At 73.9% G+C, this 55,553-nt stretch carries 49 protein-coding genes and 2 pseudogenes (2 of these 51 only partly in view); 24 read left to right on the top strand and 27 right to left on the bottom strand.

Annotated elements, in window-relative coordinates; all coding sequences use genetic code 11:
- Together ACFYNX_RS15545 and ACFYNX_RS15540 are read right to left on the bottom strand one after the other, a co-directional pair.
- Nucleotides 1–127, bottom strand: the 5' end (the start) of a protein-coding gene (locus ACFYNX_RS15545) for a radical SAM protein (RefSeq protein WP_388661840.1). Its footprint begins 998 nt before the window's first position; 127 of the gene's 1,125 nt are visible here — the first part of the coding sequence; the start codon lies at nucleotides 125–127; the stop codon falls past the left edge of the window.
- A gap of 193 nt (nucleotides 128–320) precedes the next feature.
- Nucleotides 321–650, bottom strand: a complete 330-nt coding sequence (locus tag ACFYNX_RS15540) for a hypothetical protein (RefSeq protein ID WP_388661838.1) — start codon at nucleotides 648–650, stop codon at nucleotides 321–323.
- A 315-nt stretch (nucleotides 651–965) separates the two neighbouring features.
- On the opposite strand from ACFYNX_RS15540, the gene ACFYNX_RS15535 reads away from it, so the two are divergent.
- A complete protein-coding gene (locus ACFYNX_RS15535; RefSeq protein WP_388661836.1) occupies nucleotides 966–2,312 on the top strand; it encodes a hypothetical protein in 1,347 nt (448 codons plus the stop codon).
- Here ACFYNX_RS15535 and ACFYNX_RS15530 read toward each other — a convergent pair.
- The 3 genes from ACFYNX_RS15530 to ACFYNX_RS15520 all read right to left on the bottom strand — a co-directional run bounded on the left by ACFYNX_RS15530 (nucleotide 2,290) and on the right by ACFYNX_RS15520 (nucleotide 6,490).
- Nucleotides 2,290–2,823: an NUDIX hydrolase gene (locus ACFYNX_RS15530; protein ID WP_388661834.1), complete on the bottom strand. Its 534-nt coding sequence runs from the start codon at nucleotides 2,821–2,823 to the stop codon at nucleotides 2,290–2,292. The two genes, ACFYNX_RS15535 and ACFYNX_RS15530, sit on opposite strands and share 23 nt — an antisense overlap.
- Before the next feature lie 820 nt (nucleotides 2,824–3,643).
- Entirely contained in the window at nucleotides 3,644–5,950 is a 2,307-nt protein-coding gene (locus ACFYNX_RS15525; RefSeq protein ID WP_388661832.1) for an excinuclease ABC subunit UvrA, read from the bottom strand.
- A 354-nt stretch (nucleotides 5,951–6,304) separates the two neighbouring features.
- The gene (locus tag ACFYNX_RS15520; RefSeq protein WP_365542940.1) at nucleotides 6,305–6,490 is read right to left on the bottom strand and encodes a DUF1272 domain-containing protein; all 186 of its coding nucleotides are present in this window, start codon (nucleotides 6,488–6,490) and stop codon (nucleotides 6,305–6,307) included.
- Between the two features lie 171 nt (nucleotides 6,491–6,661).
- Between ACFYNX_RS15520 and ACFYNX_RS15515 the strand changes: the two are divergent.
- The 3 genes and pseudogenes from ACFYNX_RS15515 to ACFYNX_RS15505 all read left to right on the top strand — a co-directional run.
- Nucleotides 6,662–6,979 (top strand): annotated as a pseudogene (locus ACFYNX_RS15515) (MerR family transcriptional regulator); the annotation flags it as partial.
- A gap of 500 nt (nucleotides 6,980–7,479) precedes the next feature.
- Nucleotides 7,480–7,815 carry a YnfA family protein gene (locus ACFYNX_RS15510; protein WP_125668259.1) on the top strand — a complete coding sequence of 112 codons (336 nt, stop codon included), beginning with the start codon at nucleotides 7,480–7,482 and terminating at the stop codon, nucleotides 7,813–7,815.
- A gap of 58 nt (nucleotides 7,816–7,873) precedes the next feature.
- Nucleotides 7,874–8,452: a hypothetical protein gene (locus tag ACFYNX_RS15505; RefSeq protein WP_388661829.1), complete on the top strand. Its 579-nt coding sequence runs from the start codon at nucleotides 7,874–7,876 to the stop codon at nucleotides 8,450–8,452.
- Between the two features lie 46 nt (nucleotides 8,453–8,498).
- Here ACFYNX_RS15505 and ACFYNX_RS15500 read toward each other — a convergent pair.
- From ACFYNX_RS15500 to ACFYNX_RS15485, 4 genes and pseudogenes are all read right to left on the bottom strand, one after another.
- Nucleotides 8,499–8,651: pseudogene (locus tag ACFYNX_RS15500) on the bottom strand (VOC family protein); the annotation flags it as partial.
- 116 nt (nucleotides 8,652–8,767) lie between these two features.
- Entirely contained in the window at nucleotides 8,768–9,109 is a 342-nt protein-coding gene (locus tag ACFYNX_RS15495) for an SCO0607 family lipoprotein (RefSeq protein WP_388661827.1), read from the bottom strand.
- A gap of 118 nt (nucleotides 9,110–9,227) precedes the next feature.
- Entirely contained in the window at nucleotides 9,228–9,428 is a 201-nt protein-coding gene (locus ACFYNX_RS15490; RefSeq protein WP_356543245.1) for a hypothetical protein, read from the bottom strand.
- A 24-nt stretch (nucleotides 9,429–9,452) separates the two neighbouring features.
- Complete coding sequence (locus ACFYNX_RS15485; protein WP_388661825.1) at nucleotides 9,453–10,376, bottom strand: DMT family transporter; 924 nt, start codon at nucleotides 10,374–10,376, stop codon at nucleotides 9,453–9,455.
- Between the two features lie 135 nt (nucleotides 10,377–10,511).
- On the opposite strand from ACFYNX_RS15485, the gene ACFYNX_RS15480 reads away from it, so the two are divergent.
- Nucleotides 10,512–11,381, top strand: a complete 870-nt coding sequence (locus ACFYNX_RS15480; protein ID WP_365542928.1) for a LysR family transcriptional regulator — start codon at nucleotides 10,512–10,514, stop codon at nucleotides 11,379–11,381.
- A 31-nt stretch (nucleotides 11,382–11,412) separates the two neighbouring features.
- On the opposite strand, the gene ACFYNX_RS15475 is transcribed toward ACFYNX_RS15480, so the two are convergent.
- Nucleotides 11,413–14,307 carry an FAD-binding and (Fe-S)-binding domain-containing protein gene (locus ACFYNX_RS15475; protein ID WP_388661823.1) on the bottom strand — a complete coding sequence of 965 codons (2,895 nt, stop codon included), beginning with the start codon at nucleotides 14,305–14,307 and terminating at the stop codon, nucleotides 11,413–11,415.
- Nucleotides 14,308–14,358: 51 nt separating this feature from the next.
- Here ACFYNX_RS15475 and serC point away from each other — a divergent pair, with 51 nt between their 5' ends.
- Entirely contained in the window at nucleotides 14,359–15,477 is a 1,119-nt protein-coding gene (gene serC, locus ACFYNX_RS15470) for a phosphoserine transaminase (protein WP_125668231.1), read from the top strand.
- 79 nt (nucleotides 15,478–15,556) lie between these two features.
- Here serC and ACFYNX_RS15465 read toward each other — a convergent pair whose 3' ends face one another.
- Nucleotides 15,557–16,561: a WD40 repeat domain-containing protein gene (locus tag ACFYNX_RS15465; protein WP_388661821.1), complete on the bottom strand. Its 1,005-nt coding sequence runs from the start codon at nucleotides 16,559–16,561 to the stop codon at nucleotides 15,557–15,559.
- 70 nt (nucleotides 16,562–16,631) lie between these two features.
- Here ACFYNX_RS15465 and ACFYNX_RS15460 point away from each other — a divergent pair, with 70 nt between their 5' ends.
- From ACFYNX_RS15460 to ACFYNX_RS15450, 3 genes are all read left to right on the top strand, one after another.
- Entirely contained in the window at nucleotides 16,632–17,474 is an 843-nt protein-coding gene (locus ACFYNX_RS15460) for an alpha/beta fold hydrolase (RefSeq protein ID WP_388661819.1), read from the top strand.
- 246 nt (nucleotides 17,475–17,720) lie between these two features.
- Nucleotides 17,721–18,416 carry a class I SAM-dependent methyltransferase gene (locus tag ACFYNX_RS15455; protein ID WP_388661817.1) on the top strand — a complete coding sequence of 232 codons (696 nt, stop codon included), beginning with the start codon at nucleotides 17,721–17,723 and terminating at the stop codon, nucleotides 18,414–18,416.
- Between the two features lie 111 nt (nucleotides 18,417–18,527).
- Nucleotides 18,528–19,220: a GDSL-type esterase/lipase family protein gene (locus tag ACFYNX_RS15450; protein ID WP_388661815.1), complete on the top strand. Its 693-nt coding sequence runs from the start codon at nucleotides 18,528–18,530 to the stop codon at nucleotides 19,218–19,220.
- 81 nt (nucleotides 19,221–19,301) lie between these two features.
- On the opposite strand, the gene ACFYNX_RS15445 is transcribed toward ACFYNX_RS15450, so the two are convergent.
- Together ACFYNX_RS15445 and thpR are read right to left on the bottom strand one after the other, a co-directional pair.
- Complete coding sequence (locus ACFYNX_RS15445; protein WP_365542907.1) at nucleotides 19,302–20,291, bottom strand: aldo/keto reductase; 990 nt, start codon at nucleotides 20,289–20,291, stop codon at nucleotides 19,302–19,304.
- Nucleotides 20,292–20,544: 253 nt separating this feature from the next.
- A complete protein-coding gene (gene thpR / locus ACFYNX_RS15440; protein WP_388661813.1) occupies nucleotides 20,545–21,117 on the bottom strand; it encodes an RNA 2',3'-cyclic phosphodiesterase in 573 nt (190 codons plus the stop codon).
- A gap of 49 nt (nucleotides 21,118–21,166) precedes the next feature.
- Between thpR and ACFYNX_RS15435 the strand changes: the two genes are divergently transcribed.
- Nucleotides 21,167–21,667, top strand: a complete 501-nt coding sequence (locus ACFYNX_RS15435; RefSeq protein WP_388661811.1) for a GNAT family N-acetyltransferase — start codon at nucleotides 21,167–21,169, stop codon at nucleotides 21,665–21,667.
- Between the two features lie 149 nt (nucleotides 21,668–21,816).
- On the opposite strand, the gene ACFYNX_RS15430 is transcribed toward ACFYNX_RS15435, so the two are convergent.
- Complete coding sequence (locus ACFYNX_RS15430) at nucleotides 21,817–23,154, bottom strand: MFS transporter (protein ID WP_388662553.1); 1,338 nt, start codon at nucleotides 23,152–23,154, stop codon at nucleotides 21,817–21,819.
- A 26-nt stretch (nucleotides 23,155–23,180) separates the two neighbouring features.
- Nucleotides 23,181–23,624 (bottom strand): MarR family winged helix-turn-helix transcriptional regulator, encoded by a 444-nt coding sequence (locus ACFYNX_RS15425; RefSeq protein ID WP_125668603.1) that lies wholly within the window; start codon nucleotides 23,622–23,624, stop codon nucleotides 23,181–23,183.
- Nucleotides 23,625–23,860: 236 nt separating this feature from the next.
- Between ACFYNX_RS15425 and ACFYNX_RS15420 the strand changes: the two genes are divergently transcribed.
- On the top strand, nucleotides 23,861–24,118 hold the full coding sequence (locus ACFYNX_RS15420; protein ID WP_365542895.1) for a hypothetical protein: 258 nt from the start codon (nucleotides 23,861–23,863) through the stop codon (nucleotides 24,116–24,118).
- Here ACFYNX_RS15420 and ACFYNX_RS15415 read toward each other — a convergent pair.
- Nucleotides 24,088–25,539, bottom strand: coding sequence for an NCS2 family permease (locus ACFYNX_RS15415; protein WP_388661808.1), 1,452 nt, complete (start codon nucleotides 25,537–25,539; stop codon nucleotides 24,088–24,090). The two genes, ACFYNX_RS15420 and ACFYNX_RS15415, sit on opposite strands and share 31 nt — an antisense overlap.
- Before the next feature lie 156 nt (nucleotides 25,540–25,695).
- Between ACFYNX_RS15415 and ACFYNX_RS15410 the strand changes: the two genes are divergently transcribed.
- A complete protein-coding gene (locus ACFYNX_RS15410; RefSeq protein WP_365542890.1) occupies nucleotides 25,696–25,983 on the top strand; it encodes a DUF2530 domain-containing protein in 288 nt (95 codons plus the stop codon).
- A gap of 106 nt (nucleotides 25,984–26,089) precedes the next feature.
- Nucleotides 26,090–28,504 carry an HAD-IC family P-type ATPase gene (locus ACFYNX_RS15405; protein ID WP_388661806.1) on the top strand — a complete coding sequence of 805 codons (2,415 nt, stop codon included), beginning with the start codon at nucleotides 26,090–26,092 and terminating at the stop codon, nucleotides 28,502–28,504.
- A 22-nt stretch (nucleotides 28,505–28,526) separates the two neighbouring features.
- Here ACFYNX_RS15405 and ACFYNX_RS15400 read toward each other — a convergent pair whose 3' ends face one another.
- The gene (locus ACFYNX_RS15400) at nucleotides 28,527–31,718 is read right to left on the bottom strand and encodes a sacsin N-terminal ATP-binding-like domain-containing protein (protein ID WP_388661804.1); all 3,192 of its coding nucleotides are present in this window, start codon (nucleotides 31,716–31,718) and stop codon (nucleotides 28,527–28,529) included.
- A gap of 127 nt (nucleotides 31,719–31,845) precedes the next feature.
- Nucleotides 31,846–32,775, bottom strand: coding sequence for a DUF3027 domain-containing protein (locus ACFYNX_RS15395; RefSeq protein WP_365542883.1), 930 nt, complete (start codon nucleotides 32,773–32,775; stop codon nucleotides 31,846–31,848).
- A gap of 448 nt (nucleotides 32,776–33,223) precedes the next feature.
- Here ACFYNX_RS15395 and ACFYNX_RS15390 point away from each other — a divergent pair, with 448 nt between their 5' ends.
- The 4 genes from ACFYNX_RS15390 to ACFYNX_RS15375 all read left to right on the top strand — a co-directional run bounded on the left by ACFYNX_RS15390 (nucleotide 33,224) and on the right by ACFYNX_RS15375 (nucleotide 36,860).
- A complete protein-coding gene (locus ACFYNX_RS15390) occupies nucleotides 33,224–34,603 on the top strand; it encodes an MFS transporter (protein WP_388661802.1) in 1,380 nt (459 codons plus the stop codon).
- A gap of 97 nt (nucleotides 34,604–34,700) precedes the next feature.
- Nucleotides 34,701–35,183, top strand: a complete 483-nt coding sequence (locus tag ACFYNX_RS15385; RefSeq protein WP_388661800.1) for a DUF2771 domain-containing protein — start codon at nucleotides 34,701–34,703, stop codon at nucleotides 35,181–35,183.
- Nucleotides 35,184–35,190: 7 nt separating this feature from the next.
- Nucleotides 35,191–36,018, top strand: coding sequence for a futalosine hydrolase (locus ACFYNX_RS15380; RefSeq protein ID WP_388661798.1), 828 nt, complete (start codon nucleotides 35,191–35,193; stop codon nucleotides 36,016–36,018).
- Nucleotides 36,009–36,860 (top strand): 1,4-dihydroxy-6-naphthoate synthase, encoded by an 852-nt coding sequence (locus ACFYNX_RS15375; protein ID WP_388661796.1) that lies wholly within the window; start codon nucleotides 36,009–36,011, stop codon nucleotides 36,858–36,860. The genes ACFYNX_RS15380 and ACFYNX_RS15375 overlap by 10 nt, the downstream gene beginning before the upstream one ends.
- Nucleotides 36,861–36,866: 6 nt before the next feature.
- On the opposite strand, the gene ACFYNX_RS15370 is transcribed toward ACFYNX_RS15375, so the two are convergent.
- Nucleotides 36,867–37,250, bottom strand: coding sequence for a cold-shock protein (locus ACFYNX_RS15370; RefSeq protein WP_365542871.1), 384 nt, complete (start codon nucleotides 37,248–37,250; stop codon nucleotides 36,867–36,869).
- A 135-nt stretch (nucleotides 37,251–37,385) separates the two neighbouring features.
- Between ACFYNX_RS15370 and ACFYNX_RS15365 the strand changes: the two genes are divergently transcribed.
- Nucleotides 37,386–37,664: a hypothetical protein gene (locus tag ACFYNX_RS15365; protein ID WP_388661794.1), complete on the top strand. Its 279-nt coding sequence runs from the start codon at nucleotides 37,386–37,388 to the stop codon at nucleotides 37,662–37,664.
- Here the strand turns inward: ACFYNX_RS15365 and ACFYNX_RS15360 are convergent.
- A complete protein-coding gene (locus tag ACFYNX_RS15360) occupies nucleotides 37,652–38,272 on the bottom strand; it encodes an HAD hydrolase-like protein (protein ID WP_365542865.1) in 621 nt (206 codons plus the stop codon). The genes ACFYNX_RS15365 and ACFYNX_RS15360 overlap by 13 nt on opposite strands.
- Nucleotides 38,273–38,419: 147 nt before the next feature.
- Nucleotides 38,420–39,604, bottom strand: a complete 1,185-nt coding sequence (locus tag ACFYNX_RS15355; protein ID WP_388661792.1) for a hypothetical protein — start codon at nucleotides 39,602–39,604, stop codon at nucleotides 38,420–38,422.
- A 72-nt stretch (nucleotides 39,605–39,676) separates the two neighbouring features.
- On the opposite strand from ACFYNX_RS15355, the gene ACFYNX_RS15350 reads away from it, so the two are divergent.
- Together ACFYNX_RS15350 and ACFYNX_RS15345 are read left to right on the top strand one after the other, a co-directional pair.
- Nucleotides 39,677–42,268 carry a helicase-associated domain-containing protein gene (locus ACFYNX_RS15350; protein ID WP_388661790.1) on the top strand — a complete coding sequence of 864 codons (2,592 nt, stop codon included), beginning with the start codon at nucleotides 39,677–39,679 and terminating at the stop codon, nucleotides 42,266–42,268.
- Nucleotides 42,269–42,530: 262 nt separating this feature from the next.
- Complete coding sequence (locus tag ACFYNX_RS15345) at nucleotides 42,531–44,171, top strand: DNA repair helicase XPB (RefSeq protein ID WP_388661788.1); 1,641 nt, start codon at nucleotides 42,531–42,533, stop codon at nucleotides 44,169–44,171.
- Between the two features lie 26 nt (nucleotides 44,172–44,197).
- Here the strand turns inward: ACFYNX_RS15345 and ACFYNX_RS15340 are convergent, their stop codons facing one another.
- Nucleotides 44,198–44,857: a TetR/AcrR family transcriptional regulator gene (locus ACFYNX_RS15340; RefSeq protein ID WP_388661786.1), complete on the bottom strand. Its 660-nt coding sequence runs from the start codon at nucleotides 44,855–44,857 to the stop codon at nucleotides 44,198–44,200.
- A 192-nt stretch (nucleotides 44,858–45,049) separates the two neighbouring features.
- Here ACFYNX_RS15340 and ACFYNX_RS15335 point away from each other — a divergent pair, with 192 nt between their 5' ends.
- Complete coding sequence (locus tag ACFYNX_RS15335; RefSeq protein WP_388661784.1) at nucleotides 45,050–46,192, top strand: FAD-dependent oxidoreductase; 1,143 nt, start codon at nucleotides 45,050–45,052, stop codon at nucleotides 46,190–46,192.
- Nucleotides 46,193–46,322: 130 nt separating this feature from the next.
- Here the strand turns inward: ACFYNX_RS15335 and ACFYNX_RS15330 are convergent, their stop codons facing one another.
- Nucleotides 46,323–46,511 carry a hypothetical protein gene (locus ACFYNX_RS15330; RefSeq protein ID WP_388661782.1) on the bottom strand — a complete coding sequence of 63 codons (189 nt, stop codon included), beginning with the start codon at nucleotides 46,509–46,511 and terminating at the stop codon, nucleotides 46,323–46,325.
- A gap of 254 nt (nucleotides 46,512–46,765) precedes the next feature.
- Between ACFYNX_RS15330 and ACFYNX_RS15325 the strand changes: the two genes are divergently transcribed.
- On the top strand, nucleotides 46,766–48,826 hold the full coding sequence (locus ACFYNX_RS15325; RefSeq protein WP_388661781.1) for a HelD family protein: 2,061 nt from the start codon (nucleotides 46,766–46,768) through the stop codon (nucleotides 48,824–48,826).
- A 7-nt stretch (nucleotides 48,827–48,833) separates the two neighbouring features.
- On the opposite strand, the gene ACFYNX_RS15320 is transcribed toward ACFYNX_RS15325, so the two are convergent.
- The 3 genes from ACFYNX_RS15320 to ACFYNX_RS15310 form a co-directional block, all read right to left on the bottom strand.
- Nucleotides 48,834–49,727 (bottom strand): aminoglycoside phosphotransferase family protein, encoded by an 894-nt coding sequence (locus ACFYNX_RS15320; RefSeq protein WP_388661779.1) that lies wholly within the window; start codon nucleotides 49,725–49,727, stop codon nucleotides 48,834–48,836.
- Nucleotides 49,728–49,798: 71 nt separating this feature from the next.
- The gene (locus ACFYNX_RS15315) at nucleotides 49,799–50,506 is read right to left on the bottom strand and encodes a copper homeostasis protein CutC (protein ID WP_365542842.1); all 708 of its coding nucleotides are present in this window, start codon (nucleotides 50,504–50,506) and stop codon (nucleotides 49,799–49,801) included.
- A gap of 211 nt (nucleotides 50,507–50,717) precedes the next feature.
- Nucleotides 50,718–50,993 carry a hypothetical protein gene (locus tag ACFYNX_RS15310; RefSeq protein WP_388661777.1) on the bottom strand — a complete coding sequence of 92 codons (276 nt, stop codon included), beginning with the start codon at nucleotides 50,991–50,993 and terminating at the stop codon, nucleotides 50,718–50,720.
- 203 nt (nucleotides 50,994–51,196) lie between these two features.
- Between ACFYNX_RS15310 and ACFYNX_RS15305 the strand changes: the two genes are divergently transcribed.
- Complete coding sequence (locus tag ACFYNX_RS15305) at nucleotides 51,197–53,464, top strand: heavy metal translocating P-type ATPase (protein WP_388661775.1); 2,268 nt, start codon at nucleotides 51,197–51,199, stop codon at nucleotides 53,462–53,464.
- Between the two features lie 90 nt (nucleotides 53,465–53,554).
- Here the strand turns inward: ACFYNX_RS15305 and ACFYNX_RS15300 are convergent, their stop codons facing one another.
- Complete coding sequence (locus ACFYNX_RS15300; RefSeq protein WP_388661773.1) at nucleotides 53,555–55,075, bottom strand: chitinase; 1,521 nt, start codon at nucleotides 55,073–55,075, stop codon at nucleotides 53,555–53,557.
- 261 nt (nucleotides 55,076–55,336) lie between these two features.
- On the opposite strand from ACFYNX_RS15300, the gene ACFYNX_RS15295 reads away from it, so the two are divergent.
- A protein-coding gene (locus tag ACFYNX_RS15295; RefSeq protein WP_388661771.1) for a helix-turn-helix domain-containing protein crosses the window boundary here: on the top strand, nucleotides 55,337–55,553 show its 5' portion. 734 nt of this gene lie beyond the right edge of the window; 217 of the gene's 951 nt are visible here — the first part of the coding sequence; its start codon is at nucleotides 55,337–55,339; its stop codon lies off the right edge, out of view.

Here is a 55,553-nt window from a genome sequence, read left to right as displayed (position 1 = left end):
CACCGTCGGTGGCGGCCCGGCGCAGACCCTCGAAGTGGTCGACGGAGATCCGGGCACCGGCCCGTGCTCCCGGCTTGAGGAGAAGGTGCCCGTCGAGGAACGGGGAGGCGATCAGAGTGTGGGCCATCGATGGCCCTCCTTTCGGATCACGAAGCGGAACGGCACACGGGACTCCTGACGGCCGGCGCGGCAGTGGAGCTCGCCCAGGCCATTGCAGGTGCCGCAGGTCCTGCCGGACGAGTTGGCGCCGCTGCCACCGCAATCCCCGCACTGTTCGTTGCGAGGCGAGCGAGGGCGCCGGGCCTTGCGCGGACTCGCGATCAACTGGTCCACGAGACCTCCGACAGGGCGTCTTCCCAGGTGTGCTGCGTGGCGTGGTCGGCGAACAGACAGCAGCCCTCACCGTCAGGCCCCGGGGCGGCCACCGGGCAGTCCGGCAGAACGACGGGCTCTGCTTCGCCCGTCCCGCACCAGCGGAGCCACAGGGCGGTCCCGCACGGGCCGGTGTCGCTCAGGAGACCGAAGTGGTCACCGTCCTCGTGCGTGGACAGTTGGCACTGCACCGCCCGGTCGACGTGATCGACAGTCGGCTTCTCCCGGGTTTCCAGCAGCAGGTCCAGGGGCACCCGGCGCCAGTGCGCACACCGCATCACGACACCACCCAGAGGGATTCGGCCGAATTCCGCTCCGCACATCGGCGACAGGCGCACGGCGGGAAGCGGCCGGGGTTGTCCGGAAGCTCCGGATCGTTGCTCACCCGTACCTCTGTGAGAGGCCCCCACGTCCGGCCGGAGTCGCGCGAGACCCGCAGCGTCATCCGTACGTCGTCCTGTCCGTTCGCCATGACCAGGAGCATCGCGATCCGGCAGTGGCCCAGAAAGGCCAAGCGGGTTACCCAACTTGGGTAATATCACCGACGGTTGACAAAGAGTGGCGATCCGTAGTCCTCATGCCGGAGCGTGCCGATGCCCGAGCCATCTCGCTCGAAGGAACTCCCCGTCGGCCTGCTGACGGATCCAGTGATGATCGAGGCATGCCAGGCCAGAGACTTCGGCCGCATCTTTCAGATGGTCAAGACGCGAGCGGGCATCTACCCGTCGATGATCGCTCGACGCTGTGACCTGACACCCAGCCGTGTCGGCGAGGTGATCGACGGGCGGCGGCAACTGCTGCACATGGACGTGATCGAGCGCATCTCGGACGGCCTGCGCATCCCTGGACACATGCTCGGTCTGGCCCGGCGCGCGTGGGAGACACCGCAGAACCTGACCGTCACGCCATGCGAACCCACCGAAGCGGCATCATCCGCTGACGCGCAGTTGGCCGCGGGGCTACCCGGGACGGACGTGGACAGCATCCTCGCCCTGGCAGCCGAACGGGACCTCAGCCCGTCGACACTGAACGCGCTGCACTCGTCGATCACGGACTATTGGCGCCGGGATGACGAACACGGTGGCGAGGCCTTACGGCCGGCGGTCGTCGGACAGCTCCGCTATGTCGTCGGACTTCTCAAGGAGGAGCGCTCCTCGCCCATGCGGGACGGCCTGCACGGCATCGCCGCCGAGCTGGCCCGGCTCACCGGATGGACGTACTTCGACGCCCGCCAGTACCACCAGGCGCGGGCCTACTTCACCGAGGCCCTCGGCCTGGCCAAGGCGGTCGACGACCACCAGTTCATGGCCAACGTGCTCGCCTGCATGAGCCTCCAGGCCACCTACCAGGACAAACCTGGGGACGCACTTGCTCTCGTCACGGCGGCTCAGGACCAGGCCCGGGCCGCCGTGGGGGCGACACCGCGCGTCCTGGCCATGCTCGCGATGCGCGAAGCCTTCGCCCACGCCACCCTCGGGAACCGCAGCGCCACCCACACCGCGATCTCGGAAGCCCATACCCACTTCGGACGGATCGGCCCCGGCGACCCGGACCCGGCATGGGTGGCGTACTTCGACGAGACGAAGCTGGTCGTGGACACCGGCATCGCACACGGCCGTCTCGGCGAGGCCGTCCTCGCCGAACCCCTGATCGCGGACGCCCTGCGCCGGGAACACACGACGAACCACCGGGGCCGTGCCTTCCACGCCTTCTGGCTCGCCCGCACCCAGCTCCAGCGCGGCAAGCTCGACGAGGCGTGCCACACGGCGATGGACGCCCTGGTCCCGGCGGCGGCCGTCAGCTCGCAACGCGTCGCCGGCCACCTCCGCGAGTTCTACGAGCAGTTGGAACCCTTCCGCCGGGAACCGGCCGCGGTGGCGTTCGAGTCCCGGCTCCGAGAAGTACTGCCCCGCCAGGTCAGCGGATCGCCTCGTCCATGAGCACGTAGAGGAGCCCGACGAGGGAGCCGCTGCTGACGATCTCGCGACGGTCGATCATGCCCCGCACGTCGGCCAGCGGAATCCACTCGACCCGGTCCGACTCGTTCTTCTCGGTCGGCGGCCCTTCGTACGTCGCCCCGTCGGCCCGGAAGACGTGGTGCTGGGAGTCGGTGATGCCGTTCGCCGGCTCGGCGTAGATCAGCGGCTTGACCGGACCGGGCCGCCACCCGGTCTCCTCCAGCACCTCACGCGCGGCCGCTTCGGCGGGGGACTCGCCCACCTCGACCAGGCCCATCGGCAGCTCCCACGCCCAGGCGTCCGTGATGAAGCGGTGCCGCCACATCATCAGCACCTCACGCCGCCCGTTGACCACGGCGGCCACGGCCAGGTGCCGGAGCTTGACGACGTGGTGCTCCCAGCGGTTCCCGTCCGGGGTCTCGATGTCGGTGAGCCATACGTTCACCCAGGCGTTCTCGTAGATCGGACGTTCCCCGTGGATCTTCCACTGCATCGCTGCGGCCCCTCTCGATCGGCCTCCAGGATCGCAGAACCACCTCTGGATTCCGCTAGGTTCAGCTAGATTTTGCGTCAGGGTGACGAATACTGACGCCTCCGCCTCCTCGGCACTCCTGCCCCTCGGCCTGGTTCTGTCAGTGGCCGCTGTCACCGTCCAGCCGTTCTGGAAGAGCTGCGTGAGGGGCGCCGCCCTATGGGCGCGTCGGGATGGGACTACACGGTGCCGTATCAGGAGGATCTCGTCGGGGCGTGATGCGCTGCGGCGGAAGGTCTTCGAGGCGCGGGAGTACTACTGGGGCCCGGCGGTGACCGGTGTCCGGAGGAAGAGCGGCTGCCGTGGCCCGAGACCGAAGAGGAGCTGTGGGAGCACGAGCTCGTGCAGCACGACGGGACTCACTCGATTCTCGACATCTTCCGGATCATCGGACCGGACGAGAAGCCGGATTGCTCCACGATGAAACAGGTGACCGAAGAGGAGGCGCTGCACGTCCTGGGGACGCGGAAGCTCACCCGGGCACACGTGCCGAGGTTCGGGGAGTTCGACCACTGGCGTTGGTACGCGCGGTGTGCCGTGCTCCACGACGACCGGGGGAAGCCGCAGGAGATCTGCTCCTGGGGTTTCTCCGGAGACCGAGTCGGCCCAGTGGATCAGGTGTGGACCGGCCGGGGCGGCGATGGGTGGGGAGCTAGCGGGGCGGACGCGTGCGGCAGGCTTCCCGCAGCGCCCTCTGGAAACCGTCGTGGACGCGGTGTCCGGAGCGTGCGCCACCCGCCACCGCGCCGACTCCTTCCGGCGGTCACCGCGTCGTACATCCTCACCCCTTCGCGGCCGCCGCCGCCAACGCCCGCCCCGTCAACGAGTCCTCCCGTCCCGCCAGTTCGTCCGGCGGGCCGGCGAAGAGCAGGCGGCCGCCGTCCGCGCCGGCACCCGGGCCGATGTCGATCACGTGGTCGGCCTGGGCGACGACGCGGAGGTTGTGCTCGACCACGACGAGGGTCGCGCCCGCGTCCACGAGGTCGGCGAAGAGCACGTCGAGGCGTTCCACGTCGCTGGGGTGGAGGCCGGTCGTCGGCTCGTCGAGGACGATCCGCTCCTCCGCGAAGCCGGCGGAGGCGGAGGCGGCGCTGAGGTGCCGGGCGAGCAGCAGGCGCTGCTTCTCGCCGCCGGAGAGGGTGTCGAGCGACTGCCCGACGGCGGTGTAGCCGAGCCCGACGCGCTCCAGCCACCGCAGCGGTTCCGCGATGCCGGGGCGGTCGGCGAAGAGTTCGGCCACGGGCCCCGCCGCCATCCGCAGGACGTCGGCGATCGTGTGGCCGTCCAGCTCCGCCTTCAGGGCCGTGGGGTTGAAGCGTTCGCCCCCGCAGGCGTCGCAGGGGGTGGCGACGTCGTCGAGGAAGGCGAGTTCGGTGGTGATGTGGCCCTTGCCCCGGCAGGCGGGGCAGGCACCCTTGGAGTTGAAGCTGAACCAGGCCGGTTCGAGCCCGGACGCGGCGGCGAACGCCCCGCGGACGCCGTCGGCGACGCCGAGGACGCTCAGCGACATCGACCGCACGCCGCCCCGCAGGGGATCCTGCCCCACTACCGTGAACTCGCGGTGCTGACGCGGGAGTTCGTCGACGGCGAAGGAGCTCTTGCCGGAGCCGGCGACGCCCGTGACGGCGGTGAGGACGCCGATCGGGACGTCGACGTCGAAGCCGGTGAGGTTGTGCGCCGAGGCGCCCGCGACCCGGACGTGACCGCGCGGCGCACGGACCTCGCGCCGCAGCTCCAGGGGCGTCGAGAGCAGCCGCCCCGTGAGCGTGTCGCTCCCCCGCAGCTCCTCCGGCGTCCCCTCGAACCGTACGAGCCCGCCGTCCGCGCCCGCGCCCGGCCCCATGTCGACGACGTGGTCGGCGACGCGGATCACCTGGGGGTGGTGCTCCACGACGAGGACGGTGTTGCCCGCGTCGCGCAGCTTCAGCAGGAGCTGGTTGAGGCGCTGCACGTCGGCGGGGTGGAGGCCGGAGGAGGGCTCGTCGAAGACGTACGTGATGTCGGTGAGGGCGCTCCCGAGGTGCCGGACGATCTTCACGCGCTGCGCCTCGCCGCCCGAGAGCGTCGACGACTCGCGGTCGAGCGAGAGGTAGCCGAGCCCGACCGAGAGCAGCGCGTCGAGGGTGCGGCGGATCCCGGCGAGCGCGGGCGCCACGCGCGGATCGTCGAAGTCCTCCAGTACGCGGCGGAGTTCGGCCACCGACATCGCCGACCAGTCCACGATCGACCGCCCGTCGACGAGACTGGCGCGGGCGGCCTCGTTGAGGCGGGCGCCGCCGCAGGCGGGACAGACGCGGTGCGTGGTGAGGCGCTCCAGCTCCTCGTGGACCTGCGGGGAGATCTTGGCCGGGCGGTTCTTCACGTACACGTCGCGCATCCGCGTGACGACGCCGTCGAAGCGGGCGGTCTTGGGGAAGCGCGGGTCCGGATCGGGCAGCTTCATCCGGTCGGCGTACAGGAAGAGGTCCCTCTCCTCCTCCGTGTAGTCCTTCAGCGGCTTCTTCCGGTCGAAGAGGCCGCAGTAGGCGAAGCGCTTCCAGCGGTAGACGCCGGGCCGGAACTGGCTGAACCGCACGGGCCCTTCGTCGATGTTCTTCTCCGGGTCGATCAGCTCGTCGACGTCGATGTCGACGACGGTGCCGAGCCCCTCGCAGGCGGGGCACATGCCCGTCGGATCGTTGAAGGAGTACGCGGGCGAGTACCCGGCGGAGGGCTCGCCGATCCGGGAGAACACGAGCCGGAGCAGCGGGGCGATGTCGGAGGCCGTGGCGACGGTGGACCGGGCGTTCCCCGTGAAGCGGCGCTGGTCGATGATGGCGGTGAAGGTGAGCCCGCTCATCGACTGCACCTCGGGCGCCGGCATGTGCGGGAGCCGGTTGCGTACGAAGGAGGGGTACGAGTCGTTCACGAGGCGCTGCGCCTCGGCGGCGACGGTGTCGAGCACGAGCGACGACTTGCCGGACCCGGAGACGCCGGTGACGACCGTCAGGGCCTTCTTCGGCAGGTCGACGGTGACGTTCCTGAGGTTGTTGGCGGCCGCTCCCACGACACGGATGACGGATGCGTCGGGTTCGTTACGGGCGTTCATGGGCGCCATCATGAGGGGGCGGGCCCCGGGGGAAGGGCGCCGCGCGCACCGCGCTGTGGGGGCCGCAAGAAAATCACCTCTCACGGAGTCCGTACGACGAGCCGCGAGCGGCCCGCACCTCCGCCAGGTGTGCGAGCCGCTCGCCCTTGCTTCACCGGGCCCGTGGTACGGGGGGGAAACCACAGGCCCGGCGTTCTGGAGCGGTCCCACGCGCTCCCCCTCCGTGTGCCCGGGAAGACGGACGGCATGCGCGCCGCACCAGGAACTTTTCCCACCGGCCCGCACCCCCCTCCCCGGTCATCCCCCCTCCCCGGTCATCTCCCTCCCCCGTCACCCCTCTCCCCCCGGCCGCCCCTACCCCGCGGCGAAGCGGCGCGGTCGCGGGACGAGCTCGCCCCCGCAGTTGGGGCAGATGCTCCCCATGGCGTCGGCGCACGGCACGCAGAAGCTGCACTCGTACGAACAGATCCGCGCGAGCCCGTCCAGGGGCAGGACCGCCACCCGACACCGCTCGCACCGGTCACGCATCTCCAGGGCCACGGTGGCCTCCCTCTCTCGTACAGCCGGACACGTCACCATCCTCGAAGCCGCGCCCGGCTTCCGGAAACAGTCCGGCGGCCGAAGAGCGACGAAATCGGGCCACCGCCCGCCTCCACGCCGTCCCCGTCCCCCTTGACCTTCGAGCCGGGTGGAAGGTTTACGGTCGACGGCATGACCCCCATGCGGATCTCCCGACTGGCCGAGCGGAGCGGGGTGCCGGCCACGACCCTGCGCTTCTACGAGGACAAGGGGCTGCTGCCGGCCGACCGGACGCCCGCCGGGTACCGGGTGTACGGCGAGGACGCCCTGGCCCGTCTGTCCTTCATCGACGCGGCCAAACACCTGGGGCTGCCGCTGGAGGAGATCGGCGAGCTGCTGCGGGTGTGGGAGGCCGGCGCCTGCCGGGACGTGAAGGCGGACCTGCGGCCGCGGATCGCCGCCCGGCTGGCCGAGGCCGAGGCGCGTACCGCCGAACTGGCCGCGTTCAGCGCCTCGCTCCACGGAGCGCTCGTGCACCTGGACGTGCTGCCCGACCGGGCGGGCCGGTGCGACCCGGAATGCGGCTTCCTCTCCCCGGACCCGGCCCCCGCCCTCCCCTCGTCCCCGGCCCCGGCCCCGGTCCCGGGAAACGAGTCCCCCGGCCGCCAAGAGGCCGAGCGGTGGCGTACGGCACCGGTGGCCTGCTCGCTCACCGGCGCGGACGTGCACGAGCGCGCCGCCCGGTGGCGCGAGGCGGTCGACGGCGCCGCCCGGGCCGAAGTACCCGAGGGCCTGCGGCTGACCCTGCCCGCCGACCGGGCCGTACGCGTCGCCGAGCTGGCCACCGCGGAACAGCGCTGCTGCCCGTTCTTCGACTTCCGCCTCCACCTCGACGGCCCGGTCCTCCACCTGGAGGTCCGGGCCCCCGCCGAGGGCCGGGCGCTGCTGACCGACCTCTTCGCCCCCGCCCCCCTGACCACCGCGCTCGCCCCCGTCAGAAAGTCCTCACCGTGCTCGTCGCCCGCTCCCTCGCCCTGTTCGCCGTCGCCGCCCTGTTCGAGATCGGAGGCGCCTGGCTGGTCTGGCAGGGCATCCGCGAGCACAAGGGCTGGATCTGGATCGGCGCCGGCGTCGTCGCGCTCGGTGTGTACGGCGTGGTGGCCACCCTCCAGAACGACGAGAACTTCGGCCGCGTCCTGGCCGCGTACGGCGGGATCTTCGTCGCCGGGTCGATCGCCTGGGGCATGGCCGCCGACGGCTACCGCCCCGACCGCTTCGACGTCATCGGCGCGCTGGTCTGCCTGGCGGGGATGGCCGTGATCATGTACGCCCCGCGCGGCCACTGAACCCCGCGTTCCCTCGTACCCGCGTTCCCGCGTACCCGCCGATGGATAGCGTGCGGGCATGACGACGACGGGGAAGGAACGGGTCCTGTACCGGCAGGGCACCGGGTTCTGGCGGATGACGGCGAAGTGGGCCCTGGTCTTCGGGGCCCTGTACCTCCTGGACGGCGGGTTGCTCCGCTCGTGGGGCGACGCCCTGGTCTGGCCGGTGATCGGGATCCTGCTGTGGGTGCCGTTCGGGATCGGCGTGGCCTGGTACCCGCGGAAGGACCGCCTGGTCACCCTGACCACGCACGAGCTGCGCGTACGACGCGGACGACTGCCGATGGACCGGATCAACCTGCTGCACGTGGCACGGCTGTGGCTGGAGGACCGGTCGACCGCGGACGACCGCCCCGTACGGGAATGGCCCCGGTCCGACCGGGTGGTCCGGGTGCCGCTGCACGACGGCCGCGCGTACGGCGTGGAGTTCCGCGACCCGGCCGCGTTCGCCAGGGCCTTCGGTGACTTCGCGGTCACGGCGTGCGGCGGCCCGGAGGCCGTCCGGACCGCGCTCACCGCTTACCCGGACCCGCGCCCGATGCGGTCCCGCTCGACCGACGGCGGCTCCTGGACGGACCTCTTGGACCTGTTCGGCTGAGCGCCGCGCTCAGTGCCGGACCAGGCAGAACGGACGCCCGGCCGGGTCCGCCGGGGGTGTGCAGGGTCGACCAGTCCTCGCCGAGGGACCAGCGCCGGTCCGGCCGGTCGACCTCCCCGCCGAGCACGGCCCGGTAGAACTCCGCGAGCACGCGGGGCCCGGGACAGTCGAGGACGAGGCACTGGAAGTCGGCGATCACGCGGGGAGTCCAAGGGCGCCCGGTGGACAAGGAGCGGGGCCCGGGTGGGCGGGCCCGGCCCGGACCCGGGCGGGGCAGGTCCGGGCGGAGGCCGGTCCGGGTGGGCCCCGGCCCGGTCAGCCCGCCTCGGGGGCGTCGATGACGTTGCCCTCCTTGTCGACGGTGTGGGTGCGCCAGTACACGTCCCACTCGTCGTCGACCTTCTGCGGCACCTTGCCCTCGGGGTAGCGCGTGTAGCCCTCCGGGACCTTCTCGCCGTCCTTGACGCAGGCGGAGCCGGTCGCGCCGACGGTCATGACGGGGTACTCGCCCCCGGCGCAGATGTCGTCCTGGAAGGAGAGGCCGGAGCAGCCGGTCAGGGCCAGGACCGCGGCCGCTCCCGTGAGCGCGGCGGCCGCGGAGGTGCGGATCCGGCGGCGGAGGGAGCGGGGGGTGTCGGCCAGAGCGGGGGTGGTCACGGTCGTCTCCTGTCGGTCGTGAGGGCTGTCCCCACTCTCGTTCCCGGAGATCGCCGAAGCGTGAGTACCGGTACTCAGGCGGGCGCCGCGTCCCTACTCAACGGAGCCGGCACGCGCGCTAGCGGTTTCCCGTCATCACGACGTACACGCCCCCGACCACCGCGAGCAGGCCGACCACCAGGAAGGTCACCAGGGCGCAGCCGAGCAGGCCCGTCACGCCCGCGATCGCCGTCCAGCCCCAGCGGGTCGCCCGCTCGGCGCGGCGGAGGACCTCTCGGCCCTCGTCGTCGTCCCACACGCCTTCACCGTCACCGCGCACGTTTGTTCCCCCCTTGCCGGGACCCTATCCCTTCGGCCGGGTGCGGACCGCGCCGATGCTCGCCGCGATGACGAGGGCGATGGCGAGGGCGTCGGCGGTGGACAGGGCCTGGCTGAGGACGAGGAAGCCGGCCAGGGCCGCGACGGCCGGTTCCAGGCTCATCAGGATCGCGAAGGTGGGCGCGGGCATGCGGCGCAGCGCGAGGAGTTCGAGGGTGTACGGCAGGACCGACGACATCAGCGCGACCGCGAGGCCCAGGGCGACCGTCGACGGCACGAGGAGCCGCCCGCCCGCCTCCGCGATGCCGAGCGGCAGGCTGAGGACGGCCCCGAAGGCCATGGCGAGCGCGAGCCCGTCGGCCTGCGGGAAGCGGCGGCCGGTGCGGGCGCCGAAGACGATGTACGCGGCCCACATGCCGCCCGCCCCGAGCGCGAAGGCCGCCCCCAGCGGGTCCAGGCGGTCGAAGCCGCCCCCGCCGAGCAGGACGACGCCGGCCAGGGCGAGCCCGGCCCACAGCAGGTTCGTCCAGCGGCGCGAGGCGACGACGGAGAGGATCAGCGGGCCGAGGACCTCCAGGGTCACGGCGGCGCCCAGCGGGATCCGGCTCGACGACTGGTAGATGAGGACGTTCATCCCCGCCATGGCGGTGCCGAAGGCGACGATCGTCCCCCAGTCCGCGCGGCCGTAGCCGCGGACCCGGGGCCGGCAGACGGCCAACAGCACGACCGCGGCGAGCACGAGCCGCAGAGTGACGACGCCGAGGGCGCCGGCGCGCGGCATGAGGAGGACGGCGACGGCGGCCCCGAACTGCACGGAGAGCCCGCTCGTGACGACCAGGGCGACCGACCCGAGCCGGCCGCCCGGCCCCTCGTCCCGTACGGGGACTCCCCGAGGCCCCGCGGCCGCCGCCGTCGCGACCGGGGTCACGTCCTTGACCGGACTGTCCACCGGCTGCTCCTCATCACCACTGCGCGGTACGCACGAAGGTCCGCCGCACCGGGGCCCGGTGCGGCACCACCTCACCGTACGGGCCCCCGCGCGGCAGCGGAAATGCCGATTGCGCTGCGTTTATGCTCCCGACGCATGAGCATCGAGCTACGCCACCTCCGCTGCTTCCTCGCCATCGCCGAGGAGTCCAGCCTGACCAGGGCGGCCGCCCGGCTCCACCTCACCCAGCCCGCCGTCTCCCGCACGCTCGCCGCCCTGGAACGGCACCTCGGCGTCCGGCTCGTCGACCGCTCCACCCACCACCTCGCCCTCACCGCCGAGGGCCTCGCCTTCCGGGACCGGGCGGCCGCCGCCCTCGCCGCCTTCGACGCGGCCGTCGACCCGGCCGGCCTCCGCCGCCGCCCCCTGCGCCTCGGGCACGCCTGGTCGGCGTTCGGCCCGTACACCACTCCCCTGCTCCGGCGCTGGCAGCGGGAGCACCCCGACACCCCGCTCGAACTCCTCCGCGTCGACGACCGCACCGCCGGGCTCGTCCGCGGCGAGGTCGACGCGGCCCTGCTCCGGGGCGCGGTGGACGCGCCCGGCCTGGTCACCGAGGAGCTCGCCACGGAGCCCCGGGTGGCCGCGCTGCCCGCCGACCACCCGCTCGCCGGCCGGCCGCGGCTCGCGCTCGGCGACCTGGCGGGCGAGACGGTCGTCCTCAACACCGTCTCCGGCGCGACCACCCTCGCCCTGTGGCCCGCCGCCGTCCGCCCGGCGGCCACGCTGACCGTCGCCAACACCGACGACTGGCTCACCGCCATCGCCGCCGGCCGGGGCGCCGGCGTCTCCTCCGCCTCCACGGCCGCCCTCCACCCGTACCCCGGCGTCGTCTACCGCCCCCTCCCGGACGCGCCCCCGCTCCCGGTCGTCCTGGCCTGGCGGGACGCCTTCCCGCACCCGGCGACGGAAGCGCTGGCGGCGCTGGCCCGCGAGATCGTCGCGGAGACCCGTACGGCTTCCTGAACCTCCTTCACGGGACCGCGCGTTCACCCGCTCACCGCGCCCCCTCCTCCACCCCCTCCGCGAGCAGCTCCGCCAGGTGCCGTCCCCGTCCGCCCGTCAGGTCCGCGATCTGGGTGCGGCAGGAGAAGCCGTCCGCCAGGACCTCGGCCTCCGGGGGCGCGGCCCGCAGGGACGGCAGGAGCCGGTCCTCGGCGCAGGCGACCGAGACGTCGTAGTGGCCCGGCTCGAAGCCGAAGTTGCCCGCCAGGCCGCAGCAGCCGCCCGCCAGGTCGCCGGTGAGGCCCGCGCGGGCGCGCAGCCGCCGGTCGGCGGCGTCGCCCAGGACGGCGTGCTGGTGGCAGTGGGTCTGGCCGGTGACCGGACGGTCGAGGCGGGGCGGCGCCCAGCCGGGGGCCAGCTCCTCCAGGGCCTCCGCGAAGGTGCGGACGGAGGCGGCGAGGCAGGCGGCCCGGGGGTCGTCCGGCAGCAGCTCGGGCAGGTCGGTGCGGAGGGTCGCCGCGCAGGAGGGTTCGAGGACCACCACGGGGAGGTCACCCGGGGAAGAAGCCGACGCGGACGCTCCGGACGGGGCCGGCAGCTCCGGCCTCCTCCCCGACGGCACCACCACGTCCAGCGTCCTCCGCATCACCCTCCTCGCCGCCCCCAACTGCCCCGTCGACACGTACGTGAGCCCGCAGCACACCCGCCCCTCCGGCAGCGCCACCCCGAGCCCCGCGTCCTCCAGGACCCGGACCGCCGCCCGGCCGACCTCCGGGGACAGGTGGTCGGTGAAGGTGTCGGGCCAGAGGGTCAGGGCCGGCGGGCGGTCCGAGGCGCGTTCGGCGAACCAGGACGTGAACGACGCCTCCGCCACCCTCGGCATCGTCCGCTCCGGCGTCACCCCCGCGAGCCGCGCCGCGAACGGCAGTCGCAGCCCCGCGTTCAGGCCCCGCCCGAACAGGTCCAGCCAGTGCGGGAGCCGCCCCATCGTCCAGTGCGAGCGCGGCCGGCGCAGGAGGCCGCGCAGGCCCGCGTAGTGGCGGTCCAGGAACTCCGCCTTGTACGCGGCCATGTCGACGCCCACCGGGCAGTCGCTGCGGCACCCCTTGCAGGACAGGCACAGGTCGAGCGCCTCGCGGACCTCCTCCGAGCGCCAGCCGCCGGTGATCACCTCCCCGATCGCCATCTCGTGCAGCAGCCGCGCCCGCCCCCGGGTCGAGTGCCGCTCCTCCCCCGTCGCCCGGTAGGAGGGGCACATCACGCCGGGCCCCGAACCCGGCCCCTCCGCGCGGCACTTGGCGACTCCGACGCACCGGGCCGCCGTCCGCCCCATCCCCACGAGCGGAAGTTCCGCCCCCGGAGGCGCCCCGCCCGAGAGGCCCGCTCCCGAAAGTCCCGCTCCCGACGCCCCCGTCCCCGCAAGCCCCGCGAACCGCAGCCCCTCGTCCAGCCGCCCCGGCCGGACCAGCATCCCCGGGTTCAGGCCCCCGTCCGGGTCCCACAGGTCCTTGACCGCGCCGAAGAGCCCGACCAGCTCCTCCCCGTACATCCTCGGGAGCAGTTCGGCCCGCGCCCGCCCGTCGCCGTGTTCGCCGGAGAGCGAGCCGCCGTGGGCGACCACCAGGTCGGCCACCGCCTCCGAGAAGCGGCGGAAGTGCCGTACCCCCTCCCGCGTCCACAGGTCGAAGTCGATCCGCACGTGGACGCAGCCGTCCCCGAAGTGCCCGTACGGGATCCCCCGGAGACCGAAGTCGGCCAGGAGCGCACGGAATGCACGCAGGTACGCGCCGAGCCGCGCCGGCGGCACCGCGCAGTCCTCCCAGCCCGGCCACGCCTCGCCCCCGCCGAGCGCCCGGGTCGCCGTCCCCGCCGCGTCCTCCCGGATCCGCCACAGCGCCCGCTGCCCGGCCGGGTCCCGTACGACGGCGGAGTCCAGCGCGTCCGCCGCCCGGACCAGCCGCCGGGCCGCGTCCGGCCCGTCGACCTCGGCGAACAGCCACGCCCCGCCCCGGGGCAGCCCCACCGCGTCCGGCACGAGGTCGAGGGCCATCCCCTCCACCGTCAGCGGCCCGTACGGGAGCAGCCCCGGCGCCGCGTCCGCCGCCGCGCCCTCGTCCGCGTACCCGAGCACCACCAGGACGGGTTCGGCGGGCAGCGGCACGAGCCGTACCGTCGCCTCCGTGATCACCCCGAGCGTGCCCTCGCTGCCGCAGAAGGAGCGGACCACGTCCCTGCCCCGCTCCGGGAGCAGCGCGTCGAGGGCGTACCCGGAGATCCGGCGCGGGAGCCCCTCCGGGTAGCCGGTCCGCAGCAGGGCGAGGTTCTTCTCCACCAGCTCCCGCAGTCCGGGCGGCGCGCCCCGCCCCTCCCGCCCGAGCGTCAACTCCGCGCCCCGGTAGGTCACCACTTCCAGCGAGCGCACGTTGTCCGCCGTGGTGCCCCACGCGACCGAGTGCGCCCCGCAGGCGTTGTTGCCGATCATCCCGCCGAGCGTGCAGCGGTCGTGCGTGGACGGATCGGGGCCGAAGGTCAGCCCGTACGGGCGGGCCGCCGCCCGCAGCCGGTCGAGGACGAGCCCCGGTCCGACGACCGCCGTCCGCCCCTCCGGGTCCAGGGAGACGATCCCGCCCATGTGGCGTGTGAGGTCGAGCACGACGCCCGTGCCCGTGGCCTGCCCGCCGATGGACGTCCCGCCGCCCCGGGCGACCACGGGCGTGCCGTGCGCCCGGCAGACCTCCAGGGCCGCCACGACGTCGGCGGCGTCGCGCGGGGCGACCGTACCGACCGGAACGCGGCGGTAGTTGGAGGCGTCCATGGTGGTCAGGGCCCTGGCCGCGGCGGAGAAGTCGACCTCTCCGGCGACGGCGGACCGCAGGGCCGCGGCGAGCTCAAACGCGTGTTCCTCGTGTCTTCCCACAACCCCAGGATGTCCCGTCCCCCGTCTCATCGGGCGGACATCCGGCGACCGGCCCCTCCGCGACCCGATACCCTCCGCCTCGTGGCTGATATCCAGATTCCCGCTGACATCAAGCCCGCCGACGGCCGTTTCGGCGCGGGCCCCTCCAAGGTGCGTACGGAGGCGCTGGACGCCCTGGCCGCCACCGGCACCTCCCTCCTCGGCACGTCCCACCGCCAGGCTCCGGTCAAGAACCTGGTCGGCGAGGTGCGTACCGGCATCCGTGACCTCTTCTCGCTGCCCGAGGGCTACGAGGTGATCCTGGGCAACGGCGGCTCCACCGCCTTCTGGGACGTCGCGACCCACGGGCTGATCGAGAACAAGTCCCAGCACCTCGCCTTCGGCGAGTTCTCCTCCAAGTTCGCGAAGGCCGCCAAGCTGGCTCCCTGGCTGGCCGACCCGAGCGTGATCTCCTCCGACCCGGGCACCCACCCGGAGCCGGTGGCCGAGGCGGGCGTCGACGTCTACGCGTACACGCACAACGAGACCTCCACCGGTGTCGCCGCCCCGATCGAGCGGGTCGCGGGCGCCGACGAGGGCGCGCTCGTCCTGGTGGACGCGACCTCCGGCGCGGGCGGCCTGCCCGTCGACATCACCGAGTCGGACGTCTACTACTTCGCCCCGCAGAAGTCCTTCGCGGCCGACGGCGGCCTGTGGCTGGCGGCGTTCTCGCCCGCCGCCCTGGAGCGCGCGCAGCGGATCCACGCCTCCGGCCGGCACGTCCCGGAGTTCTTCTCGCTGCCGACGGCGATCGACAACTCGCTGAAGAACCAGACGTACAACACCCCGGCGCTCTCGACCCTCTTCCTGCTCAACGAGCAGCTCAAGTGGATCAACGGCCAGGGCGGTCTGGACTGGGCCGTGGCCCGCACGAAGGAGTCGTCGGACGCGCTGTACACGTGGGCCGAGGAGTCCAAGTACGCCTCGCCGTTCGTGGCGGACGCGGCGAAGCGCTCGCAGGTCATCGGCACGATCGACTTCGCGGACGAGATCGACGCGGCGGCGGTCGCCAAGGTCCTGCGCGCCAACGGCATCGTGGACACCGAGCCGTACCGCAAGCTGGGCCGCAACCAGCTCCGGATCGCGATGTTCCCGGCGATCGACCCGGCGGACGTGCGGGCCCTGACGGCCTGCGTGGACTACGTGATCGAGAAGCTGTAACTCCCCCGGCCCGCACTTCGCGTACGGAGGGCCCGGCGCCGCACTCGCGGTGCCGGGCCCTCCCGCGTGCGTACGGACGTCACTTGCGGCGCACGAGCCGCTTCCCCGCCACCACCAGGAGCGTGGCGCCCGCGAGGACGAGGAAGCCGACGGTGGCGTTGCCCTGCTCGCCGCCGTCCGGGGCGGCGGAGGACGGGGAGGCGGAGGCGCCGGGCGTGGCCGGGGAGCCGGCCGGGGGCTTCGTGTCCTGCCCGGCGCCGCCCGACGGCGGGTCCACGCGCAGGACGCGGCTGTTCCTCCCCTCCGAGCCGAACATGAGGGCCGAGCCGTCGGCCGTGTACGTCACCGACTCCGCCTGCCCCTGGAAGGGCACCCCCACGGGCGTCCCCCCGTCGCCGGGGCGCCCGTCCTTCCAGGCGTACTCCTGGGCGCTGAAGTAGCCGCGCAGGACGAGCCGGCCGCCGTCCGGGGAGAAGGCGCCGTCGGTCACCCAGGGCACCTCGCCCACGCGCCGGAAGACGTTCGTCCCGGACGCGGAGAGCCGCTCGGGCCCCGCGTACAGGCCGCCGCCGTCCTCGTCCTTGCTCGCGATGTAGACCCGGCCGGTCTTCGGGTGGACCATCAGGGCCTCGGCGTTGCGCGGCCCGTCGGCGTACTTCACGACGTACTGCTTCGCCGCCACCTTCTGGTCCTTCAGGACCTTCGGCTCGGGGAAGCGGTAGATCCAGACGTGGTCCCAGGAGCCGTCGAGGTTGTCGCCGATGTCGCCGACGTAGACGTCCCCGTCGGGGCCGACGGAGATCGCCTCCATGTCGCGGGGGGTGCCGACCCCCTCCAGGGTCAGGGTCGCGACGGTCTCTCCCGTACGGGAGTCGACGCCGTAGATCAGGGGCGCGTCCTGGTCGTTGTGCGTCCAGTAGATCCCGGGGTGGGCGCGGCTCGCGGCGAGGCCGCTGGACTCGGTGATCCGGGTGTCCCGGATCGTGAAGTCCCGGTCGGGCTCCGGCCCTTCGGCACGGGCGTGAGCGGCCGGGAGCAGCACCAGGGCCGCCGCGGCGCCGAGGGCACACAGAGCAGATCGCATGCGTCCAAGCCTGCCACGGGCCGCCGGTGACCCGTTGACCATGATCGGTTCCACTGTCATGGTCGCGTCCATGCCCACTTTCCTCGCACCCGACGGCACGGAACTCGCCTACCACGACTCCGGCTCCGGGGCCCCGCTGCTCTGCCTCCCCGGCGGCCCCATGCAGGACTCCGCCTACCTGGGCGACCTCGGCGGCCTCGCGGCCCGCCGCCGGCTGATCCGGCTCGACCTGCGGGGCACGGGGGCGTCGGCGGTGCCGGACGACCCGGCCTCGTACCGCTGCGACCGGCAGGTGGCGGACGTGGAGGCGCTGCGGGCGCACCTCGGCCTCGACGCCGTCGACGTGCTCGGCCACTCGGCGGGCGCGAACCTGGCGGCGCTGTACGTGACCCGGCACCCCGCGTGCGTGGCCCGCCTGGTGCTCGTCACGCCCGGCACGGCGGCGGTGGCGCTGGACACGCCCCCGGAGGAGCGGCTCGCGGCGGCGCGGCTGCGGAGCGGGGAGCCGTGGTTCGGCCCGGCGTACGCGGCCCTGGAGGAGGTCACGGCGGGGCGGGGCACGGCGGAGACGTTCGGGGCGGTCGCGCCGTTCCTCCACGGCACCTGGGACGGGGCCGCGCGGGAGCGGCACGCCGAGAGCGCCCGGCAGCGCAACGACGGGGCCGCGGCGGCCTACGCGGGCGAGGGCGCCTTCGACCCGCCCGCCACGCGCGCGGTGCTCGCGGAGTTCGACCGCCCGGTCCTGGTGGTGGCGGGCGAGGGCGACGTGAACACCCCGCCGCCGACGGCCGCCGCGTACGCGGCCCTGTTCCCGAAGGCGGAGCTGACCGTACTGCCCGGGGCGGGCCACTTCCCGTGGCACGACGACGCGGAGGGCTTCACGGGGGCGGTGGACGGCTTCCTGGCCTCCTGAGGCCCTCGCGGGGCCCGTCTCCGCGCGCGTGGACCCCTTGGATGCCCTTCCAGGGGGCCCGGCCGAGCGCCCCGTCTTCGCGCGCGTGCTCCCTCCGAAGGGCGCCCCGGCCCGGTACCAGTCCACAGCCCCGTCTTCGCGCGCGCGTGCCCCCTCCTTTGCCGTCTCCGCGCGCGTGGACCCCCTCCTTTGCCGTTTCCGCAACAGGACTGGCCCGGCGCGCGGGCACTGCGCGACGGTGGGGCCATGGCAGACGACACCGCAGAGACCCTCCCTTCGTCCACCGGCTCCTCCGGCGAGCCCTTCACCGACGGCTACGTCGGCGACCCCGCCGTGCGCGACGAGTGGGACAGCCGCTACTCCGAGCGCCACCGGCTCTGGAGCGGGCAGCCCAACGGGGCGCTCGTCGCCGAGGTCGCCGACCTCACCCCCGGGCGCGCGCTCGACGTCGGCTGCGGCGAGGGCGCGGACGCCATCTGGCTCGCCCGCGCCGGCTGGGACGTCACCGCCCTGGAGGTCTCGGGGGTGGCCCTCGCCCGGGCCGCCGCCCACGCGCGGGACGCCGGAGCCGACGTCCGCTGGGTGCACGCCGGGCTGGCCGAGGCGGCGCTCCCGCCCGCCTCCTTCGACCTGGTCTCCGCGCAGTACCCGGCGCTGCTGCGCACCCCGGACGCGGCGGCCGAGCACGCCCTGCTCGCCGCCGTCGCGCCCGGCGGCGTCCTCCTGCTCGTCCACCACGCGGGCATGGAGGACCACCACCCCGAACCGCAGGACGCCGCCTTCGACCCCGCCGACTACGTCTGGCCCTCGATGGTCGCCGCGCTCCTCGGCGACGACTGGCGGATCGAGGTGGACGAGGAGCGGCCCCGCGTGGTGCCCGAGGGCGGCGCGGGCGCCCACCACACCGACGACGTGGTCCTGCGGGCCCGCCGCCTGCGCTGACACGGGGACGGAGGCCCCTGAGTGCCCGTCCGGCGGATCATGGCCGGACAGGCCCCAGGGGGTGCCCCGGATCACAACAGGCCCCACCCCACGATCCGCGATGATGTGACCATGCGTTTTCTGTTCGTCGGCGACAGCATGACCATCGGACGCGCCGGCGACTGGACCTGGCGCTACCGGATGTGGCAGCACCTGGAGGCCACGCTTCCGGGCGGGTACGAGATCGTCGGCCCCCGCACGGGCCTGTACGACCCGGCGGCCCCGGACGGCCCCCACGACGGCGAGGCGTACGCGGCGCCGGACTTCCCCGCGCCCGCCCGCCGCCACCTGGCCAACTGGGGCGAGGGCTGGCTGCACATGGCGCCGGTGATCGGGGAGACGGTCGCGGCGACCGGGGCGGACGTGCTCCTCGTCTCCCTCGGCCTGATCGACCTGGGCTTCTACACGAACAGCGAGCAGACGGACGCGAACGTCCGGGCCTTCGTGGGGGCCGCCCGCGCCGCGAACCCGCGCGTCCGGGCGGTCCTCCTCCCGGTCATCCCGAACGTCCGGGCCACCTACGACGCCCCCTTCGCCGCCGAGTGCGCCCGCTTCAACGACCTCCTCGCGAAGGCCGTGGCCGACCTGGACACCCCGGCCTCCCCGCTGCTCCTGGGGACGGTCCCGGAGTCGTACGCCCTCCCCGCCGACACCTACGACGGCACCCACCCGGGCCCCAGCGGCGAACACAAACTGGCGGCGGCCTTCGCGGACGCGATGCACCAGGCCTGGGACCTGGGCGGCCCGTACACACCCGGCCCCTGACGCGCCGGCAGCACGGCACGGTCGCCGCCACCGCGCGGCCCGAGGACCGCGCGGTGGGAGTGAGCCCGACCCCCTACGGGATCACCAGGCGAAGGCCTCCGGGGAAGGCCCGGGGCCGGGGAAGATCTCGTCGAGCGCGGACAGGAACTCCTCGTCCAGCTCGACCTCCAGGGCGCGCAGGGCTCCGGCCAGTTGCTCCGGGGTCCGGGGCCCGACGATCGGCCCCGTCACACCGGGCCGGGTGAGCAGCCAGGCCAGGCCGACCTCGCCCGGCTCCAGGCCGTGCTTGTCGAGCAGGTCCTCGTAGGCCTGGAGCCGCGCCCGGGAGGCGGGATCGGCGAGCGTGGCCGCCGCGCGCCCCTCCGTGCGCCGCTTGCCCTCGGCCTCCTTCTTGAGGACCCCGCCGAGCAGACCGCCGTGCAGCGGCGACCAGGGGATGACCCCGAGTCCGTACTCCTGCGCGGCCGGGATCACCTCCATCTCGGCGCGCCGCTCGAAGAGGTTGTAGAGGCACTGCTCGCTGACGAGCCCGACGGATCCCCGCCGCGCGGCGATCTCGTTGGCCTGGGCGATCTTGTACCCGGGGAAGTTGGACGACCCCGCGTACAGGATCTTGCCCTGCTGGATGAGCACGTCGACGGCCTGCCAGACCTCCTCGAAGGGCGTGGCGCGGTCGACGTGGTGGAACTGGTAGAGGTCGATGTAGTCGGTCCCGAGCCGCTTGAGGCTGCCCTCGACGGCCCGCCGGATGTTGAGGGCGGACAGCTTGTCGTGGTTGGGCCACGCCTCGCCGTCGGCGCCCATGTTCCCGTACACCTTGGTGGCGAGGACGGTGCGGTCGCGGCGGCCGTCGCCCTTGGCGAACCAGGAGCCGACGATCTCCTCCGTCCGCCCCTTGTTCTCACCCCACCCGTACACATTGGCGGTGTCGAAGAAGTTGAGCCCCGCGTCCAGGGCCGCGTCCATGATCGAGTGACTGGTGGCTTCGTCGGTCTGAGGTCCGAAGTTCATCGTGCCGAGGACGAGTCGGCTGACCTTGAGTCCGGTGCGTCCGAGCTGCGTGTACTCCATGGGTCACCAGCCAACTGCTTCGAGTGCGCTCGAAGCAAGGGCGGCCCGCGCGAGCGGATCCGGATCGAGTGCCCGTGCGAGGACCGCACCGTGAACGACCTGCGCTTCCGCTCCGCCGAGACCGGCGGCCGCCCGGCCGGGGACGGGACGGCTCCTACTGACCGACCACCGACGCCACCGCGACAATGACGAACATCAGTACGAGCACACCGGCCATGATCCGGTTACGAGTCTTCGGGTCCACCCTCCGAGGTTAACCCGCACCGTTCCCGCCCAGGGCCCACCCCCCGACCCTCTCGTACCGGGGCTGCTCGCCCCGCACCCCGCTCACCGGCAGGCTCGACCGCACGAGCACCAGCTCCGCCACCTCCCACCGGCCGCCCTCGAACCCGTCGAGCAGCTCCAGGAAGGGCCCCGTGTCCATCCCGTCCCCCCGGCCGACGGTCAGGTGGGCCCGGTACCGGCGGTGCTCCTCTATTGCGATCCCGGCCCGGCGCGCGGCCGCGTCGGACCGCTCGGCGAGGAGCCGCAGCGCGTCCAGGTCCCCGGCGACCCCGGCCCACAGCGCCCGCCGCCCGAAGTGCCCGCCCCCGTGGAGCCGCAGGGAGAACGGGGCCGTACGGGACGCGGCCCGCCCCAGCCGCACCCGCAGCTCGGGCACCACCGCCTCCTCCACCTCCCCCATGAAGGCGAGCGTGAGGTGCCACCCGGGCCGCGAGGTCCAGCGCACCCCACCGGCCCCCGGAAGCCGTTGCAGCCGGTCCACGACCTGCCCGAGCTCGTCCAACCGCTCCGGGGGCGGCAGAACGGCGGCGAAGAGCCTCATGAGAGGAGTCTGACAGGCCACGAAACCCGTACGACTACGCTCGACCCCCATGAAGATCCGTAAGGGCGGGCCCGAAGACACACCCGCGACACTCGCCATCCTGGACAGCGCCGTCGAGTGGCTCAACGGCAAGGGGATCACCGCCCAGTGGGGCACGGAACCCTTCACCGCACGCCCCGCCGCCGTGCGCCAGGTCGAAGAGACGGTGGCCGAGGGCGACCTCTGGATAGCGGAGATCGACGGCGTCCCGGCGGGCACGATGACCCTGACCCCCCACCCGGGCAAGCACGTACCCCCGGCAAACGAACCGGAGGTCTACATACGCCTCCTGGCAACGGACGCCCGCTTCCACCACCACGACGTGGGAGCGACCCTCCTCGCCCACGCCGCAGCAGAGACCCGGCGCAAGAACGTCTCACTCCTCCGGGTGGACTGCTTCGCGGGCAGCGAGGGCCGCCTGATCGCGTACTACGAGAAGCAGGGCTTCACCCGCACGAACACCTTCGCGGTGGGCGACTGGCAGGGCCAGATCCTGGAGCAGCGGGTCTGACGACGACGTACGGGAGGGGACGGGGCCGGAGCGGGGGAGGTGGTGTCCGGGCGTCAAAGCGTCTTGAACCCGCGAAGCGTGGTGAGACGCAGCCCGGACACCACCTCCCCCGCGGAGGCCCCGGCCCCGTCACCCACACCCCCCGAGCACTATGCCGCAGTCGTCAAACGCTCCCGCGCCACGAACCGAACCCGCGGATGCCCCCGCCGCCACCCGACGGCGACCTTGAGCCCCCCGACCCGAGCGAGCACCAGCCCTACGACAACGGCCGCGGCAAGCGAGATCAACCCGCCCACGGCGAACCCGACCCGAGCGCCATACACATCGGTGACCCACCCGAGCAGCGGAGCACCGATCGGCGTCCCCCCGGCGAAGACCATCATGTAGAGGCTCATCACCCGCCCCCGCATCGCGGGATCCGTGGCCATCTGCACGGCGGAGTTGGCGGTGACGTTGACCGTGAGCCCGATCATGCCGATCGGCACGAGCAGCAGCGCGAACAGCCAGAACGCCGGCGACAGGGCGGCGACGACCTCCAGCACGCCGAAGACACCCGCCGCGATCACGAGCATCCGCAGCCGGGTCGAGCCCCGCCGGGCCGCGGCGAGGGCGCCCACGAGCGACCCGGCGGCCATCAACGTGTTGAGGAACCCGTACGTACCGGCCCCCACGTGGAAGACCCCGTCGGCAAAAGCGGTGAGCCAGATCGGGAAGTTGAACCCGAACGTCCCGATGAACCCCACCAGCACGATGGGCCACACCAGATCGGGCCGCCCGGCCACGTACCGCAGCCCCTCCCGGAGCTGCCCCTTCCCCCGCGGAACGCGCTCCACCTTGTGGAGCTCACCCGTCCGCATGAGCAACAGGCTCACGACCGGCGCGACGAAGGAAAGACCGTTCAGCAGAAAGGCCCACCCGCTCCCGACCCCGGCGATGAGGACACCGGCGACGGCGGGCCCGACGAGCCGGGCGGACTGGAAGTTGGCGGAGTTCAGGGAGACGGCGTTGCGAAGCTGCTCGGGCCCGACCATCTCGGACACGAAGGACTGCCGCGCCGGATTGTCGACAACGGTGACCATGCCCAGCAGAAAAGCGATCAGATAGACGTGCCAGACCTGAACGTGCCCGGAAAGGGTGAGCACGGCGAGCGCGACCCCGCACAGCCCCAGGGCCGCCTGGCTGACGAGAAGGAGCTGCCGCTTCGGGTACCGGTCGGCGACGACACCGCCGTACAGGCCGAAGAGCAGCATCGGCAGGAACTGGAGGGCCGTCGTGACGCCGACGGCGGCGGCCGAGCCGGTGAGGCTCAGGACCAGCCAGTCCTGGGTGATCCGGGCCATCCACGTACCGGTGTTGGAGACGATCGCTCCGGTGAAGAACAGCCGGTAGTTCCGGATCCTGAGCGAGGAGAAGGTCCCCCCGCCCCGACGGGTGTAGGTATCGGGTTTGTGGACGGGTGCGGAGTCTGCTCCGGGTCCCGTACTCAAAGTGCGTCGCCTCCTCGGCTCGGGGTCTACAGGTGTGCGAGCTTCTCCAGGACGGGGGCGGCCGCGCGCAGCTTGGCCCACTCGTCCTCGTCCAGACCCTCGGCGAGCGCGGCCAGCCAGGCGTTCCGCTTGCGGCGGGACTCCTCGAGCATGGCCTCGGCCTGCTCGGTCTGGCTGACCACCTTCTGCCGGCGGTCGTCGGGGTGCGGCTCCAGCCGGACCAGTCCCTTGGCTTCGAGCAGCGCGACGATGCGGGTCATCGAGGGCGGCTGGACGTGCTCCTTGCGGGCCAGCTCGCCGGGGGTCGCGGAGCCGCAGAGCGACAGGGTGCCGAGCACCGACATCTCGGTGGGGCTCAGCGACTCGTCGACGCGCTGGTGCTTGAGGCGTCGGCCCAGCCGCATGACGGAGGAGCGGAGCGCGTTCACGGCCGCGATGTCGTCGGCGGTGCCGTGGGACAGGTCAGGCATGTTCGTTAGCATAACTCATTACCCTCCCTAAATACCACTGGAAACCCACGGACGTCGCACGAATCACACGCCCCGACCCCCACACACCCGCCCGCACCCGCCCACGCGCACGCGCCCCCGCACGCGACAACACACCCCGGCACACATCACGCTTCGGCATCCATGTATCACCCGAACGAGTGAGTCGGATCCAGAAAGTGACGCAAAGAAGCACCGGCTGCCCCGACCCTGACGGCATGGGATCGACAGTGCTCAGCCTGCGCATCGACGGTGAGCTGCTCGACCGGCTCAGGAGTCACGCCGCGAAAAGAGGAATGAGCGTCCAGGACTACGTGGCCCGGACGCTCATTCGCGAGGATTTCGACGAGCGGTTCAAGACCGCCGTCGACGAGACGGAGAAGTTCTACGGCGCGGAGGGGGCGGAGGAGGTCACGCCGCCGGAGGCGACGGCCCCGCCCCGGGATCACGTGAGGCCGAGCGCCGGCATCGCGTAGTAGAAGACGAAGACCGCCGACACGACGTACATGGCCACCGGGACCTCACGGCCCCGGCCGGCCGCGAGGCGCAGCACGCTGAAGGCGATGAAGCCGATGCCGATGCCGTTCGTGATCGAGTACGTGAACGGCATCATCACCATGGCCAGGAACGCCGGCACCGCGATGGTGAAGTCGCTCCAGTCGATGTCCCTGACCGAACCGGCCATGATCAGGAAGCCGACCGCGAGCAGCGCGGGCGTGGCGGCCTGGGACGGGACCATCGTGGCCAGCGGCGTGAGGAACAGCGCCACGGAGAAGAGGCCGCCGGTGACGACGGAGGCGAGGCCGGTCCTGGCCCCCTCGCCGACGCCCGCCGTGGACTCCACGAAGCAGGTGGTGGCGGAGGAGGAGGTCGCGCCGCCGGAGGCGACGGCCAGGCCGTCGACGAGGAGGACCTTGTTGATGCCGGGGAAGTTGCCGTCCTTGTCCGTCAGCTTGGCCTCGTCGCCGACGCCGAGGATCGTGCCCATGGCGTCGAAGAAGCAGGACAGCAGCACGGTGAAGACGAAGAGGACGCCGGTCAGGACGCCGACCTTGTGGAAGCCGCCGAAGAGGCTGAACTGCCCGAAGAGGCCGAAGTCGGGCGAGGCGACCGGGTTGCCGGGCCACTCCGGGGTGGTCAGGCCCCAGGACGGGACGTCCGCGACCGCGTTGATCACCATGGCGACGATCGTCATGACGACGATCGAGATGAGGATCGCGCCGGGGACCTTGCGGACGATCAGCGCGAGGGTGAGCAGCACGCCGAGGGCGAAGACGAGGACCGGCCAGCCGGTGAGGTGACCGTCGCCGCCGAGCTGGAGCGGGACGGTGGTGTGGGCGGCGTCGGGGATGCGGGAGACGAAGCCCGAGTCGACGAGGCCGATCAGCAGGATGAAGAGGCCGATGCCGATCGCGATGCCCTTGCGGAGGCCGGCCGGGACGGCGCTCATCACGCGCTCGCGCAGTCCGGTCGCGACGAGCAGCATCACGACGATGCCGGCGAGGACGACCATGCCCATGGCGTCGGGCCAGGACATCCGGGGCGCGAGCTGGAGCGCGACGACCGTGTTGACGCCGAGGCCGGCGGCGAGCGCGATCGGCACGTTGCCGACGACGCCCATGAGGAGGGTCGTGAACGCCGCCGTGAGGACGGTGGCGGTGACGAGCTGGCCGCTGTCGAGCTGGTGCCCGTACATGTCCTTGGCGCTGCCGAGGATGATCGGGTTCAGCACGATGATGTAGGCCATCGCGAAGAAGGTGGCGAAGCCGCCCCGGACCTCGCGGGCGACGGTCGAGCCGCGCTCGGAGATCTTGAAGTAGCGGTCGAGACCGGAGGTCGGTTCGGGGGAACCGGACGGCTCGGGGGAAGGGGCCTTGGCGGTGGCCGTGGTGCTCATGGGAATCCTCGTAGGAGAGTGTCCGTTTTGGCGGTTCATACGAAGGAAACCCGCCACAGGCAAACCGTTTCAGTATGAACACATGAACGAGCGGGAGTCCATCTCCGCGCGTAGACACGAATTTCGGCCATCCGGGCGCCACCTAGACTGAGGCCCATGGCGAAGTGGACACCGAAGCACGAGGCACCCGAGCCCCTGGAAGGGCCCGTCGTCGCCACCATCACCGGCGGAACGATCCTCTGGTTCGTCCTCTTCCTCGTCCAGCTCCCCTTCTACGGCTGGTTCGACGACCGGGACCTGACCTGGTGGGTGTGGACCTGCCTGGCCGGTGCGGGCCTCGGCCTGATCGGCATCTGGTACGTACGGAAGCGCGACGCGGCGCTCAAGCGGCACGCGGCGGCGACGGCACCGGCACCGGAGGCCGAGGGGCGACAGACGCCGTAGCACCGGGCGGCACTACCGGCACCACCGGTAGTACTACGGGACCACCCGCCCCCCGTATCCCCTCCCCGGCAGGTGAACGCCCGGCTCCGGTCGTACCGTCGAGAGCATGACGCAGCGGGCGAAGATCGACACGGACAGCGGCGGGACGGCGGGGAACGGCCCGCCCGTCGAGCACCGCCCGGCCGGGCTCACGTCCGCCGAGGTCGCGGAGCGGGTCGCGCGCGGGGAGGTCAACGACGTCCCCGTACGGAGCTCCCGCTCGGCCGTCGACATCGTCCGGGCCAACGTCTTCACCCGCTTCAACGCGATCATCGGCGTGCTGTGGGTGATCATGCTCTTCGTGGCGCCGATCCAGGACAGCCTCTTCGGCTTCGTGATCGTCGCGAACACCGGCATCGGCATCATCCAGGAGCTCCGCGCCAAGAAGACCCTCGACGGGCTCGCCGTCATCGGCGAGGCCAAGCCGACGGTCCGGCGCGACGGGACCGCCGCCGAGCTGTCCACCTCCGAGATCGTCCTCGGGGACCTGATCGAGCTGGGACCCGGGGACAAGGTGGTCGTCGACGGGGTGGTGGCGGAGGCCGAGAGCCTGGAGGTCGACGAGTCGCTGCTGACCGGCGAGGCGGACCCGGTGGTGAAGAAGCCGGGCGACCCGATGATGTCGGGCTCGTTCGTGGTGGCGGGCGGCGGCGCGTTCACGGCCACGAAGGTCGGCCGCGAGGCGTACGCGGCGCAGCTCGCGGAGGAGGCGTCCCGCTTCACGCTCGTCCAGTCCGAGCTGCGCACCGGCATCTCCACGATCCTCAAGTACGTGACGTGGATGATGGTCCCGACCGCGACCGGTCTGATCATCAGCCAGTTGGTCGTGAAGGACACCAACCTCAAGGACTCGATCGCCCGGACCGTCGGCGGCATCGTCCCGATGATCCCCGAGGGGCTCGTCCTGCTCACCTCCGTGGCCTTCGCGATCGGCGTGGTCCGCCTCGGCCGCAAGCAGTGCCTCGTGCAGGAGCTGCCGGCCATCGAGGGCCTGGCGCGGGTCGACGTCGTCTGCCTGGACAAGACGGGCACGCTGACCGAGGGCGGCATGGACGTGACGGACCTGCGCCCGCTTGGCACCGATGCGGACGAGGCGTACGTACGGAAGGTCCTGGGCGCGCTCGGCGCGTCCGACCCGCACCCGAACGCCTCCCTCCAGGCGATCATCGAGGCGTACCCGGACCTGGACGGGTGGCGGTGCGCGGAGGCGCTGCCGTTCTCCTCGGCCCGCAAGTACAGCGGCGCGACGTTCGACGAGGGCGACGGCGGCGGGGAGTCGTCGTGGCTGCTCGGCGCGCCGGACGTGCTCCTGGCGGAGGGGGACCCGGCGCTCGCCGAGACCGACCACCTGAACGAGCAGGGCCTGCGGGTCCTGCTCCTGGCCCGTACGGACCGGGAGCCCGGCGCCCCCGGGGCGGCGGAGGCGGCCCGCCCGGCCGCGCTCGTGGTCCTGGAGCAGCGGCTGCGCCCGGACGCGTCCGACACCCTCGCGTACTTCGCCGACCAGAACGTCGCCGCCAAGGTCATCTCCGGCGACAACGCGGTCTCGGTCGGCGCGGTGGCCGGGAAGCTGGACCTGCCGGGGGCGGAGAACACGGTGGACGCCCGCACGCTCCCCGAGGAGCGGGAGAAGATGGCGCAGGTACTGGAGGAGAACGCGGTCTTCGGCCGGGTCACCCCGCAGCAGAAGCGGGACATGGTGGCGGCGCTCCAGTCGAAGGGGCACACGGTCGCGATGACCGGGGACGGCGTGAACGACGTCCTGGCCCTGAAGGACGCCGACATCGGGGTCTCGATGGGCTCGGGCTCGGAGGCGACGAGGGCGGTCGCGCAGATCGTCCTCCTGAACAACTCCTTCGCGACGCTGCCGTCGGTGGTGGCGGAGGGGCGCCGGGTCATCGGCAACATCACGCGCGTGGCGACGCTCTTCCTGACGAAGACGGTCTACTCGGTGCTCCTGGCGGTCCTGGTGGTCTGCTCCCAGGTGGAGTACCCCTTCCTGCCCCGCCACCTGACCCTGCTGTCCACCCTGACGATCGGCGTCCCGGCCTTCTTCCTGGCCCTGGCCCCGAACAAGGAACGGGCGAAGCCGCACTTCGTGCGCCGGGTGATGCGGTACGCGGTCCCGGGCGGTGTCATCGCCGGGGCGGCCACCTTCGCCACGTACCTCCTGGCCCGCCACCACTACAGCGGCGCGGACGCCCTGGGCGCCGAGACCAGCGCGGCGACCCTGACCCTCTTCCTGGTCTCCCTCTGGGTCCTCGCGATCATCGCCCGCCCCTACACCTGGTGGCGCCTCGCCCTGGTCGCCACCATGGCCGGCGCCTTCCTCCTCGTCCTCGTCGTCCCCTGGCTCCAGGACTTCTTCGCCCTGAGACTGGTCGGCACGACGATGCCCTGGGCGGCGGTCGCGATCGCGGCGACGGGCGCGGCGCTCCTGGAACTGGCCTGGAGGTGGGTGGACCGGAGGTTCCCGGCGTAGGGGGACGGGCGGGCCGCTCGGCTCAGTCGAACCACCGGTCCCGCGACAGTTCCTCCGTGCGGGTCGGGTCCTCCAGGAGGGCCGCGACCTCGAAGCGGCGGGGCCACTGGCCGGCGGACCAGGCGAGGCCGGCGGCGACGCCTTCGAGGGTGGCGGCGTGGACGGTGCCGTCGGGGGTGCGGCGCCAGTCGAGTTCGACGCCTCCCGCGCGGAGTTCCTCGTGCTCGACGTAGAAGCCGGGGGTGGCCGGCCCGAGGAGGGCCGTGACCGCGTCCGGGACGCCGTGCTCCTCGCCGGTCGTCGTGACCTCCGCCTCCACCGTCTCGCTCAGGCGGCGCACCTGGAACAGGTCGGCCAGGTCCACCGCGTGGGACGGGGAGACCGGGAGGAGGGGAAGTCCGGCCGCCAGGGGCAGGAGGTCGGGGGTGTCCGCCACCACCGCGTCCGCCGCGTCGACCACGGTCACGACGCCGTCGACGACCGCCCGCAGCTCGTCCGGGAGGGTCACCCGCTCCGGGTCCAGGTCCGCGAGGGCCGTGTAGAGGGCGTGCAGTTGTGGGGCCGACACCGTGCGGTCTGGGTCCGCCAGGCGGGCCAGGAGTTCGGCCGCGCCGCCCGGCTCGTCCAGGAGCGCGGGGACGGAGGTGCGGACGCCGAGGGCCCGCAGGACCTGCTCGTCCTCGAAGCCGGTCGCGTCGGCGGAGTCGTACAGGCCCATCAGGAGGGGGTCGGTGCCGGCCGCGCGCAGTCCGGCCGGGCGGCGGCCGTCCAGGACGGGGTGGTCCCGGAGCCACCAGGCCGTGTACGAGCGGACGGTCTCCGTCGTGCCGTCCGGCAGGAGGACCCGTACGGGCTCGATCAGGGCGTCCCTCAGGGGCGGTTCGGCGAGCAGGGCGAGCGCCTGCGGCCAGGCGTCGTCGTCGACCAGGTCCAGGTCCCGCACGGCCGTGATCTCCGTCGCCACCGGCGGCACCGGGGTCTCCGGGAGGCGGTCGAGGACGTCCTCGCACCACACGTCGACCGCGTCGAGGAGCCCGGCGTCGTCCGGCTCCGGGTAGTCGCCCTCGCGGGGCTCGACCTCGTCCGGGTCGAGGACGAGGTCACTCGTGCGGACGAGGGCGAAGGTGGCGAGGACCCCGCACGCGGTGAGGGGCTGCTCGCCCCAGCGGGCGGCCAGGTCGGCGTCCACGAGGGCGATCTCGTCCTCGCGGACGACGGCGGCGAAGGGCGAGCCGGGCAGGACGAGTTCGGCGGCCGGGGCGAGCTCGCCGTCCTCGTCGGGGAGGGCGAGCGCGCCCAGCCACGGCTCCTCGCCCGGGGCGAGGCCCGCGTCCCTGACCAGGCCGAGGACGGTCTCCGCCAGCTCCTCCGCGTCCAGGGCGTCGACGTCCTCGTCCCAGATCTCGCCCACGTCGAGGGAGGCCGCGACCGCGAGCCGCACCTGGTGGGTCGTCAGGATCGCGCGGGGCGTGGCGGGCAGGGCGCCCAGCTTCTCCAGGAGCGGGTGGGCCGCCTCCGGGTGCGCCACCTTCAGGCCGAGCCGGGCCAGCTCGGGCGGGGTGCCCTCCTGCGGCAGGAGGACCTGGCGGGGGCCGATCACCGTGCGGGACCGGGAGCCCTCGACCTCCTCCGCCAGCGGCACCGGCAGGCCGGTGAGCCGGTCCGGGTCGACGCCCGCGAGGGAGTCGTAGAGCCGCCACCACCAGGCGGCGGGCCGGTCGACCCCGGCCAGGCGGTCGACCGCCTCGGTCAGCGGCACCCGGCCGACGCCGAGCGTGCGCAGCTCCGGGCGGCGCTCCAGACCGGCCGGGAGGAGCGTCGGGAAGACCTCCGCGAGCACGTTCACGGTCTCCGCGCCCGCGCCCTCCACGACCTCCGCCTCGATCGGGCGGAGCGCGGGCAGCTCCTCGGTCGGGACGGCGGGCGCCAGGAACCCGACGCGCGGCAGCCGGTCGAGGATCGCCTCGCGCAGCGCCCCGTCGAGCGGGCCCTTGCCGAACGGGCCGGGCACGAGGTCGAGCGCGGCGGTCGTCACCGGCCGCCAGTCCGCGAGGAGTTCGGCGTACGCGTCGGCCGCCCGCTGCACCAGGAAGTCGGTGAGCGGCCCGGGCGCCGGGTGGCGGCGGGCGGTGTCGAGCGGCAGGGAGGCGATGAGGAGGGCGGGGATGCCCAGGGGTTCGTCCGTAGGGGTCGGGGCGTGCACGACGGGGGTGGTCTGCGGGTAGCGCGGGGCTCCCTCGTCGTCCACGGGCACGGCCCAGGTGACCGACCAGTGGGGGCGCAGGCGCTCCTCGACCGGGCGGTCCCTGAGAAGCTCGGGGTCGAGCGGGCCGCCGTGGCTGACGGTCCGCCAGCGGTGCGCGCCGCTCGCGGAGCCGGTCGCCGCGCCGCTCGTGGAACCGCTCGTGGAGTCCTCGACGCGGACGTAGCCGTCGGCCTCGGAGCGGCGGAGCGTTCGTACACCTTCGGGTGTCTCCACGACGACCTCGGACAGACCCGGAAGGGTGAGCAGCAGGGCGTCGTCGATCGACGACAGGAGCCGCTCGGTGAGGTCGTGGGCGGCCGCGTCGCGCAGCGGGAGGACCACCACGGTGTCGTACCCCTCGGGCGCGGTGCCCTCGGCGGGCAGCGGAAGCCGCAGCAGGGGTACGTGGCCGTCGCGGCGGCGCAGTTCGTCGCCGAGGCCCGGACTGTGGCGGGCGGATCCGGCGGCCAGCTCGCGGGCCTCCGCGAGGGACCAGCGGACGCCGCCGTGGCGGCCGAGGACGGCGGGCTCGTCGGTGACGGCGAGGACGGCGGCGAAGCCGACGCCGAAGCGGCCCACGGCCCCCGCGCCCTCCTCCCCGCCCTGCTCGCGCTTGGCGGAGGCGCGGAGGGTGGAGAGCGACTCGACGCCCCCGGCGTCCAGGGGGGCGCCGGTGTTGGCGGCGGCCAGGGCGGCGGGGCCCTCGTGGTCCGCCGGGTGCAGGGTGAGGCGGAGCCGGCCGGGGACGCCGGCGCGGCGGGCGGCGTCGGCGGCGTTCTGGGCCAGTTCGACGACCAGCCGGTCGCGGTAGCCGCCGAGCGCGAGGTCCTCCTCGGCGTTGGCGTCCTCGCGGAACCTGGCGGGCGAGGCCCCCCAGGCGTCGAGGACGCCGCGGCGCAGCCGTGCGGTGCCGAAGGGGTCGGTTCCGTCGGTCGTCGTCCGGACGCTGACGCTCACGTCTGACTCCACTCTGCGGGGCGGTGATGCGGGGCGGGACCGGTGCGGTGGCGCTCCCGGGCCCGGGGCCCGGACCGGAGGTCCCGGGGCCCGAAGGTACCGCGCCGCACAGGGCCGTTCTCCCCCGAGGGGACCTCCCCTACGAGTGGCCCAGGTCCTCCAGGACCTCGTCCGGCTCCGTCGTGGAGCCGGAGTCCCGGGCGGGACGCAGCGGGAAGGCGTCGACGGCCGTCGAGTCGTGGACCGGGGGCGCGGGGCGCGGCGGCTTCGGCATGACGGCGGCCTCCGAGTGGCCCCCGCAGCCGTACGACAGGGAGACGACCCGGCCGTCCGCCGGGGAGAACTCGTTGGCGCAGACGCCGAAGGCCTGCTTCAGGGAGCCGGCGATCGGCATCAGGAAGGCGCAGGACTCACAGGTCGCCGGTGCCGCCTGCGCCATCGGGGTCTTGGCGCCGAAGGCCTCGTCCCAGCGGTCCGCGGCCACGTGCAGGCCGTAGCGGGACAGGACCCGGGCACGGCGCATGCCGAGTTCCTCGGCGACCGCGGCGATCGTCCCCCGCACGGGGGCACGGGTCACGATCTCGGCGTCCTCGGCGTCGAGGTGGTCCGCCAGCTCCTCCGAGACCGCGGAGTTCGGCGGCGGCACGTCCTCGCCGGTGTAGCCGGGCTCCAGGCGCGGGTCGTCCTGCTCGGTCGGCAGCAGGTCGCCCGGGCCCATGTCGCCGGGGCGCAGCCGCTCGCTCCACGGCACCCACTCGGGGGCGAGGAGGGAGTCGGGGCCGGGCAGCAGGACGGTTTCGTCGAGCGTGACGTTCTTGGCGCGGGAGGCGCGCGTGACCGTCACCGCCCAGCGCCAGCCCCGGTAGCCGGGCTCCTTGCACTCGAAGAAGTGGGTGACGACGCGGTCGCCCTCCGCGACGACCTCCACGTGGGCGCCCACGATCCCCGGCGCGGCCGCCTCCTCGGCGGCCTCCCGGGCGAGGTCCACCGCCTCGGCGCACAGGCGGTCGGGGGTACGCGTGGCTCGCGGGGCACGCGGGGTACCGCTTCGCGTCGTCGCAGCACTCACAGGTATCGCTTCTCTCCTACGCCGTCTCACAGGTGCGCCGGCCGGGAGGCGGGAGCGGGGCAGCGGGCGGCGGGCGGAGCGGACCGGGGGGCCGCATCGACGTCCGCGCCCGACGTGTCTCGCGCGTCTCGGGCACACCTAACGCCATCCATTCTGCGGGATGCCGAAGAGGCGCGCGGCCGAGAGCTTCCGCCGGTGACGCGCTACGCACGCTACCCCGTTCGCGGGCCTCCGCCCACCTGCCCGCCCCAAGAGGCCCGCATCACGGGCTCCCGGGCCGGTCGGGAAGGGCCCGGACGGAGGGCGACACGCCCGGCGCGCCGGGACGATCGGACGGCCCGCCGGTGCGGCTCCGGGTCCTCCACCGGGCCGGAGGGGACGCGGACGGTCCGGATGCGTCCCGCGTCACGCCACGGTTCACACCTCGACCTTGGGGCACTATGACGGGGTGGCAGCCGCACGGTCCCCCGTACGATCCGAGGATCACGCCGGGCCGCTCCGGAGAGCGGGCCGGGCGGTCGGGCGTGCCCTGCACCTGCCGTTCACCGGCACGGCGAAGGGCATCCGGAAGGCCACCCACGCGCACGGCGCGGGCGAGTCGGGGCTCGGCAAGCTGATCGAGCTGCACGCCGTGAACGGCGCCGGGGACGTCATGATCACCGTCGCCCTCGCCTCCACCGTCTTCTTCTCGGTGCCCACCGACGAGGCGCGCGGGCGCGTCGCGCTCTACCTCGCCATCACCATGGCCCCCTTCACGCTGCTCGCCCCCGTGATCGGCCCGCTCCTGGACCGCATCCCGCACGGCCGGCGCGCGGCGATGGCGGGCGCGATGGGGACCCGCGCGGTCCTGGCGATCATGATGTCCGGCGCCGTCGCCACCGGCGGCATCGAGCTCTACCCGGCCGCGCTCGGCGTGCTCGTCGCCTCCAAGGCGTACGGGGTGGTCCGCAGCGCGGTCGTGCCCCGGCTGCTCCCACCGGACTTCTCGCTGGTGAAGGCGAACTCCAGAGTCACCCTGGCGGGGCTGCTCGCCACCGGGATCGCCGCGCCCGTCGGCGCGGGCCTCCAGATGATCGGGCCGGGCTGGCCGCTGTACGGCGCGTGCGCGCTGTTCCTGCTCGGCGCGTTCTGGGCGCTGCGGATGCCGCCCAAGGTGGACTCCGCCAAGGGCGAGCGCCGGGCGCACCTGCTGACCCACGGCGAGAAGAGGCCGAGCCTGCGGACGGTCGGCCCGGCCGTCCTGCACGGCCTGGCGGCCAACGCGGCCCAGCGCATGCTGTCCGGCTTCCTGATCTTCTTCCTGGCGTTCCTGCTGCGCGAGCACCCGCTCTCCGGGCAGAGCGCCGCCGTCTCCCTGGGCATCGTGGGCGTGGCGGCGGGCGTCGGCAACGCCTGCGGCACGGCGGTCGGCTCGCTGCTGCGGGACCGGGGCCACGGCCCCGAGGTGATCATCGCCACGATGATCAGCGTGGTCCTCGGCACCGCGGTCTGCACGGCGGTCTTCTTCGGCGGCGTCATGGTCGCCGTCCTCGGCGCGGTCGCGGGCCTCACCCAGGCCCTGTCGAAGCTGTCCCTGGACGCGCTGATCCAGCGGGACGTGCCCGAGGTGGTGCGCACCTCGGCGTTCGCGCGCTCCGAGACCGCCCTCCAGATGGCGTGGGTGGTGGGCGGCGCGATCGGCATCGCGCTCCCCCTGAACGGCACCCTCGGCATGTCCGTCGCCGCCGCCATCCTGGCCCTGGGCGCCCTCCTCGCCGTCCGCGGCCTGCTCTCGGCCGCCCGCCGCCGCCCGGGTCCGAAGGACCGCCCGAAGACCCGGGTGGCGTGACGGACGCCGTACGGACGGCCCAGCCCTTCCCGTACCGGGAGGCGGCACGCCGTACCCCCGCGTGGCGCGGAAGCGACGGCCCGATAGCCTTCGGCTCATGACCGTTGCGTTCTTCTCCGGCTCGCGCCGCCGGACCGCCGTCGCCCTCGGGGCCGTCTCCGCCGGGCTCCTCGTCCTCTCCGCCTGCGACAAGCCGACTCCACTCGCGACCCTGACGGTCGGAACCGACTCGGTCCACTCCGAGGCCGCCTGCTACAACGGCGGCGACGCCATCAAGGAGTCGGAGGTCCAGGGCTGCCTCAACAAGAAGGCCGAGAAGACCCTGACCGTCGCGCCGGACGACAAGATCCGCTTCGGCGTCGACCCGGACATCGCCGACAACGGCTGGACGATCTTCCTCGGCGGCCAGCAGGCCGAGGCCGAGCCGTACAAGAGGACCTACCGGACCATTCCGGCCAGCGCCTTCTTCACCTCCAGCCAGACCGGCGAGCCCGTGAACGACACGCAGGTGACCATCGTCGAGAACACCGGCAAGAAGCTGACCGGCGTCTGGCACTTCCAGTTGAAGAAGGAATCCTGATCCGCCGGTGGTCCACCGGATCCTGATCGTGACGGCCGTGGCGGCGGAGGCGGACTCCGTCTCCGCCGGCCTCGCGTCCGTCGCACCGGAAGCCCCCGGCGCGCCGGACGCCCGGGGCGTCCCCGGCGCCTCCGTCGCATCCGCCGCCACCCCGGAGCGCGTCCCGCTGCCCGGGGGGCTCGCCCTGCGCCGCCACGCCCCGGACGGCGACCGCGCGCGCGTCGACGTCCTCGTCGGCGGGGTCGGCCCCGCGGCCGTCGCCGCCGCGACGGGAACGGCCCTCGCGCACGCCGCGCTGACGGGCGCGGACCGCCGGGAGCGGCCCTACGACCTCGTCGTCTCCGCCGGGATCGCCGGCGGGTTCCAGCCGGCCGCCCCGCCCGGGTCCCTCGTCGTCTCCTCCGCGATCGTCGCCGCCGACCTCGGGGCGGAGACCCCCGACGGGTACCTCGCCGTCGAGGAGCTCGGCTTCGGGCGGTCCGTCCACCCCGTGCCCGGGGCGCTGACCGGCCGCGTCGCCGCCGCCCTGGCCTCCGGAGGCGTGCCGTGCGCCGTCGCGCCCGTCCTCACCGTCTCCACCGTCACCGGCAGCGCCCGGCGCGCCGCCGAACTGGCGGAGCGCCACCCCGGGGCCGCCGCCGAGGCGATGGAGGGCTTCGGCGTCGCCGAGGCCGCCGCCGCGTACGGCGTGCCCGTCGTCGAACTCCGTGCCGTGTCCAACGCCGTCGGCCCCCGCGACCGCGCCGCCTGGCGCGTCGGGGAGGCCCTGGAGGCGCTCCGGCACACCGTCCAGCTCCTCGGCCGAACCGTCTTCGTGGAGGCGCCGTGCACCTGAAGATCGCCTACTCGCCCTGCCCGAACGACACCTTCGTCTTCGACGCCTGGGCCCACGGCCGCGTCCCCGGCGCCCCCGGGCTCGACGTGACCTTCGCGGACATCGACGTCACCAACGGCTGGGCCGAGGGCGGCGCCGACGCCCACGACGTCCTGAAGGTGTCGTACGCCGTGCTGCCCTGGATCCTCGACGAGTACGCCCTGCTGCCCTGCGGCGGCGCCCTGGGCCGGGGCTGCGGCCCGCTCGTCCTGACCCGCGGCGGGGCGACCGGCGCCGACCTGGCCGGGAAGACCGTCGCCGTGCCGAGCGAGCGCTCGACCGCGTACCTGCTGTTCCGGCTGTGGGCGGCCGAGGCCGTGCCCGGCGGGGTCGGCGAGGTGGTCGTGATGCCGTTCCACGAGATCATGCCCGCCGTCCGCGACGGCAAGGTCGACGCGGGACTCGTCATCCACGAGGCCCGCTTCACCTACCAGGAGTACGGGCTCCACCGGCTCGCCGACATGGGCGAGCACTGGGAGACGACCACGGGCCTGCCGATCCCGCTCGGCGCGATCGTCGCCCGCCGCTCGCTCGGCGCGGAGACCCTCCGGCTGCTCGCCGAGTCGGCCCGCGCCTCCGTGCGGATGGCCTGGGACGACCCGGCCGCCTCCCGGCCGTACGTCATGGAGCACGCGCAGGAGATGGACCCGAAGGTGGCGGACCAGCACATCGGCCTGTACGTGAACGAGTTCACGGCCGACCTCGGCGAGCACGGCTACGCGGCGGTCCGCGGGCTGCTCACCCGCGCCGCGGCCGAGGGACTCGTACCGCCCCTCGGCCCGGACGCGCTGGCCTTCCCCTAGGACGGGTCAGACGTCGAGCTGGTCCGCGACCGCCCGCAGCAGGCCGGCGACCTTCTTGCCCGCCGTCTTCTCCGGGTAGCGGCCGCGCTCCAGCATCGGCGTGATGTTCTCCAGGAGCGTCGTCAGGTCCTGCACGATGGAGGCGAGTTCGTCGGGCTTGCGGCGCTGGGCCGCGGCGACGGACGGGGTGGGGTCGAGGATCGTGACGGACAGCGCCTGGTCGCCGCGCTGACCGGCGACGACTCCGAACTCCACCCGCTGGCCCGGCTTCAGCGCCTCGACTCCGGCGGGAAGCACCGACGAGTGGACGAAGACGTCACCGCCGTCGTCACGGGAGAGGAAGCCGAAGCCCTTCTCGCTGTTGAACCATTTCACCTTGCCGGTAGGCACGTCCGTCCTCGTCCTCGTCGATGGGGATGGCAAACGGCGGGTCGACCGACCCGCCGGCACCAAGGCTAATGGTCCGGAGGCCGGTGACAAGACGTCGCCGATGTGTTCCTACGGCCTGGGAACTACCCTGGCCGGATGCACAGTGAAACCCCTGCCGCGCCGGTGGACGACAGCGCTCCGGGCGACGGCCTCGTCAAGGCCGGTGTGGTCCTCTTCGCGATCGGCGCGGTCGCGACGCTGGTCACCGTGGCTCCGCTCTTCCTCGGGACGGACCCGTTCCCCACCGTCGCGTACACCGTCTCCATGCTGATGGGGGTCGGATTCCTCGTCGCCGCCGCCGGTGTGCTGCGCTCGATCGCGACCCAGCGGCGCCAGGCCAGGACCGGCGCGGACGGCTCCGCTCAGGCCAGGTAGCCCTCCCACCAGGCACGGAAGTCCGTCAGGTCCGTCAGGACCACGTCCGCGCCCGCCTCCCGCAGCTCCTCGGCGGGGCAGGGGCCGGTCGCCACGGCCACCGAGAGGGCGTCCGCCGCGGCGGCGCCCCGGACGTCGCCGGTGTGGTCCCCCACGTACACCCGGGCGCCGTGGGCGCGCAGGGCCTCCGCCTTGCCCTCGGCCCACAGGCCGCCGACGACCGCGTCGGGCTCGATGCCGAGGCGCTCGAAGTGGAGTTCGGCGTGCGGGCCGTTCTTGGCGGTGACGACGAGCGTCCGGCCGCCCGCCTCGCGCACGGCCCGGAGCGCGTCCTCGGCGCCCGGCATCGGGACGGTGGGCGCGATCGCGTGCTCCGGGTAGAGCGCGCGGTAGCGGGACACCATCTCGGGGACGCGCTCCTGGGGGAACCAGTACGCCATCTCGTGTTCGAGCGGCGGCCCGAGGCGGGTCACGACGAGGCCGGCGTCGATCGCGACTCCGGTCTCGGCGGCGAACGCCTCCCAGGTGGCCTTGATGCCGGGGCGGGTGTCGAGGAGGGTCAGGTCGAGGTCGAACCCGACGGTGAGGGGCGTGTTCGGAGAGGTCATGCCCTCATTCTGGGCCAGGCGTTCGAGGTCGCGGGATGGGTCTCGGGGCCGGTGCTTCGGGGCGTGGGGCCGGGGCGCCTCGGAGACGTGAGGCCGGATGTTCCGGGGCACGGGGCCGAGAGCCTCCGAGGTCCCGGGGCGGGCGCCTCAGTGTCTGCGGGAGCGCCAGAGCAGGAACAGGGCCGACGCGACCGCCGCGCCCCGCAGGACCCACGGCCAGGTCTCCGCGACCGCCGCGCCCATCGCCTCGCCGCCCGGGGTCACCGGGTCGCCCCAGCGGCCCTGGACGCGGCCCCACAGCCAGAGCGCCCCGGCGCCGGCGGCGAGGCCCGGGATCACCAGGACCGCGCCCTTGACCTCGGCGGGGGTCAGCCGGCGGGAGGCGTACGCGAGGAGCCAGCCCGCGGCGAGGGCGAGGAGCGAGCCGAAGACGGCGCCGCCGAGCAGGAGCAGCGCGGCGAGCAGGACGAAGGGGTTGGCGAGGCGGGGGCGGGGCGGGGCCGCCTCGGCTTCCGGGACCGGTTCCGGAGCGGGCGCGGCCCTGCGCGGGCGCAGGATCCGGGCGAGCACCCGGCGCTTCCCGGACGCGGGGGCCCCGGCCTCCCCGTCCTCGTCCTCCTCCTCGGGGGCGGGCGGCACGAAGAGGTCCGGGCGCTCGATCCCGCCGACGAAGCCGGGGACGGTGGCGGCGGCGTCCTCCGTCCGCCACCAGTCGGGCTCCCCCGGGCCGTCGAAGACGCCCTTCTCCGTCCCGCCGTGGAACAGCGGACGGCCCGGGGCCGACACGCCGGGGCGGGGGGCCGGAATTCCGGGCCCGCCGGACCCGCCGGGGGCGGGACGGGGGCGGGCTGTTCGGGCGTCGGGGCCGGTGGCGCCGTCGCGGGGCGGCCGGCCGTCACCGCCCGGCTGACCGTCACGGCCCGTCCGGCCGTCACGGCCCGACCGGCCGTCACCGCCCGTCCGGCCGCCCGCCGGGGCCTCCCCCGGCCTTCCCGTACGGCCCTTCCTCCCCGTACGGGAAGGGCTTCCCGGCTCCGGGTCGCCGGACCGTCCGCCCCCGCGCGGCCACGGCACCGGGCCCCGGGCCGGGTCCTCGGTGCCGTCCGGCGCCCCCGCGCGGTCCACGACCTCGTCCGGGGTGCCCAGGGCGCCGAGGATGCCCCGTACCGCCGCGGGGGTCTCCTCGCCCTGGGTGGCGCGCCGGCGGTCGATCTCGTTCCGGAGGGTCGACACGAGCCGCGCGCGGTCGCTCGCCGGCAGGTGGCGCTGCTGGGCCAGGTCGCCGACCCGGCTCAAGTAGTCGTAGACCAACTGGTCGCTCTCGATGCCCACGGTGCCCCTCCACGGCCGGTTCGCCCGGTACGGCCCGACGTTAGCGCCTGCGCAGCGGTTAACGTGGTCCGGATGGGGATCGGCGAGCTCGACCGGGAGGCGCACGTGGCCGAGGGGACTGGCGCCGGCGCGGCGCCCCGCACGCTCGCGGAGGCGCTCCGCGCGCGGGGCGACGAGGGGCTCGCCGCGCTGCTGCGCGCCCGCCCGGACCTGCTGAACCCCGTGCCGAACGACCTGACGCAGCTCGCGACCCGCGCCGGGACGCGGGGCTCGGTGGTGCGGGCCCTGGAGCGGCTCGACCGGTTCGCGCTCCAGACGGCCGAGGCGCTCGCCGTCGCCCCGGACCCGGCCCCGTACGCCGTGCTCCTCGCCCTGCTCACCGGTGACGAGGGCGATCCGGTGATCGAGGCGGCTTTGCCGGGCGCGGTGGCGGTGCTGCGCGAACAGGCGCTGGTGTGGGGCGAGGACGACCGGCTGCGGCTCGTGCGGACCGCACGCGAGCTGCTCTCGCCGTCGCCGCAGCACCCCTCGCCCACCGGGCTCGGGCCGACGGTCGCCGAGGCGACGTCGGGGATGTCGCCGGGCCGGGTGCAGGAGATCATCGCGACGGCCGGGCTCGCCGCGACGCACGACCCGGTGTCGGCGGTGGCGGCCCTGACCGGGCTCTTCACCGACCGGGCCCGGATGGGCGCGCTCCTCGACGAGGCGCCGCCGGAGGCGCTGGCGGTCCTGGACCGGCTCGTGTGGGGGCCGCCGTACGGCGAGGTGACGGCGAACCCGGCCCCGCCGGTGCGCTGGCTGCGCGACCGGGGCCTGCTGCTCCCGGTGTCGGCGCGGACGATGGTGCTGCCGCGCGAGGTGGCGCTGCACCTGCGGGGCGGGCGGGCGCACCGGGCGCCGGAGCCGGTGGCGCCGGAGGTCGGCGTCCTGCGCGACCACCGTCCCCAGGTGGTGGACAGCGCGGCGGCCGGGCAGGCGTACACGGCGCTGGCGACCGTCGAGGAGCTGCTGAAGTCCTGGGACAAGGGGGGCCCGCAGGTGCTGCGGGCGGGCGGGCTGTCCGTACGGGACCTGCGGCGGACCGCCGTCGCCCTGGACGTGACGGAGCAGGCCGCCGCCTTCTGGCTGGAGCTCTGCCACGGGGCGGGGCTGCTCGCCCCGGACGGGGAGGCGGACGAGCGGTACGCGCCGACGCCCGCCTACGACGACTGGCTGGACCTGCCGCCCGCCGAGCGCTGGGCCCGGCTCGTCACGCCCTGGCTGGCCTCGACCCGTACGCCGGGCCTGGTCGGCGGCCAGGACGCGAAGGGGCGCGCGCTCTCGGCGCTCGGCCCGGACCTGGACCGGGCGGCCGCGCCCGAGGTGCGGCACCGGGTCCTCGGCCTCCTGGCGACGCTTCCGCCGGGCGCGGCGGCCGATCCGGAGACGCTGTTCGCGCGGCTGCGGTGGGAGCGCCCGCCGCGGGGGCCGGCGGCGGGCGCCGCCGGTCGTGCGGGTGCTGCGGGTACTGCCGGTCCCGGGGGCTCCGGTGACGACGGTTCCGGTCCCGCCCGCCCCGACGACCTGCGGTCCCGGCTCGCGCGCTGGACGCTCGCGGAGGCCGAGCTGCTCGGACTCACCGGCCGGGGCGCCCTGTCGGCCCCGGCGCGGGCGCTGCTCAACCTGCCGCTGGCCGAGGCCGCGTCGCCCGCCGACGAGGGCGGCGGCGTCGAGGAGTCGGTGGCCGCCGAGCGGGCGGCGACGCTGCTCGCGCCGCTGCTGCCGGAGGCCGTCGACCACGTCCTGCTCCAGGCCGACCTGACGGCGGTCGCGCCCGGGCCGCTGCGGCGGCCCCTGGCGGACGCGCTCGCCGTCCTCGCGGACGTGGAGTCGAAGGGTGGCGCGACGGTGTACCGGTTCACGCCCGGTTCCGTACGGCGGGCGCTCGACTCCGGTCTGGCCGCGTCCGACCTGCACGCGTTCCTCGCCGCGCACTCCCGCACGCCGGTGCCGCAGCCGCTCGCGTACCTGGTGGACGACGTGGCCCGGCGCCACGGGCACCTGCGGGTGGGAGCGGCGTCCGCGTACGTGCGCTGCGACGACGACACCGTCCTCGGCGAGATCCTGGCCGACCGGCGCTCCGCCGCCCTGGGCCTGCGGCGCCTGGCGCCGACGGTCCTCGCCGCGCAGGCGGACCCGGCGTCGCTGCTCGACGGGCTGCGGGCGATGGGGTACGCCCCGGCGGCCGAGTCGGCGGAGGGGGACGTCCTGGTCACGCGCGCCGACGCGTACCGCACGCCCGCGCGTACGGCCCCCGTTCCCGTCCCGGACGGGCCGCCCGCCCCCGACGCCACCCTCCTGGGCGCGGCGGTGAAGGCGATCCGGGCGGGCGACCGGGCGGCGACGGCGGTCCGCAGGGAGCCGGCGGCCCCGGCCCCGGCCGGGTCGCTCCCGCGCACCTCGTCCGCCGAGACCCTGGCGACCGTCCAGGCGGCCGCGATGACCGGATCGGCGGTCTGGATCGGCTACGTGAACGCGGACGGCGCGGCGAGCCAGCGCGTGATCGCCCCGGTCCGCGTGGAGGGCGGCTTCGTGACGGGCTACGACCACACGGCCGACGAGGTGCGCACGTATCCGCTGCACCGGATCACGGGGGTGGCGGAGCTGGCGGACGACCAGGTGTGACGGGGCCGACGGGTCCGGTGCTCCGCTCCCGGCGGCGCGGGGCCGCCGGGGCGCCGCGCCGGGGTCGGGCTTCAGCGGGAACGGCGCCTCCTCCAGCGTCCGAGGCCCGTGATGCCGACCGTGAGCCACGCTCGTCTCCCGCCACCTCCCTCGCGCGGAAACCGGTCCCCCAGTGCGGCAGCCCCTGCCGACAACGGCCCCGGATCAGGCAGACTGGAGGATTGGCCGTCGTCGGAGCGGCCCGGGAAGGACCTGATCGCGCGTGAACGGACCACTGATCGTCCAGAGCGACAAGACGCTGCTCCTGGAGGTCGACCACGAGCTGGCCGAGGCCTGCCGCCGGGCCATCGCGCCCTTCGCGGAGCTGGAGCGGGCGCCGGAGCACATCCACACGTACCGGGTGACGCCGCTCGGGCTGTGGAACGCGCGGGCCGCCGGACACGACGCCGAGCAGGTCGTGGACGCGCTCGTGGAGTACTCGCGCTACCCCGTGCCGCACGCGCTGCTCGTGGACGTCGCCGAGACGATGGACCGGTACGGGCGGCTCACGCTCTCCAAGCACCCCGTGCACGGGCTCGTGCTGACCACCACCGACCGGCCCGTCCTGGAGGAGATCCTCCGGTCGAAGAAGGTGCAGCCGCTCGTCGGGGAGCGGATCGACCCGGACACCGTGGCCGTGCACCCCTCCGAGCGCGGGCAGATCAAGCAGACCCTGCTGAAGCTGGGCTGGCCGGCCGAGGACCTCGCCGGGTACGTGGACGGGGAGGCGCACCGGATCGACCTCGCCGAGGACGGCTGGAGCCTGCGGCCGTACCAGAAGCAGGCCGTGGAGGGCTTCTGGCACGGCGGCTCCGGCGTCGTCGTGCTGCCCTGCGGCGCGGGCAAGACCCTGGTCGGCGCCGGCGCGATGGCCGAGGCGAAGGCGACCACCCTGATCCTGGTGACCAACACCGTCTCCGCCCGCCAGTGGAAGCACGAGCTGGTGAAGCGGACCTCGCTGACCGAGGACGAGATCGGCGAGTACTCCGGGACGAAGAAGGAGATCCGGCCCGTCACCATCGCCACCTACCAGGTGCTGACCACCCGCCGGAAGGGCGTCTATCCGCACCTGGAGCTGTTCGACTCCCGCGACTGGGGCCTCATCGTCTACGACGAGGTGCACCTGCTGCCCGCGCCCGTCTTCAAGTTCACCGCCGACCTCCAGGCCCGCCGCCGCCTCGGCCTCACCGCGACCCTCGTGCGCGAGGACGGGCGCGAGTCGGACGTGTTCTCGCTGATCGGGCCGAAGCGGTTCGACGCGCCGTGGAAGGAGATCGAGGCGCAGGGGTACATCGCGCCCGCCGACTGCGTCGAGGTCCGGGTGAACCTCACCGACTCGGAGCGGCTCGCGTACGCGACGGCCGAGCCGGAGGAGAAGTACCGCTTCTGCGCGACGACGGCGACGAAGCGGAAGGTGACGGAGGCGCTGGTGAGGAGGTTCGCCGGGCAGCAGATCCTCGTCATCGGGCAGTACATCGACCAGTTGGACGAGCTGGGCGAGCACCTGGACGCGCCGGTCATCAAGGGCGAGACGTCGAACAAGGAGCGGGAGCGGCTCTTCGACGCGTTCCGCACCGGCGAGATCAGCGTGCTCGTCGTCTCGAAGGTCGCGAACTTCTCGATCGACCTGCCCGAGGCCACGGTCGCCATCCAGGTCTCCGGCACCTTCGGCTCCCGGCAGGAGGAGGCCCAGCGCCTGGGCCGCGTGCTGCGGCCGAAGGCCGACGGGCACCAGGCGCACTTCTACTCGGTGGTCGCCCGGGACACCATCGACCAGGACTTCGCGGCGCACCGGCAGCGGTTCCTGGCGGAGCAGGGGTACGCGTACCGGATCGTGGACGCGGACGAGTTGCCGGCCCCGTAGGTCGTAGGGCCGCAAGCCGTAAGGCATCAAGGGCGTGCGGTGATCGCCTGCCAGCCCGCGTCCAGCAGGTCGAAGGTCCGGATCAGGGCCTCCCGGGTGTCGCCGTGGCCGTGGCCGTCGACGTGGATCAGGGCCGCCCGGGGGGCTTCGAGGGCGAAGTGGGCCAGGGCGGTGCACGCCGGGTCGTCCGGGGCGAGACCGCTCTCCTCGGCGACGGCCCGGGCGAGGGCGGCGGTGTGCCGCAGCCACATGGCCTGGTGGTAGTCGCGCAGGGCGGGGGTGGAGTCCACCAGGCCGAGGAAGGCCGTGAAGCGGGGGTCCCCGCCGTCGGCGGCCCTGCGGTGGCGCAGGGCGTGTTCGCGCAGGGCCGCCGGGACGCTCTGTCCCGGGGGCCGCTCGCGCACGGCGGCGATCAGGTGCGCCTCCAGGTCGGCCTCCTCGTCGAAGACGAGGGCCTCCTTGACCGGGAAGTGCTTGAACAGCGTGGTGGTCGACACGTCGGCCGCCTCCGCGATCTCGCGGATGCCCACGTCGTCGTAGCCGCGCTCCAGGAACAGGCGCAGCGCGGCGTCGGCGATGGCCCGGCGGGTGGCGGCCTTCTTGCGTTCGCGGCGACCGGGAGGGGTCGGTGCCGGTGGGGCGCCACCGGGTGCCGGTGCCGTGCCGTGGGGTTCCGTGTCGGGCATGCGGCCAGCCTACCCCTTCGGTTCACTCGATACAAAAGTTGAGCTGTTGCACTTTTGCGTCCGGCGTGCTCTTCTGGAGTCGGGGACGACGGACGATTCCGTCCCCACCACCCCTCACCCCTCCCGGCGGCGCGGCATCGCCATGCCCGTACGCCCCGCGAGCCCCGTACGCCCCACGAAGGGAGCACCCCCATGCCCTCCCCCACCACCTCCACCCCCCGCATCGCCGTCGTCGGCGCCGGCCCCGGCGGCCTGACCTGCGCCCGCGTCCTGCAACGGCACGGCATCGCCGTCACCGTGTACGACCACGAGGCCGGCCCCGACGCCCGTGACCAGGGCGGCACCCTCGACCTGCACGAGGACAACGGCCAGATCGCCCTGCGCGAGGCCGGGCTCCTCGACGACTTCCTCCGCCTCTCCCGTCCGGAGGGGCAGGAGATGCGCCAGATGGACGCGAAGACGGGAGCGATCGGCTTCCACCACGTCCCCGGGGACGGCGAACGCTTCAAGCCCGAGATCGACCGCGGCCTGCTGCGCGGCCTCCTCCTGGACTCGCTCGCACCCGGCACCGTGCGCTGGGGCCACGCCCTGCGCTCCGTCGAGGGCCCCGCCAAAGGCCCCCGCCTGCTGCGCTTCGCCGACGGCACCGCCGTCGAGGCCGACCTCGTCGTCGGCGCCGACGGCGCCTGGTCCCGCGTCCGCCGCGCCGTCTCCCCGGCCACCCCCCGGTACACCGGCGTCGCCTTCCTCGAAGCCTGGTTCCACGACGTCGACGAACGGCACCCCGAGGTCGCCGCGCTCGTCGGTCCGGGCAGCGCCGCCGCGGCCGACGGCGAGCGCGGCCTGTTCGCCCAGCGCAACGGCGGCGACCACATCCGCGTGTACGTCGTCCAGCGCGTCCCCGCCGACTGGATCGCCGCCGCCGGCCTGACCGTCCGGGACACCGACGCCCTCCGCGTCCTCCTCCTGGACCGCTTCCGCGACTGGTCGCCCCGCCTGCGGCGGCTGCTCTCCGACAACGACGGCCCCTACGTCGACCGGCCCCTCCACGCCCTGCCCGTCCCCCACGCCTGGGAGCACGACCCGTCCGTCACGCTGCTGGGGGACGCCGCGCACCTCATGCCCCCGCTCGGCGTCGGCGTCAACCTCGCCATGCTCGACGCCTGCGAACTCGCCCTCGCGCTCGCGCACCACGACACGGTGGGCGACGCCGTCCGCGCCTACGAGAAGACGATGCTGCCCCGTTCCGCCGACATGCAGCGCCTCCTCGACGGCGCCGCGGAGGGACTGCTGTCCGACGAACAGCACGAGCCGCACGAGCCGGACGGGCTCTAGTCCGGGGCCGCGAGCACCGGGCCGGCGAACGCCAGGGCGTACCGGGCGGCGACGAGCGCGCCCCGGGGCACGGCGAGGGCCGCGGGGTCGCGTCGGGCGTCGCCGTACTCGATCGGGCGAGATCGTGTACTCAGGCGGAGGCGCGTTCGGGCGCGTACTTCGGGCGGGGGTCCCGTACCCCCGCCTCCGGCGGGCCGTAGTCGCCGAGGAGGACGACGCCAGCCGCGGCGCCGCCGAAGGCGCGTATCGCGCGGAGGGCGAGGCCCACGCGGCGGAGGCGGGGGGCGGTGGTCACGAGGGTGAAGGTCGTCGCGGACATGCTTCCATCATGGAATCCGGACATTACGAACACATCGGCCTGAGGTCCCGTCCGGGACGGACCGGGGGTCCGACGTGAGAGCGACCTCGTCCCCTACGGGATGGAGACGGACGGAATCCATTCGCCGCCCCCCGCCCCCAGGGTCTACACTCGCCAGCTTCCCCGCCTCCCCCCGTGGAGAGCCGCCGCCCGGTCGGAAACCGGCGGCCACTTCGACGTGTCCGTGCATCCGCCCCGGAGGCTCCGCCGTGTCCGTGTCCGTACCCGCAGTCGATCCCGACCAGCCGCCGTCCGCCGGCGATCCGCTCGCGCGCGAACGCGCCCACCTGACCTCCTCCCGCGCCGCCCTGCGCGCGATGCGCGAGGACGTGCAGGCGCTCGACATCAAGGACGTCACCGCGAACTGGGTGAACGCGGCCGTCCTGGAGCGGCAGATCGAGGACCGGATCAGGGCGCTGGCCGACCTGGCCGGGACGCCGCTGTTCTTCGGGCGGCTCGACTACCTGCACACCACGCAGGAGGGGCAGCGGTTCTACATCGGGCGGCGGCACGTGCACGACGCCGACGGCGATCCGATGGTGATCGACTGGCGCGCCCCGGTGTCGCAGCCGTTCTACCGGGCGTCGCGCAAGGACCCCCAGGACGTGGGGCTGCGGCGCCGCTTCGGGTACACGGGCGGCGAGCTCACCGCGTACGAGGACGAGCACCTGTCCGACCCGGAGGAGCCGGCGCGCACCAGCCGGCTGCTCCAGGCGGAGATCGAGCGGCCGCGCGTGGGTCCCATGCGGGACATCGTGGCGACGATCCAGCCCGAGCAGGACGAGATCGTCCGGTCGGACCTCTCGGGGTCGGTGTGCGTGCAGGGAGGGCCGGGGACCGGCAAGACGGCCGTGGGCCTGCACCGTGTCGCGTACCTCCTCTACGCGCACCGGGAGCGGCTCGCCCGCACCGGGACGCTGGTCATCGGGCCGAACCGCTCCTTCCTCCACTACATCGAGCAGGTGCTTCCCGCGCTCGGCGAGTTGGAGGTGAGGCAGGCGACGGTCGACGACCTCGTGGCGCACGTCGAGGTGCGGGGGACGGACGCGGCGGCGACGGCGGTCGTGAAGGGCGACGCCCGGATGGCGGAGGTGCTGCGGCGGGCGGTCCGCTCGCACGTGAAGCTGCCGGAGGAGTCCCTGATGGTGGTGCGCGGTTCGCGGCGCTGGCGGGTCCCGGCGTACGAGATCGAGGAGATGGTGCGGGAGCTGCTCGACCGCGACATCCGGTACGGGGCGGCCCGCGAGGCGCTTCCGCAGCGGATCGCGCACGCCGTGCTCGTACGGATGGAGCAGGCGGGCGAGGCGCCGGACGACCGGGTGCAGAACGCGGTGGCGCGCAACGCGGCGGTGAAGGCGGTCGTGAAGGAGTGCTGGCCGCCGGTGGACCCGGCGAAGCTGGTGCTGCGGCTCCTCGGCGACGCGGGGTTCCTGGCCGAGCACGCCGAGGGGGTGCTCACGGAGGACGAGCAGAAGCTGCTGCTCCGGGAGAAGCCGGACCGGAGCGTGAAGTCGGCGAAGTGGTCGGCGGCGGACGCGGTGCTCGTGGACGAGGCGATGGACCTGGTGGAGCGGACGCACTCGCTCGGGCACGTGGTCCTCGACGAGGCGCAGGACCTGTCCCCCATGCAGTACCGGGCGGTGGGCCGCCGCTGCACGACCGGTTCGGCCACCGTCCTGGGCGACCTGGCGCAGGGGACGACGCCGTGGGCGACGGAGAGCTGGGCGCAGGCTCTCGTGCACCTGGGGAAGCCGGAGGCGGTGGTCGAGGAGCTGACGGCCGGCTTCCGCGTGCCGCGCGAGGTCATCGCGTACGCCTCGCGGCTGCTGCCGCACATGTCGCCGGGGCTCGCGGCGGTGGAGTCGGTACGGGAGAACCCGGGGTCGCTGGAGGTCCGGCACGCGCGTGCGGAGGACCTGGACGCGGCCGTGGTCGCGGCCTGCGTCGAGGCGCTGGAGCACGAGGGCTCGATCGGCCTGATCGCCGCCGACGCGCGGATCGCGCCGCTCGCGGAGGCGCTGGCGGCGGCGGGCCTGCCGCACCTCTCGCCGGGCGAGGAGACGACGGCCGCGTCCCGCCTGACCCTGGTCCCGGCGTCGCTCGCGAAGGGCCTGGAGTACGACTACGTGGTCCTGGACGAGCCGGCGGCGGTCGTCGACGGCGAACCCGACGAACGGACGGGCCTGCGGCGCCTGTACGTGGCGCTGACGCGAGCGGTGTCGGGCCTGACGGTCGTTCACTCCGCGTCCGTGCCGGAGCAGTTGGGGGCGGTGTGACCGCCCCCTAGGGGAAGTCCGCCAGGGCCTCGGTGTGGGTGCGGCGGGCGACGGACGCCAGGACCGGGTTCCTCCCCCGGTAGTACGCCTCCGTCACGACGCCCCAGCACAGGGCCCAGCCCCGGCCGCGGGCCCAGGTGGCGTCGTCGACGCGGGAGGCCTCGCGGAAGAGGGGGCGGGTGTCGGCGGTGAGGAGGGTCCAGGCGGCCATCGTGTCGCAGGCCGGGTCGCCCGTGCCGAGGCCGCCGAAGTCGATGACGGCGTGCAGGCGTCCGTCGCGGGTGAGGAGGTTGCCGGGGAGCAGGTCGGCGTGGGCCCAGACCGGGTCGCCCCGCCACTGTGGGAGGCGCAGGACGGCCTCCCAGGCCCCGGTGACGGCGGCGGCGTCGAGCGTGCCGTCCGCGCCGAGGGCCTCGATCGCCGGTGCCATGGCGCCCTCCTCCCAGGCGGTGACCGGGCCGCCCCGGAAGGAGGCCGGGCCGCCGGTCGCGTCCGCCGCGCGCAGGGAGACGCCGAAGCGGCCCAACTCGACGGCGGCGTGGGCGAGGTCGGTGATCGGCGCGTCGTACGCGTCGTCCCCGTCGAGCCACCGGCACACCGTCCAGGGCCGGTCGAAACCCTCCCCCGGCGCCCCGTGCCCGACGGGTACGGGGACGGGAAGCGTCAGGTGCGGGGCGAGGCGCGGCAGCCAGTACCGCTCCTTCTCCGCCTGCCCCTCGGCCCCCTCCGCCTTCGGCAGGCGCACGGCGAGCTCGTCCCCGAGCCGGAACACGGCATTGTCCGTACCCGCCGATTCCACGGCCCGCACGGGCAGACCGGCCCACGCGGGGAACTGCGCGGCGATCAGACGCTCGACGAGGACGGCGTCGAGGGGGTGCGGGGCGGTGTGGGGGGCGGGCATGCGGGCGAGGCTAGCCGCCGGCGTACGGCCGAGACCATGTATTTTCCCGTACGCCGGCGGACCGCCCGTGCTCAGGAGAGCGGCGCGTCCACCGCCTCGCGCCACGTGCGGACCGCGTCCGCCGAGACCGGGGCCGTCCAGCCCTGCGGGCGGGCCGCGCCGCCGATGTGGAAGGCGTCGAGGCCGGCCGCGCGCAGTTCGGGGAGGTGGTCGAGGCGGAGACCGCCGCCGACGAGGATGCGGGCCTCGTAGCCGGGCTCGCCCGCACGGGCGGCCTCGGCCTTGAGGGTGGCGAGGCCGTCGTCGACGCCGGTGGCGGAACCGGCCGTGAGGTAGGTGTCCAGGCCCGGCAGGTCGGCGAGGCCCTTGCGCAGCCCGTCGCGGTCGGCGGCGCGGTCGATCGCCCGGTGGAAGGTCCAGCGGCAGCCGTCGAGGACGGCGATCAGGCGCTCGACGGCGACCAGGTCCGGTGCGCCGTCGGGGGTGAGGAAGCCGAGGACGAACTCGTCCGCGCCGGCCTCCCGGAGGTCGGCGGCGCGGGTGACGAGGGCCTCGACGCCCTCGGGGCCGCCGGCCGAGAAGCCGTCGGCGAGCCGGAGCATCACGCGCAGCGGGATGTCGACGGCGGCGCGGATCGCGGCGAAGCCGGCCCCGGACGGGGTGAGCCCGTCCGCCGCCATGTCGGTGACGAGTTCGAGCCGGTCGGCGCCGCCGGTCTGGGCGGCGACCGCGTCTTCCTCGTCGAGGGCGATCACCTCAAGGACTGCACGGTTGCTCATCGAAGCCCATTCCTCCATGAATGACGGCTATAGGTCTAGTCCAATGACCAGCCTAGCCGTGCTCGCGGCCGCCCGCACCGTGCTCGGCCTCACCATCTGCGGAAACGTCTGCCCCGGAATCGCCCGTCCGTACCGCGAGGACCGCCGCCCGCGCCTCGCCCTCGTGCCGGAGGCCTTGGAAGTCCCGGAAGCCCTGGAAGTCCTGGAAGCTCTAGAGGAGACGGTACGCGCCCGCGCCGGGCGCCGTCGCCGTCGCCGTCGCCGTGAAGGAGGCGTCCGGGCCGGGACGCCCCTCGCGGGAACCTTCCTCGTGGGAGCCCCCCTCGTGGGGAGCCGTCTCGCGGGGAGGCGTCCCGTGGGGGTCCGCGTGCTCCTCGACCGCCGGGGGCTTCGCGGAGGGGCCGACGGCCGCGCCGACCCCGTACGCGGCCCCGAAGGTCGCGGCGAGCGCGGCGGCAAAGGCGGCGATCTTCGCACCGGTGTTCATGGCTGCTCTCCCGTCGGTCGTCGATGGAGGGGCGCGGGCGACTGCGCACGACCCTTCCTCACACGTCACGATACCCCCTAGGGGTATCAAGTCAAGCCGATCCCCCTTGCTTCCGGTACGGGCCGGGGGTATACCTGAAGACGTGAACAGATACCCCCCTAGGGTATGCTCGTGAGAGAATCGACCGACGAGGAGCAGAGGCCATGGCAACGACGACATCCGGCACGGCTCAGGTCGAGCTCGCCATCGGCGGCATGACCTGCGCCTCGTGCGCGGCCCGCATCGAGAAGAAGCTCAACCGCATGGACGGGGTCGAGGCCACCGTCAACTACGCCACCGAGAAGGCGAAGGTCAGCTTCGACGCGGAGGCGGGCGTCGGCGTCGCCGACCTCATCGCCACCGTCGAGGCCACCGGCTACACCGCCGCCGAACCCGAACCCCCGAGGGACGAGGCGGCCGGCGCGGGCCCCACCGACGAGGAGCGGGCCGACGCCGAGCTGCGGCCCCTCAGGCAGCGGCTCGTCACCGCCGTCGTGCTCGCCGTCCCCGTCGTCGCCATGGCCATGATCCCGGCCCTCCAGTTCCGGTACTGGCAGTGGCTGAGCCTCACGCTCGCCGCGCCGGTCGTCGTCTACGCCGCCTGGCCCTTCCACCGCGCCGCCTGGACCAACGCCAGGCACGGCGCGGCGACCATGGACACCCTGATCTCGGTCGGCACCGGCGCCGCGTTCCTGTGGTCGCTGTGGGCGCTGTTCTTCGGCACCGCCGGCATGCCCGGCATGACGCACCCCTTCGAGTTCACGATCGCCCGCACCGACGGCGCCGGGAACATCTACCTGGAGGCCGCCGCCGGCGTCACCGCCTTCCTCCTGGCCGGCCGGTACTTCGAGGCCCGCTCCAAGCGCAAGGCGGGCGCCGCGCTCAAGGCCCTGATGCGGCTCGGCGCCAAGGAGGTCACCGTCCTGAAGGACGGCAGGGAGGTCACCGTACCGACCGCCGACCTCCGCGTCGGGGACCGCTTCCTGGTCCGTCCCGGCGAGAAGATCGCCACCGACGGCACCGTGGTCGAGGGCTCGTCCGCCGTGGACGCCTCCATGCTCACCGGCGAGTCCGTCCCGGTCGAGGTCGGCGTCGGGGACGCCGTCACCGGCGCCACCCTGAACGCCGGGGGCCGGATCGTCGTCGAGGCCACCCGCGTCGGCTCCGACACCCAGCTCGCCCGGATGGCGAAGCTGGTGGAGGACGCGCAGAACGGCAAGGCCGCCGCCCAGCGCCTCGCCGACCGGATCTCGGCCGTCTTCGTGCCGGTCGTCATCGCGCTCGCCGTCGGCACCCTCGGCTTCTGGCTCGGCAGCGGACAGGGCCTCACCGCCGCGTTCACCGCCGCCGTCGCCGTCCTGATCATCGCCTGCCCGTGCGCCCTGGGCCTGGCCACCCCGACCGCCCTCATGGTCGGCACCGGGCGCGGCGCGCAGCTCGGCATCCTCATCAAGGGACCCGAGGTCCTGGAGACCACCCGCCGGGTCGACACGATCGTCCTGGACAAGACCGGCACCGTCACCACCGGCCGGATGACCCTCCTCGCCGTCCACACCGCCGGGGGCGTGGAGGAGAAGGACGTCCTGCGGCTCGCGGGTGCTCTGGAGCACTCCTCCGAGCACCCGATCGCGCGGGCCGTCGCCGCCGGCGCGGCCGAGCGGGTGGGGACGCTCCCGGCCCCCGAGGACTTCGCGAACGTCCCCGGCCTCGGCGTTCAGGGCGTGGTCGGGGGCCACGCGGTCCTCGTCGGCCGCGAGAAGCTGCTCGAGGAGTGGGCGATGGCCCTCCCGGCCGGCCTCAGGTCCGCGAAGGACGCGGCCGAGGCGGCGGGGCGGACCGTCGTCGCGGTCGCCTGGGACGGGGAGGCGCGCGCGGTCCTGGAGGTCGCGGACGCCGTCAAGGAGACCAGTGCCGAGGCGGTCCGGCGGCTGCGCGGGCTCGGCCTCACCCCGATCCTGCTCACCGGCGACAACCGGGCGGTCGCGGAGGCCGTCGCCGCCGAGGTCGGCATCGACGAGGTGATCGCGGAGGTCATGCCGCAGGACAAGGTCGACGTCGTCGAGCGCCTCCAGCGCGAGGGACGTTCGGTCGCCATGGTCGGCGACGGCGTGAACGACGCCGCCGCGCTCGCGCAGGCCGACCTCGGTCTTGCCATGGGCACGGGCACGGACGCCGCCATCGAGGCCGGCGACCTGACCCTCGTACGGGGGGACCTGCGGGCGGCGGCCGACGCGATCCGGCTCTCCCGCCGGACCCTCGGCACGATCCGCTCGAACCTCTTCTGGGCCTTCGCCTACAACGTGGCGGCGCTGCCGCTCGCCGCGGCCGGGCTGCTCAACCCGATGATCGCGGGCGCGGCCATGGCCTTCTCCTCGGTCTTCGTGGTGGGCAACAGCCTGCGGCTGCGGGGCTTCAAGGCGATCGACGGCTGACGGTCGACGGCTGAGCGGACCGGCACACGGGGCCGGGGCCCGTCCGAACGGCGGACGGGCCCCGGCCCTCGTGCGTGGAGCGGGTACGGCTCAGCAGGCGCCGAGGTCCTGCCACACCCCCCACTCGCCGGTGGTGCCGGGCTCCTCGCCCGTCGTCCACCACTTGGCCTTCCAGGTGTGGCCCTTGTGGGAGACCTGCTGGCCGCCGGTGTAGACGGTGGCCTTGGCCCACGGGGCGGCCGTGCACTGGGTGGCGCCGCCGGTGACGGTCAGGGAGAGGACGGCGGCGTGCCCGGCGGACGGGCTCGCCCCGTTGACGACGATCTGGTACGTGCCGGAGACCGCGGCCGTCGTGGTGTTCAGGGTGAGGGTGGAGGAGCCGCCGGCGGTCACGGAGGCGGGGCTGAGGGAGGCGGTGACGCCGGCGGGCAGGCCGCTGACCGTGAGGTTCACCGTCCGGGCCGCACCGGCGGTGACGGCGGTCTTCACCGTGGCGGTGGTGGAGGACCCGGCGGCGACGGTGGCGGAGGCCGGGGTCACGGCCACCGAGAAGTCGTCGGCCGGGGCGGTCGTCCCGCTGGTGAAGGGGGCGAAGATGTGGGAGAAGTCCCAGGTGTTCTGCTGGATGCCCGAGCAGTTGTCGGCGGCGGCGCCGCCGGGGCAGCCGCCGTTGTCGCGCTGGAGGGCCCAGAAGGAGAGGGTGTTGATGCCCTTGGAGACGGCCCAGTCGTAGACGGTGCGGGCGTTGGCGAGGGTGAAGGTCTCGGCGGGGCCGAAGTCGTCGACGCCGATCATCTCGGTGATGCCGACCGTGCCCCAGAGCTGGGCGGGGGTCTTGGCCGGGTAGAGCTTGGCGAGCTGGTCGTAGAGGCCCTGGGCGGCCGTCTTGGTGTCGGCGGCCATGTCGTGGGCGGCGTTGTCGTAGTAGTCGAAGGTCATCATGTTGACGACGTCGACGCGGGCGCCGTTGGCGACGGCGTTCTTGAGGACGGCGAGGCCGCTGGAGGCGAGGCCGCGGGTGGTGGTCGGCAGGGTGTACGAGATCTCGATCTGGCGCCCGTTGGCGGCGGCCCAGTCCTGGAGGACCTTGATGGCCTTGTTGCGGCGGTCGATGCCGGCCGCGTTGTCGAGGGAGTCGACCTCGATGTCCATGTCGAGCCGGGTGACGTCGTAGGTGGTGATCACCTTCTGGTACACGGCGGCGATCTGGTTGACGTCGGTGCAACTGTCGGCGATCTCGGTGCCGGTGGTGTCGGCCGTGTAGCCGCCGAAGGACGGGATGACGTCGCCGCCGCGGGACTGGATGGTCTTGATGTCGGCGCCGAAGGAGGACGCGGCGACGGGCAGGGAGCTGTCGCCGTTCCAGTACGCGGTGCAGGAGCCCTTGGCGGCGGTCTGGAGGAAGGCCATCGTCAGGTGCTTGGCACCCGACTGGGCGCTGAGGGCGGCGGGGCTCTCGCCGGTCCAGGCCTCGAAGTAGGGGGCGAAGACGTGCGCGGGGAGGGGGGTGGCCGCCTGGGCGGGCGCGGTGCCGACGGCGGCGAGGCCGAGGGCGGCGACGGCGGTCACCGCGGCGGTGAGGGCCGAGCGGAGCGAGCGTACGCGTCTCATGACAGTCCCGTGGGTGTGGGGGCGGGGTGCGCCAACGCCTTTGTTGCGCGCGTCTGTTGGCATACGGAGTAGCCCCGCCGCGCCGGACGCGTCAATGGACTGGACCAAACTTGAAGGAGTCTTGGACTAGACCAATTCGGGGCTTCGTTGCGTGGTACACGCACGGGGACGGGGGCGGTGCTGGGACGATGCGCGCGGACGGGGGCCGTGGTCCGAAAAGCCAGAGGGGTGGAGGTCCGGGCGGCTCCGTACACTCCCGGCATGAGTTCTGTGGCGCTGGCGGTCCACGACGGGACGATGCTGTTCGAGACCGCGGCGGCCTGCGAGGTGTTCGGCGTCGACCGCGGGATCACCGACGGCTGGTACGACTTCAAGGTCTGCGCCGCGCGGGACACCGCCGCCGCCCGGGTCGGCGGCTGGCTCCGGATCGACGCCCCGCACGGCCTCGACGACCTCGCCGGCGCGGACACCGTCATCG

This window comes from Streptomyces sp. NPDC007872 (genome assembly GCF_042868165.1).
Classification (GTDB): domain Bacteria; phylum Actinomycetota; class Actinomycetes; order Streptomycetales; family Streptomycetaceae; genus Streptomyces.
The sequence above is the reverse complement of the archived record's forward strand: the minus strand, read 5'-3'. Positions and strand labels throughout refer to the sequence as shown.

What these genes read in the sequence shown, in the direction of transcription:
- ACFYNX_RS15540 (WP_388661838.1), bottom strand. Translation starts at nt 650, where the DNA reads ATGCGGTGTGCGCACTGGCGCCGGGTGCCCCTGGACCTGCTGCTGGAA.
- ACFYNX_RS15535 (WP_388661836.1), top strand. Translation starts at nt 966, where the DNA reads ATGCCCGAGCCATCTCGCTCGAAGGAACTCCCCGTCGGCCTGCTGACG.
- ACFYNX_RS15530 (WP_388661834.1), bottom strand. Translation starts at nt 2,823, where the DNA reads ATGCAGTGGAAGATCCACGGGGAACGTCCGATCTACGAGAACGCCTGG.
- ACFYNX_RS15525 (WP_388661832.1), bottom strand. Translation starts at nt 5,950, where the DNA reads ATGAACGCCCGTAACGAACCCGACGCATCCGTCATCCGTGTCGTGGGA.
- ACFYNX_RS15505 (WP_388661829.1), top strand. Translation starts at nt 7,874, where the DNA reads ATGACGACGACGGGGAAGGAACGGGTCCTGTACCGGCAGGGCACCGGG.
- ACFYNX_RS15480 (WP_365542928.1), top strand. Translation starts at nt 10,512, where the DNA reads ATGAGCATCGAGCTACGCCACCTCCGCTGCTTCCTCGCCATCGCCGAG.
- ACFYNX_RS15475 (WP_388661823.1), bottom strand. Translation starts at nt 14,307, where the DNA reads ATGAGACGGGGGACGGGACATCCTGGGGTTGTGGGAAGACACGAGGAA.
- ACFYNX_RS15465 (WP_388661821.1), bottom strand. Translation starts at nt 16,561, where the DNA reads ATGCGATCTGCTCTGTGTGCCCTCGGCGCCGCGGCGGCCCTGGTGCTG.
- ACFYNX_RS15460 (WP_388661819.1), top strand. Translation starts at nt 16,632, where the DNA reads ATGCCCACTTTCCTCGCACCCGACGGCACGGAACTCGCCTACCACGAC.
- ACFYNX_RS15455 (WP_388661817.1), top strand. Translation starts at nt 17,721, where the DNA reads ATGGCAGACGACACCGCAGAGACCCTCCCTTCGTCCACCGGCTCCTCC.
- ACFYNX_RS15450 (WP_388661815.1), top strand. Translation starts at nt 18,528, where the DNA reads ATGCGTTTTCTGTTCGTCGGCGACAGCATGACCATCGGACGCGCCGGC.
- ACFYNX_RS15445 (WP_365542907.1), bottom strand. Translation starts at nt 20,291, where the DNA reads ATGGAGTACACGCAGCTCGGACGCACCGGACTCAAGGTCAGCCGACTC.
- thpR (WP_388661813.1), bottom strand. Translation starts at nt 21,117, where the DNA reads ATGAGGCTCTTCGCCGCCGTTCTGCCGCCCCCGGAGCGGTTGGACGAG.
- ACFYNX_RS15435 (WP_388661811.1), top strand. Translation starts at nt 21,167, where the DNA reads ATGAAGATCCGTAAGGGCGGGCCCGAAGACACACCCGCGACACTCGCC.
- ACFYNX_RS15425 (WP_125668603.1), bottom strand. Translation starts at nt 23,624, where the DNA reads ATGCCTGACCTGTCCCACGGCACCGCCGACGACATCGCGGCCGTGAAC.
- ACFYNX_RS15420 (WP_365542895.1), top strand. Translation starts at nt 23,861, where the DNA reads ATGGGATCGACAGTGCTCAGCCTGCGCATCGACGGTGAGCTGCTCGAC.
- ACFYNX_RS15415 (WP_388661808.1), bottom strand. Translation starts at nt 25,539, where the DNA reads ATGAGCACCACGGCCACCGCCAAGGCCCCTTCCCCCGAGCCGTCCGGT.
- ACFYNX_RS15410 (WP_365542890.1), top strand. Translation starts at nt 25,696, where the DNA reads ATGGCGAAGTGGACACCGAAGCACGAGGCACCCGAGCCCCTGGAAGGG.
- ACFYNX_RS15405 (WP_388661806.1), top strand. Translation starts at nt 26,090, where the DNA reads ATGACGCAGCGGGCGAAGATCGACACGGACAGCGGCGGGACGGCGGGG.
- ACFYNX_RS15385 (WP_388661800.1), top strand. Translation starts at nt 34,701, where the DNA reads ATGACCGTTGCGTTCTTCTCCGGCTCGCGCCGCCGGACCGCCGTCGCC.
- ACFYNX_RS15365 (WP_388661794.1), top strand. Translation starts at nt 37,386, where the DNA reads ATGCACAGTGAAACCCCTGCCGCGCCGGTGGACGACAGCGCTCCGGGC.
- ACFYNX_RS15360 (WP_365542865.1), bottom strand. Translation starts at nt 38,272, where the DNA reads ATGACCTCTCCGAACACGCCCCTCACCGTCGGGTTCGACCTCGACCTG.
- ACFYNX_RS15350 (WP_388661790.1), top strand. Translation starts at nt 39,677, where the DNA reads ATGGGGATCGGCGAGCTCGACCGGGAGGCGCACGTGGCCGAGGGGACT.
- ACFYNX_RS15340 (WP_388661786.1), bottom strand. Translation starts at nt 44,857, where the DNA reads ATGCCCGACACGGAACCCCACGGCACGGCACCGGCACCCGGTGGCGCC.
- ACFYNX_RS15335 (WP_388661784.1), top strand. Translation starts at nt 45,050, where the DNA reads ATGCCCTCCCCCACCACCTCCACCCCCCGCATCGCCGTCGTCGGCGCC.
- ACFYNX_RS15330 (WP_388661782.1), bottom strand. Translation starts at nt 46,511, where the DNA reads ATGTCCGCGACGACCTTCACCCTCGTGACCACCGCCCCCCGCCTCCGC.
- ACFYNX_RS15320 (WP_388661779.1), bottom strand. Translation starts at nt 49,727, where the DNA reads ATGCCCGCCCCCCACACCGCCCCGCACCCCCTCGACGCCGTCCTCGTC.
- ACFYNX_RS15315 (WP_365542842.1), bottom strand. Translation starts at nt 50,506, where the DNA reads ATGAGCAACCGTGCAGTCCTTGAGGTGATCGCCCTCGACGAGGAAGAC.
- ACFYNX_RS15310 (WP_388661777.1), bottom strand. Translation starts at nt 50,993, where the DNA reads ATGAACACCGGTGCGAAGATCGCCGCCTTTGCCGCCGCGCTCGCCGCG.
- ACFYNX_RS15305 (WP_388661775.1), top strand. Translation starts at nt 51,197, where the DNA reads ATGGCAACGACGACATCCGGCACGGCTCAGGTCGAGCTCGCCATCGGC.
- ACFYNX_RS15300 (WP_388661773.1), bottom strand. Translation starts at nt 55,075, where the DNA reads ATGAGACGCGTACGCTCGCTCCGCTCGGCCCTCACCGCCGCGGTGACC.